Origin of the sequence: Pustulibacterium marinum, from assembly GCF_900116665.1 — a bacterium.
Lineage (GTDB): Bacteria > Bacteroidota > Bacteroidia > Flavobacteriales > Flavobacteriaceae > Pustulibacterium > Pustulibacterium marinum.
In genome coordinates, this window is the sequence record NZ_FPBK01000011.1 from 1 (window position 1) to 57,671 (window position 57,671).

Annotated in this window: 46 protein-coding genes, 1 other RNA gene and 2 pseudogenes (1 of these 49 running past the window's edge); 28 read left to right on the forward strand and 21 right to left on the reverse strand. The window is 35.6% G+C overall.

Annotated elements, in window-relative coordinates:
* From BM383_RS18860 to BM383_RS13520, 12 genes and pseudogenes are all read left to right on the forward strand, one after another.
* A partial coding sequence (locus BM383_RS18860) for a hypothetical protein (protein ID WP_093025672.1) occupies positions 1–290 on the forward strand: 290 nt, incomplete at its 5' end.
* Complete coding sequence (locus BM383_RS13470) at positions 277–2,679, forward strand: TraG family conjugative transposon ATPase (protein ID WP_093025673.1); 2,403 nt, start codon at positions 277–279, stop codon at positions 2,677–2,679. The genes BM383_RS18860 and BM383_RS13470, both read left to right, overlap by 14 nt.
* Positions 2,680–2,814: 135 nt before the next feature.
* The gene (locus BM383_RS13475; protein WP_245766596.1) at positions 2,815–3,318 is read left to right on the forward strand and encodes a conjugal transfer protein; all 504 of its coding nucleotides are present in this window, start codon (positions 2,815–2,817) and stop codon (positions 3,316–3,318) included.
* A complete protein-coding gene (locus BM383_RS13480) occupies positions 3,318–4,145 on the forward strand; it encodes a hypothetical protein (protein WP_093025674.1) in 828 nt (275 codons plus the stop codon). Before BM383_RS13475 ends, BM383_RS13480 begins: the two co-directional genes overlap by 1 nt.
* A gap of 67 nt (positions 4,146–4,212) precedes the next feature.
* Positions 4,213–4,848 (forward strand): conjugal transfer protein TraK, encoded by a 636-nt coding sequence (locus BM383_RS13485; protein ID WP_093025675.1) that lies wholly within the window; start codon positions 4,213–4,215, stop codon positions 4,846–4,848.
* Between the two features lies 1 nt (position 4,849).
* On the forward strand, positions 4,850–5,773 hold the full coding sequence (traM, locus tag BM383_RS13490; RefSeq protein WP_177229129.1) for a conjugative transposon protein TraM: 924 nt from the start codon (positions 4,850–4,852) through the stop codon (positions 5,771–5,773).
* Positions 5,774–5,819: 46 nt separating this feature from the next.
* The gene (locus BM383_RS13495; RefSeq protein WP_177229130.1) at positions 5,820–6,620 is read left to right on the forward strand and encodes a DUF4138 domain-containing protein; all 801 of its coding nucleotides are present in this window, start codon (positions 5,820–5,822) and stop codon (positions 6,618–6,620) included.
* Positions 6,621–6,828: 208 nt separating this feature from the next.
* Positions 6,829–7,206: a hypothetical protein gene (locus tag BM383_RS13500; RefSeq protein WP_093025678.1), complete on the forward strand. Its 378-nt coding sequence runs from the start codon at positions 6,829–6,831 to the stop codon at positions 7,204–7,206.
* A 76-nt stretch (positions 7,207–7,282) separates the two neighbouring features.
* Positions 7,283–11,650 carry a CusA/CzcA family heavy metal efflux RND transporter gene (locus BM383_RS13505; protein WP_093025679.1) on the forward strand — a complete coding sequence of 1,456 codons (4,368 nt, stop codon included), beginning with the start codon at positions 7,283–7,285 and terminating at the stop codon, positions 11,648–11,650.
* A 6-nt stretch (positions 11,651–11,656) separates the two neighbouring features.
* Positions 11,657–12,802, forward strand: coding sequence for an efflux RND transporter periplasmic adaptor subunit (locus BM383_RS13510; RefSeq protein WP_093025680.1), 1,146 nt, complete (start codon positions 11,657–11,659; stop codon positions 12,800–12,802).
* A 273-nt stretch (positions 12,803–13,075) separates the two neighbouring features.
* On the forward strand, positions 13,076–13,252 hold the full coding sequence (locus tag BM383_RS13515; RefSeq protein WP_093025792.1) for a histone H1: 177 nt from the start codon (positions 13,076–13,078) through the stop codon (positions 13,250–13,252).
* Positions 13,253–13,854: 602 nt separating this feature from the next.
* Positions 13,855–14,106, forward strand: a pseudogene (locus BM383_RS13520) (single-stranded DNA-binding protein); the annotation flags it as partial.
* Between the two features lie 28 nt (positions 14,107–14,134).
* On the opposite strand, the gene eptA reads toward BM383_RS13520, so the two are convergent.
* The 4 genes from eptA to BM383_RS13540 form a co-directional block, all read right to left on the reverse strand.
* Positions 14,135–15,658 carry a phosphoethanolamine--lipid A transferase EptA gene (gene eptA / locus BM383_RS13525; protein ID WP_093025682.1) on the reverse strand — a complete coding sequence of 508 codons (1,524 nt, stop codon included), beginning with the start codon at positions 15,656–15,658 and terminating at the stop codon, positions 14,135–14,137.
* Entirely contained in the window at positions 15,639–16,415 is a 777-nt protein-coding gene (locus BM383_RS13530) for a phosphatase PAP2 family protein (RefSeq protein ID WP_218157943.1), read from the reverse strand. The genes eptA and BM383_RS13530 overlap by 20 nt, the downstream gene beginning before the upstream one ends.
* Positions 16,416–16,973: 558 nt before the next feature.
* Positions 16,974–18,290, reverse strand: coding sequence for a sensor histidine kinase (locus tag BM383_RS13535; protein WP_245766588.1), 1,317 nt, complete (start codon positions 18,288–18,290; stop codon positions 16,974–16,976).
* The gene (locus BM383_RS13540; RefSeq protein WP_093025684.1) at positions 18,238–18,915 is read right to left on the reverse strand and encodes a response regulator transcription factor; all 678 of its coding nucleotides are present in this window, start codon (positions 18,913–18,915) and stop codon (positions 18,238–18,240) included. Before BM383_RS13540 ends, BM383_RS13535 begins: the two co-directional genes overlap by 53 nt.
* Before the next feature lie 185 nt (positions 18,916–19,100).
* Between BM383_RS13540 and BM383_RS13545 the strand changes: the two genes are divergently transcribed.
* The 10 genes and pseudogenes from BM383_RS13545 (at position 19,101) to BM383_RS13585 (ending at position 30,490) form a co-directional block, all read left to right on the forward strand.
* Positions 19,101–19,895: a phosphatase PAP2 family protein gene (locus BM383_RS13545; protein WP_093025685.1), complete on the forward strand. Its 795-nt coding sequence runs from the start codon at positions 19,101–19,103 to the stop codon at positions 19,893–19,895.
* A gap of 22 nt (positions 19,896–19,917) precedes the next feature.
* Positions 19,918–20,961: a sulfite exporter TauE/SafE family protein gene (locus BM383_RS13550; RefSeq protein WP_093025686.1), complete on the forward strand. Its 1,044-nt coding sequence runs from the start codon at positions 19,918–19,920 to the stop codon at positions 20,959–20,961.
* A gap of 3 nt (positions 20,962–20,964) precedes the next feature.
* Positions 20,965–21,567 (forward strand): HD domain-containing protein, encoded by a 603-nt coding sequence (locus BM383_RS13555; protein ID WP_093025687.1) that lies wholly within the window; start codon positions 20,965–20,967, stop codon positions 21,565–21,567.
* Positions 21,568–21,608: 41 nt separating this feature from the next.
* Positions 21,609–21,932 (forward strand): annotated as a pseudogene (locus BM383_RS19120) (response regulator transcription factor); the annotation flags it as partial.
* A gap of 105 nt (positions 21,933–22,037) precedes the next feature.
* The gene (locus BM383_RS19125; RefSeq protein ID WP_394331595.1) at positions 22,038–22,286 is read left to right on the forward strand and encodes a helix-turn-helix domain-containing protein; all 249 of its coding nucleotides are present in this window, start codon (positions 22,038–22,040) and stop codon (positions 22,284–22,286) included.
* Between the two features lies 1 nt (position 22,287).
* Complete coding sequence (locus BM383_RS13565; RefSeq protein ID WP_093025688.1) at positions 22,288–23,553, forward strand: sensor histidine kinase; 1,266 nt, start codon at positions 22,288–22,290, stop codon at positions 23,551–23,553.
* Positions 23,554–23,639: 86 nt separating this feature from the next.
* Positions 23,640–24,122, forward strand: a complete 483-nt coding sequence (locus tag BM383_RS13570; RefSeq protein WP_093025689.1) for a PepSY-like domain-containing protein — start codon at positions 23,640–23,642, stop codon at positions 24,120–24,122.
* Positions 24,123–24,212: 90 nt separating this feature from the next.
* Positions 24,213–24,695, forward strand: a complete 483-nt coding sequence (locus tag BM383_RS13575; RefSeq protein WP_093025690.1) for a hypothetical protein — start codon at positions 24,213–24,215, stop codon at positions 24,693–24,695.
* A 584-nt stretch (positions 24,696–25,279) separates the two neighbouring features.
* Positions 25,280–28,510: a SusC/RagA family TonB-linked outer membrane protein gene (locus tag BM383_RS13580; protein WP_245766589.1), complete on the forward strand. Its 3,231-nt coding sequence runs from the start codon at positions 25,280–25,282 to the stop codon at positions 28,508–28,510.
* Between the two features lie 3 nt (positions 28,511–28,513).
* Complete coding sequence (locus BM383_RS13585; protein ID WP_093025692.1) at positions 28,514–30,490, forward strand: RagB/SusD family nutrient uptake outer membrane protein; 1,977 nt, start codon at positions 28,514–28,516, stop codon at positions 30,488–30,490.
* A 170-nt stretch (positions 30,491–30,660) separates the two neighbouring features.
* Here BM383_RS13585 and BM383_RS13590 read toward each other — a convergent pair whose 3' ends face one another.
* A complete protein-coding gene (locus BM383_RS13590; protein WP_093025693.1) occupies positions 30,661–31,908 on the reverse strand; it encodes a site-specific integrase in 1,248 nt (415 codons plus the stop codon).
* A gap of 264 nt (positions 31,909–32,172) precedes the next feature.
* Positions 32,173–32,574: a transfer-messenger RNA gene (gene ssrA, locus BM383_RS13595) on the reverse strand.
* 229 nt (positions 32,575–32,803) lie between these two features.
* Between ssrA and BM383_RS13600 the strand changes: the two genes are divergently transcribed.
* Positions 32,804–34,018 carry an NAD(P)-dependent oxidoreductase gene (locus BM383_RS13600; protein WP_093025694.1) on the forward strand — a complete coding sequence of 405 codons (1,215 nt, stop codon included), beginning with the start codon at positions 32,804–32,806 and terminating at the stop codon, positions 34,016–34,018.
* 70 nt (positions 34,019–34,088) lie between these two features.
* Here BM383_RS13600 and BM383_RS13605 read toward each other — a convergent pair whose 3' ends face one another.
* From BM383_RS13605 to kdsA, 15 genes are all read right to left on the reverse strand, one after another.
* On the reverse strand, positions 34,089–36,002 hold the full coding sequence (locus tag BM383_RS13605; RefSeq protein ID WP_093025695.1) for a redoxin domain-containing protein: 1,914 nt from the start codon (positions 36,000–36,002) through the stop codon (positions 34,089–34,091).
* Between the two features lie 93 nt (positions 36,003–36,095).
* Complete coding sequence (locus BM383_RS13610) at positions 36,096–36,740, reverse strand: DUF1361 domain-containing protein (RefSeq protein ID WP_093025696.1); 645 nt, start codon at positions 36,738–36,740, stop codon at positions 36,096–36,098.
* A 2-nt stretch (positions 36,741–36,742) separates the two neighbouring features.
* Positions 36,743–37,279, reverse strand: coding sequence for a Coq4 family protein (locus BM383_RS13615; RefSeq protein ID WP_143106422.1), 537 nt, complete (start codon positions 37,277–37,279; stop codon positions 36,743–36,745).
* Between the two features lie 13 nt (positions 37,280–37,292).
* Entirely contained in the window at positions 37,293–38,657 is a 1,365-nt protein-coding gene (locus tag BM383_RS13620) for a DUF4153 domain-containing protein (RefSeq protein WP_093025697.1), read from the reverse strand.
* A 50-nt stretch (positions 38,658–38,707) separates the two neighbouring features.
* The gene (locus BM383_RS13625) at positions 38,708–39,001 is read right to left on the reverse strand and encodes a winged helix-turn-helix domain-containing protein (RefSeq protein WP_093025698.1); all 294 of its coding nucleotides are present in this window, start codon (positions 38,999–39,001) and stop codon (positions 38,708–38,710) included.
* Positions 39,002–39,007: 6 nt separating this feature from the next.
* Positions 39,008–39,637 carry a hypothetical protein gene (locus tag BM383_RS13630; RefSeq protein ID WP_093025699.1) on the reverse strand — a complete coding sequence of 210 codons (630 nt, stop codon included), beginning with the start codon at positions 39,635–39,637 and terminating at the stop codon, positions 39,008–39,010.
* A 64-nt stretch (positions 39,638–39,701) separates the two neighbouring features.
* Entirely contained in the window at positions 39,702–40,088 is a 387-nt protein-coding gene (locus tag BM383_RS13635) for a response regulator (protein WP_093025700.1), read from the reverse strand.
* Positions 40,088–42,553, reverse strand: coding sequence for a PAS domain S-box protein (locus BM383_RS13640; RefSeq protein WP_093025701.1), 2,466 nt, complete (start codon positions 42,551–42,553; stop codon positions 40,088–40,090). The genes BM383_RS13635 and BM383_RS13640 overlap by 1 nt, the downstream gene beginning before the upstream one ends.
* 122 nt (positions 42,554–42,675) lie before the next feature.
* A complete protein-coding gene (locus tag BM383_RS13645) occupies positions 42,676–44,223 on the reverse strand; it encodes a PepSY-associated TM helix domain-containing protein (protein ID WP_093025702.1) in 1,548 nt (515 codons plus the stop codon).
* 4 nt (positions 44,224–44,227) lie between these two features.
* Entirely contained in the window at positions 44,228–44,512 is a 285-nt protein-coding gene (locus tag BM383_RS13650; protein ID WP_093025703.1) for a hypothetical protein, read from the reverse strand.
* Position 44,513: 1 nt separating this feature from the next.
* On the reverse strand, positions 44,514–44,837 hold the full coding sequence (locus BM383_RS13655; protein ID WP_093025704.1) for a hypothetical protein: 324 nt from the start codon (positions 44,835–44,837) through the stop codon (positions 44,514–44,516).
* 7 nt (positions 44,838–44,844) lie between these two features.
* Entirely contained in the window at positions 44,845–45,558 is a 714-nt protein-coding gene (locus tag BM383_RS13660; protein ID WP_093025705.1) for a DUF4198 domain-containing protein, read from the reverse strand.
* 70 nt (positions 45,559–45,628) lie between these two features.
* Positions 45,629–48,103, reverse strand: coding sequence for a TonB-dependent receptor (locus BM383_RS13665; RefSeq protein ID WP_093025706.1), 2,475 nt, complete (start codon positions 48,101–48,103; stop codon positions 45,629–45,631).
* Between the two features lie 215 nt (positions 48,104–48,318).
* On the reverse strand, positions 48,319–49,137 hold the full coding sequence (locus BM383_RS13670; protein WP_245766590.1) for a hypothetical protein: 819 nt from the start codon (positions 49,135–49,137) through the stop codon (positions 48,319–48,321).
* A 40-nt stretch (positions 49,138–49,177) separates the two neighbouring features.
* Positions 49,178–49,999, reverse strand: coding sequence for a 3-deoxy-8-phosphooctulonate synthase (gene kdsA / locus BM383_RS13675; RefSeq protein WP_093025708.1), 822 nt, complete (start codon positions 49,997–49,999; stop codon positions 49,178–49,180).
* Between the two features lie 213 nt (positions 50,000–50,212).
* Here kdsA and typA point away from each other — a divergent pair, with 213 nt between their 5' ends.
* The 5 genes from typA to BM383_RS13700 all read left to right on the forward strand — a co-directional run.
* Positions 50,213–52,015: a translational GTPase TypA gene (typA, locus tag BM383_RS13680; RefSeq protein ID WP_093025709.1), complete on the forward strand. Its 1,803-nt coding sequence runs from the start codon at positions 50,213–50,215 to the stop codon at positions 52,013–52,015.
* 74 nt (positions 52,016–52,089) lie between these two features.
* Positions 52,090–52,326, forward strand: coding sequence for a YgjV family protein (locus BM383_RS13685; RefSeq protein ID WP_093025710.1), 237 nt, complete (start codon positions 52,090–52,092; stop codon positions 52,324–52,326).
* A 120-nt stretch (positions 52,327–52,446) separates the two neighbouring features.
* Positions 52,447–53,088 (forward strand): hypothetical protein, encoded by a 642-nt coding sequence (locus BM383_RS13690; protein WP_143106423.1) that lies wholly within the window; start codon positions 52,447–52,449, stop codon positions 53,086–53,088.
* Positions 53,089–53,218: 130 nt separating this feature from the next.
* Positions 53,219–56,806 (forward strand): chemotaxis protein CheB, encoded by a 3,588-nt coding sequence (locus tag BM383_RS13695; RefSeq protein WP_093025712.1) that lies wholly within the window; start codon positions 53,219–53,221, stop codon positions 56,804–56,806.
* Between the two features lie 4 nt (positions 56,807–56,810).
* A protein-coding gene (locus BM383_RS13700) for an ATP-binding protein (RefSeq protein ID WP_093025713.1) crosses the window boundary here: on the forward strand, positions 56,811–57,671 show its 5' end (the start). Its footprint extends 1,359 nt past the window's final position; the window shows 861 of its 2,220 coding nt (coding positions 1–861); its start codon is at positions 56,811–56,813; its stop codon lies beyond the right edge, outside the window.

A 57,671-nucleotide genomic window follows, 5' to 3' on the forward strand; every position in this document is an offset into this window, starting at 1 on the left:
GTGGTGTAATGAAACAGTTTACTACCTATACCGCTATTCGTCAGAGGGCACAACTCTTAGGTTTACCACTGCTATTTTTTGCAGTGCAACTCATTGCTGTGATCGTGTCGTTGCTGCTCATGATCTTCTCCTTTGGAGTGGGCTTGATCTTAGGCTTGTTCCTCTTGAATGTTGGTTTGTATGTGGGACTGTTACAGTACCAACAAGGAAAATTACACTTCTCTTTGGGAACCGTGTTTCCTAGAGAGCTATCGAATCAGCACATACGGTTAGGGCATGAAAAGACTTGAGATTCATTCGAAGTTTCCGATTTTAGACGTGGACCGTAATTTGGTGTATGCTGCCAATGGAAATTTAGTCCTTGGCTATCGGGTGATCCTACCGGAAATCTATGCCTTATCGGAAAGTGATTATCAGCAGTTGCACGGCCAATGGTTTCAGGCGCTAAAGACGCTGCCGATTGGAACCATTGTCCATCGACAAGACGTCTATCAGCAAAAGGGATTTCAGTTTGATAAGGATGGTCATACGTTTTTACAAAAGGCGACACAGGATTATTTTGAAGGACGGGAATATCTGGCGCATACTTCCTACTTGTTTTTTGTTCGACCGGCTTCGGGGAAGTTTCCGAGTAATCGGTGGAGCAATCCGTTTGTGGTACCGAAGCAGGATCGCTTTGTAGGGATGGAAGGGAAGGTATTGGAGTTTCAAAATGCAGTTCGGGATGCCGTTACGTTTTTAAATAACAGTCGGCAATTGCAGGTCGTTCCTATGGAGAGTGCTGAATTGTGGCAATGGACACAAACCTATTTTAATGGTTTGTATGAAGAGCTAGATACCGATATCGTTCGGGAAGGTAATAACTTGCGGGTGGGCGATCGTTTTTTTGAAGCTTTGGCCATTAATAATGAGACATGTTTTGGAGAAACAGTTGCCACCAGTATGCCTAATGAAAAACTCAGCTCAGATAAAGCTAAGTTTCATCAAGGCTTTTTAGAAGGACTGGGATTAGCATTGAATGAAAACCATGTGGTGAATCAAATCATTTACTTAGATGACAAGCAATATTGGCGTAAGCTCTTGGAAAAGCGCATTACAGAGCTGAAAAAGAGCGTGAATTTTGGCACCCAAAACAAAGTGATTTTAGAGAAGTTACAGGAGATCATGCATCAGATCAATCATGATGAGAGTTCTCGTATTGTAAGGGGGCATTGTAATGTGTTGTATTGGGATAGCGATACCAGTGGACTGGAACGGATACGAGGGAAAATCAAAGCGGTGTTAAAGGAACTCGATATCCGTCCGTATTATCCGGTAGGTGAAGGGCGGATGCATTACTTTTTGAATTCCCATCCCTGTCATGTCACCCACTTTAGCGAGTCCGATGCTTATGTGGTGGATTTGAAACAAGCGCTCTGCTTGTATATGAATACCTCGAATTATCGCTCGGACAATGCCGGGATTTATATGAACGAACGGCAGTACAATTTACCGGTACTGAAAGATGTCTGGGATGCCAAAAAGAAACGGATCAAAGCAAGGAACTTTGCGATTTTTGCACCGACTGGGGAAGGGAAATCCTTTTTAGCGAATCATATTCTGCGCCAATTGTATGAGCAGCAGGTACGCTTGGTGATCATTGACTTGGGCGGTTCCTATGATAAGTTTGCCAAATTGTATCCGGAGGAACATTTGGTACTCAAATATGAACCGGGAAAAAATTTAGGGATCAATCCTTTTTATAAAGAAGCTTCGGAGGTCATGACTGCCGAGCGTTTGGAGGATTTAACGGTGTTTATCGCCGAACTCTTAGCCTGGAAGGTAGGAGCTCAGAAAGCCAAAGAAGTGGCCTTAAAAAAGATCCTACGGCTGTATTATCATCAGGTTACTGAGGGACATAGTTTGGAGTCCTTGTATCAGTTTGTAGAAGGTAAAGGAACTGACTTGTTGGAAACCTTGCATCTCTCTTCACGGGAGTTTGATCGGGAGTATTTTTTGCACATGCTCTCCGAATATGTAGGGGAAGGGATCTATAGCTTTCTGTTTCAGGTAGAGGATACGCAAGCATTTACGTTGGAGGATAAACGCCTACTCATTTTTGAATTGGATGAAGTACGGGATAACAAAGAAGTGTTGTCGGTGATGTTAAAGCTGATTAAGTCAGCTATCCAACGAACCATTTGGCGGAATCGTTCCGAGCGGGGAATCATTCTCTTTGATGAGTTTGCCAAGCAATTGAAGTTTCCCAATGTGCTGGAAAGTGTGGAGTTTTATTACCAGGCGATTCGAAAACAAAATGGAGCCATCGGGATTATACTCCAATCCATTAATCAATTACCGGCCAATGCTACCGCAGCGAGTATTTTAGAAAATACACAGGTGATTTATAGTCTGCGTAATGAAAAAGGCTATCGGGAATTGGTAGAGCGCTTACAGCTCTCATCCCATGATGTGAATCAACTGCATTCCATACGCAACAATCTCACCGGAGACCGAAAGTATACCGAGTTCTTTTTAAAGATCGGCAAGGAGAGTAACATCTTTCGGTTGGAAGTACCGCCGGAAGTATATGCAGCGTATTTGACCGATGGAGCCGAACACGAACAAATTTTGGAATTATACCAAGAAACGGGAAACATGGAACAAGCCATTCAGGCTTTCTTAAGAGAACGTAAATAACCATTAAAATGAAGTACGATGAATGCAGTAAAGAAGATACTATATAACAATACAAAAGGAGTTATAAGAAGTTGGCTCGGTGCTTGGCTGGTGATCGCATTGTTGTTATTGCCGGGAGGTGCTACCTCCCAGGGGATGCCGGTGTATGACAATACCAATTTTATCAGTTTGGCCAAGCAACTCATTGAATCTGCCAAACAGACTTCTCAACTCTTAAAGACCGTGGAGTTTTTAAAACAGCAAAAAGAGAATTTAGAGAAAGTGAATAACGTGCTCAATCAATTGGATGCGGTATCCGGATTGATTGCAAACCAACAAGAGCTGCAGCAATTGGTGCAGAATGATTTGTCGGAGATTTTAAGTTCGCCTTATATCACTTCGGAGGAAGCTGGGAGGATTACCGCCTCATTTCAGTCGATTGTAGATCAGGCACAAATCAGTTTGGACTATGTACAGCAGATTCTCTCCAGTGATTTTTTAAAGATGGATGATGGACAACGGGCAGAAGTGTTGCAAGAACAAGAGCAGCAGTCACGAGAGCGCGTAGCGGAAGTCGAGGCTAAAACCCGTAGGTATAAGCAGATTATTTCCTTTCGGAAATTACAAGACAAGGTGAATAATCGAGAAGCAGAGGACTGATGAGTATCGGATTGGAATATGTAGATGCCGTTTTTGCGGTGATACAAGACAGTGATTTTGCCGAATATACCTTAACAGGCATGAAAACACTGGCCGTTGGTTTCTTTTTGGTAAACATTGTGAAAAAGTATACTGAGGGTGTGGCGGTGAAGGATGGCTATACCTGGGGATTGTCACCTAGTGAGCTTTTTAAAAACTTTGCCTTTGTGTTAGTGGTTATTTTTTCTTCCGAGGTGTTAGGTTTTTTTGATGATGTGCTGGTGAGTATTGAACACCGATACCGAGACACGGCACCTGCCTTATTGCCCCTACAAATGAAAAATGTGGATATCGAACAGGACGTAGGGGCGATTGAGGCAGCTAAAAAAGCCTTAGCCTTATTGTATGATGCGCTGGTAACTCCTTTGTATGGATTGAAGGTATTGGCTTTTATAGGTGGCGTGATTTTGTGGCTGTTGGATATTTTTATTTATCCGCTGTTTTTAGCAGAGCGGTATTTTATCCTAGGCATAATGCAAGCGTTTTTTCCACTGGTGATTAGTATGGCGGTGTTTGAAAAGTTTCGAGGGATGGCGTATTACTTTTTTAGACTCTATGCCGGAGTGTATATGTTGGTACCGGCCTTCTTTTTGGTGAATGTGTTTGTGAATGAACTCTACACGCAGATTACCACCGAGTTTTGGACAGAACTGTTTGGCAGTGATTGGGGTTCGGAGTTTTTTGCTCCGGTGATCGAATTTGCTTCCATAGGTTTTATTGTACTGCTAAAATTCAAACTGTATCGCAAAGCGCACAGTTTTACACTACGATTGTTTACTGGAGGTTAAGGGGTTTTAGTTGTAGTCTATAGGTTTGAGAAATGATGATGTAAAATGAATTTAAAATGAAGTGCTTATGAAAAATCCATATCCTACGATTTATGACGTATTGCAAAAGCATCGCTGGATTGTATTGGCTTTGGTCATTGGAAGTTTTGTGACGGTATTGGGAAGTGTTGGTTTTGTGGTATATAGTGTACAGCAATCCAAAAAAGAAGCTTTTGTATTAAGTCCGGAAGGAGCGGTGATTCCGTTGCGATTGGAAGAACTCAGGAAGTACAGCAAGGTAGAAGCCTTGGCACAATTGGAGCAGTTCCACCGATTGTTTTACGGACTGGAAGCCGGGAATTATGAAAAGCGAATCGAGAAGGCTTTGTGGTTGGGAGATCAGACCGTATCGGAAGTCTATCAGCAAAAACGTTCCGAAGGGGTGTACAATCGGTTGTTACAATACTCCTTGGTACAACAAGTGTTGTCGGTACGTTCAGAAATTGATGGTGAGACAGTGCCCTTTGGTTTTCGGACGGTGGTGCTATTTGAAATCAAACGAGGTACGGTTACCGATACCTATGAACTGGTGACCACCGGAAAGCTCATAGGCGTGGATCGGAGTTTTCCGGAGAATCCCCATGGACTGTTACTCACCGAGTATTACGAACAATCGTTACGCAAGTTAACCGAGGAAGAAGTAGCTAATTTAAATGAAGATTAAGATGAAAATGACAAAACAAAAACTAGTGTTTATAGGCCTCATCGGTTCGGTAGTATTGTTTATCGCTGGTTATGCCTATTGGAAGTTTGGGATGGAGGATGAGGACGCTGCTGAAGTGGAAACGGTAGCAGTACCGGAATTAGAAACATCGAAACCTGAGTTTGCTACTAAAAAAGAAGCGGTAGATGCGTTGGAACCCGAGCGGGAGTTTACACCGCCTAGCGTGTATGATGATAAACAACTCGATACCATGAGAATTACCATAGATTCTTTAGCCGTGGTAGGGGAAGGTGTTGCTGATGGTAATGATTCTGTTGTGCATACAGGGTATGCAGATAAGGAAGAAGTACCTCAAATTACGTGGCTTAAAGAAGCACGTGGAGAAAGTGATGGAGATGATTATGATAAGAAAGATAACGACAAGCTTGTAAAGGAGTTGGCCAAACAACAAGAACACTTGTTTACAGGTGTGGAATTGGAGAATATGGATTTGATAGCGGATACAGATGCTTTGTTATATGTGAAAGTACGAGGAACCCAAACCGTGCAGAGCAAGTATCGATTGGAATTGGAATTGATGAAATCAGCTAGGGTACGTGGGAAAGTGTTTGAGCGGTATACACGGTTGTATGGGTTTGTGTCTTTTCAGCCCAATCGAACTTTATTGCATATTACCCATATCGGCACACTGGAAGTGAGTCTCAAAGCTTATGATAAGCAGGATGGGAGTGAAGGGATTTATACGGTGAATTCGTTTCGGGCAGAAGCCACCAAAGAAGCGGTTACACAAACCATAGGCGATATCAATATCCCGACCATGCCAGTGCGTACCAGTTTCTTACAGCAATTAGTACAGAAAAACAACCGAAAGGTGAAAGTAACGGTGAGTGATGGGTATGAGCTCATTTTAAAACCGGAGTTATAAGTGTTAAAAATGAATTGAAATCAATTGAATTAAAAGAAAGATGATGATGAAAAATTATTTAAAAATACTATTGGGAATGATAGGCATGGGAAGTGCGTTGCAAGCACAGGCCACGGAAAAGATAGATACCTTGTTTGTGAATGCACATCAGGTAGTGATGTTGGTATTTCCGGAGCCCATACGACAAGCAGTGGTGGGGGATGCACATTTTGTGTTTACCTATAACAAAGAGTCCGGACAGTATATGGGATTGGTGCAAGGAACGGAAGGCGTAGAGAGTAATTTGTTTGTGATTACGACTTCAGGAACCATTTACAGCTATACGTTAGCCTACAAAGGGCAATTGGAGCAAACCTATTACAAAGTCTTGGAACCAGAACATATAGGCAAGGAAAAACAACCGGATTTAAAAGTACAGACTTTTGAACATGGGGTGAGTAGGTCTGAAGTGAAAAAGTATGATAGTACCTGTGAGCGATTGTTGCAATACCATGCAGGTAAGGTGAAGACTAGAAGGCGTAAGAAGTTGCGATTGCGCTTGGAAGAATTGAAGTACGTTGGAGAGGAGATGTATTTGGTGATTTCGCTAAAGAATAAATCCGAAATTGATTTTAAGGTGGGAGATGTGCGTGTATTTGTGAGTCGAGGCAGGAAGGGGAAGAAATCTTCGTATCAAGAGTTGGAGTTACCGGTTTCGTATCGGTATTTGGAGCCTGAAACGGTAGTTGCAGGAGGTGAAAGTCGTTGGGTATTGGTCTTACCTAAAACCGTTCTTGGGGCTCATGAGGAGTTGCAATTGGAAGTAGGAGAGGTAATGGGGAATCGGAGTATGAAGATTACTTTTTAAAGAATCTGTATATAGTCGGAAACGATAGTTGTTGTCGTGAATATGGTAATATTGCGTTATACAATAGCACTTGTCAAATCATAAAAATATGATTTCGTTTTTTAGTATTCTATTAAATTTATTGCTACCATTATGAATGAAAATTTTCAGATTATTAAAAATGATGGTGAGGGTTGTAAGTGTGGGTAAGTACAGGTATTTTTGAAAGATGAAAAAGTGTTGTCTTCTTATACTAACCATTTTAATTGTTCAAAACAATTGTTTTTTTGGACAGTTTGTAAAAGTACCTACGTTAGTGAAACACTTTGTAGAGCATCAGCAACGCGATACTTCCATTACCTTTTATGATTTTTTAGCATTGCACTATTGGGGCCATGATTTGAATGACAATGATCAGGATCGGGATATGCAATTACCATTTAAAAAGATAGATCATAGTACATATCAATTGGTATTACCCTTTATAAATGTGACACATCAAACCGTAAGCACGTATAGCTTTACATCAAAGTTGTCTATATTCGATAAAGAAATACTGTATCAAAATCCTCAGTTTGGGGATTTGTTTCGCCCACCAATAGCCTAATATATTTTTTGTGTAAAACGCATAGCCATGATTTTTTCATAGGCTACGCGAATTTGTATTCAAAACTAAATATATTATGTTAGATAAAATCATTCAATTTTCAGTTAAAAATAAACTGGCAATTGGAGGCTTTATATTGCTGTGGGTATGCTATGGTGTATATGAAGTAACTCAATTGCCTATCGATGCAGTTCCTGATATAACCAACAATCAGGTGCAAATTATAACCACCGCTTCATCCTTGGGAGCAGAAGATGTAGAACGCTTGATCACCTTTCCTATTGAGCAAGCCATTAGTAACATTCCTCAGTTAAAAGAGAGTCGCAGTATGTCCCGATTCGGGTTGTCATTAGTGACCATTGTTTTCGAAGAAGATACCGATGTGTATTGGGCTCGGCAGCAGGTAGAGGAACGGATGAAAAAAGTATCCATAGATGAGAATAGTAATCTGCCGGAAATGGCTCCCGTAACCACAGGTTTGGGAGAAATATACCAATACGTGCTCAAACCAACTGAAGGGTATGAAGAGAAATATTCGTTAACCGAACTAAGAACTATTCAGGACTGGGTAGTACGTAGAAATTTATTAGGTACGCCCGGTATTGCGGACGTTTCTACCTTTGGGGGAAAATTAAAGCAATATGAAGTAGCGGTGAATCCTGCGCGTTTAAAGGCTCAGAATTTAACCATTAGCGATGTGTTTGAAGCTCTGCATCGCAGCAATGAAAATACAGGAGGTGCTTATATCGAAAAAGGAGCTACCGTATCCTATATTCGAAGCGTAGGACTTGCGAAAAGCATTCCCGATATCGAAAATATTGTCATTAAAAACACAGAGGTAGGAACACCGATTCTGATAAAGAATGTAGCTTCCGTGAGCCTTTCTTCGGCCATTCGTTATGGAGCGTTGACTACTGATGATATTGGTGAAGCAGTAGGAGGTATTGTAATGATGCTCAAAGGAGAGAATGCCAATAATGTCATTGATGATGTGAAAGCAAAGGTGGCTGAGATTCAAAAATTACTACCGGAAGGACTGGTGATTGAACCTTTCTTAGATCGTACAAAAATGGTAAACAATGCCATTGGTACGGTGGAGAAGAATTTAGTAGAAGGCGCTTTAATTGTAGTATTAGTGCTGGTACTCTTTTTAGGGAATTTACGTGCCGGCTTTATTGTGGCTTCGGTCATTCCGTTAGCCATGCTCTTTGCCATTATTATGATGAATACCTTTGGCGTGAGTGGTAATTTAATGAGTTTGGGAGCTCTGGATTTTGGACTTATTGTTGATGGAGCTGTGATTATTGTAGAGGCTATTTTACATCATTTACATAGCTCGGATAAATATCATGGAATCGAGCGTCTAGATCAGCACCGGATGGATAAAGAGGTGTCAGGTTCGGCCTCTCGCATGATGAATGCAGCTGTATTTGGACAAATTATTATCTTAATTGTGTACTTGCCTATACTCTCATTGCAGGGGATTGAAGGGAAAATGTTCAAACCGATGGCACAAACGGTAGCTTTTGCCATTTTAGGTGCTTTTATTTTGTCGTTGACGTATGTTCCTATGATCAGTTCGTTGTTAATCAGTAAAAAAATACAGAAGAAACCAAACCTTTCCGATCGTGTGATGCTCAAACTGGAACGATTTTATGGAAATGTATTGGTCAAGGCCATGAAAAGGCGCAAGCCTATTGTGGGGATTGCTGTAGTATTATTGTGTGCAGCTATCTTTGTGTTTAGTAAAATGGGAGGTGAGTTTATTCCACAATTGGAGGAAGGAGATTTTGCCGTGGAAACCAGACTTCTGTTAGGAACAAACTTATCTACAACGGTCCATAGTATTCAGACGATTTCAAAAGAATTGAAGAAAGAATATCCGGAGGTATTACGGGTGGTTTCTCGTATTGGTAGTGCTGAGATACCTACCGATCCCATGCCGATTGAAGGAGGAGACATGATTATTGTTTTAAAAGATAAAACCGAGTGGACCAGTGCGCATTCATTTCCGGAGTTAGCTTCTAAAATGACTGAAACTGTACAACGGGTTGCACCCGGGGTGACTACGGGATTTCAGTTTCCGGTGCAAATGCGTTTTAATGAGTTAATGACAGGAGCCAAGCAAGATGTGGTATGTAAAATCTATGGAGAAGACTTGGATAAATTGGCTTCGTATGCGGAACAATTAGGCGCTATCAGTCAAACCGTTTCAGGTACCGCCGATTGGTATGTGGAGAAAGTGACCGGGATGCCACAAATTGTTATAGACTATAATTGGGCAGAAATGGCCAAGTACGGCCTCTATGTGCAAGACATCAACCGAACGGTGAACGCAGCTTTTGCAGGTGCGGTTGCCGGGAATATTTATGAGGGAGAAAAACGTTTTGATTTAGTGGTTCGTATGGAGCACAAGGGACGTAAGAGTATTGATGATGTAAAAAACTTATTAGTAGCAACTCCTACCGGAGCACAAATACCTCTATACCAAGTAGCGAAAGTATCGGAAGTGGAAGGGCCTAATCAAATACAACGTGAAAATACCAAACGACGCATTATCGTAGGGTTTAATGTACGGGGGAGAGACGTTCAGAGTATTGTAACGGAATTACAACAAAAAGTAAAAACCAACTTAAATATGGATACAGGGTATTATATTACCTATGGTGGTGCCTTTGAAAATTTACAGCAGGCTAAGAGCCGTTTGGGAATTGCCGTACCGGTGGCTTTGTTATTAATTTTAGTGTTGTTATACTTTGCTTTTAAGTCACTGAAAGAAGGGATAATTATTTTTACAGCTATACCGTTGTCTGCTATTGGCGGAGTATTTGCTTTGTGGTCTCGTGATATGCCGTTCAGTATTTCTGCCGGGGTAGGATTCATTGCATTGTTCGGGGTAGCAGTATTGAATGGAATTGTATTGATTTCCGAGTTTAACGCAATTCGTAAAAAAGGAGCCATTACCGATCCGTTACAAGTGATACTTACGGGAACCAAAAACCGATTACGTCCGGTGTTAATGACCGCAGCAGTTGCCTCACTTGGTTTTATGCCAATGGCCTTGAGTAACGGTGCCGGGGCAGAAGTACAACGTCCACTAGCTACCGTAGTTATTGGAGGGTTAATCACTGCTACCTTATTGACTCTTTTTGTATTACCGGCTATTTACTTAATGAGTTATCATACCAAGGTATCCTTACGTAAAAAAAAGAAGTATATATCAGGAATATCAGTAATTCTTTTTGTTTTAGGGACTGCACAACTACAAGCACAAGAAACCATTTCAATTGGCGTAGAAGAGGCAGTGACTATTGCTTCGGCTCATAACAAGCATTTGGCATCAGTTACCAAAGGGGAAGAGGCGCGGTATGAGCTGAGTAAATCAGGATTTGATATCGGTAAAACACTCATTGATGCAGATTATGGACGTTTCAATAGTAGCTATACGGATACCCGATTTGGAATCAGTCAGGATTTTAGTTTTCCTACGGTATATACACGTCAAAAAAAGGCACTGCAAGCCAATTATCAGGCAGCACAGGCGCATACAGCTTTAGCAAAGCAAGAGCTGCAAGGACAGGTACGTCAACTGTACTACACCTATGTGTGGTTAGTGCAAAAAGAAGCGCTGTTGGAGTATGCAGATAGCATTTATCAAATGATGGAGGCTAAATCAGAACTTCGTTTTAAGGTAGGGGAGGCCAATATATTAGAGCGTAGTGCTTCAAAATCTGCCCGTCAGGAGTACATTCATCAATTACATTTGGTGCATATGGACATCAAAACCACCTTAACTTCTTTTAATAGCATATTGCACGATAGTGTTCAATATGTGCCCGAAACCATTTTACGAAAAATACCGTATACTCAAAAATTGGCAGCGATCGAAGAATTGCCTATGGTACAGCAAGCCAAGTACCAAGCCACAGCTGCTAAATGGGAATGGAAAACGCAACAAGCACGTTTGCTACCGGATATTACAGTAGGGTATAATAGTACCACAATTAATGGATACCAAACCGATCAATCGGGAAATGAGGTGTTTTATGATAATGGAAATAGATTTGGCTACCTGACTGCAGGGATTAAAATTCCTGTATTTTTTGGAAGTCAAAAGGCTAAGAACAAAGCTGCTAAAGCTTCTTATGAAGCATCTGTTACCGCTTCGGAAGCACTACAAATTGAATTAGAAACCGAGTTGTCTAATGCAGCAACGATTATTTCGGAATATGAAGAGGCCTTGACCTATTTTGAGACCGTGGGTCTCCCGAATGCCCAAACCATTATAGAGGCTGCCAATAGCCAATTGGAAAACGGAGATATTGATTATTTGCGATGGGTACAAGTAGTAAATCAAGCCATTACTATTAAAAATGAATATCTGGATACACTGAATGGTTACAATCAGGCGGTGATACGTGTATTAACTTTAACGAATAGATAAAATATCATGAAAAAATATATAGGTTTAATAATAGGAGTTTTATTAACAAGTGTTGGATGTCAGGAGCAAGAAACACCCTCTAAAGAATCAACAGGAGTAACCGAACAGGAAACGTTGCCTAAGACCATTCATTTAGCTAAGGAACAAATGCAAAATGCAGCCTTGCGAATAGGAACTGCTCAGGTGACAGAACTGAACGAAGTAGTTATCTTACAGGGATTGGTTACTGTACCACCACAAAATAAGATTGATGTTAGTTTTCCTTTGCAAGGATATATCAAAGAAACCCAAGTGATGGCAGGAATGCATGTAACCAAAGGGCAGGTGCTTGCTACAATTGAAGGGATGGAGTTGCTACAGTTACAACAGGATTATTTAACAGCTAAAGAGAAGTTTCAGTTAGCGGTTCAAGAGTACAACAGACAAAAAGAATTGAATGTAAACAAGGCTACCTCTGACAAACTTTTTGAACAGATAAGCACAGAAAGAGAAACCGAACATATTTTAATGACTGCCTTAGCGCAAAAGTTAGCCCTGGTAGGGATTACTGCGGAATCATTAAGTGCCAATACCATTCACAACTCGGTAGCTTTACGAGCTCCGGTAAATGGCTTGGTAGCTATGGTAGGTGTCAATACCGGGAAATATATCTCTTCTACAGAAAAGCTCTTTGAAATCATAGCAATGAAAGAAACTGTGGTAGTATTTGACGCTTTTGAAAAGGATGTACCTAATGTAAGGGTAGGGCAATCCTTGGAAGTTTACAGCAATGGGGCTACAGAGGAGCATTATGAAGGAGTGATCAAATATATCAATCATAGTTTGAATGCAGATCATGCAGCAGAGGTAACTGCAGTGATTAGTGGTAGTACAGAGGTGTTTTATCCGGGATTATTTGTCAATGGTGAGATACATATTGAAAATCATTCAGGACTCACTGTACCTTCTGAAGCAGTAGTACAATGGAGAGGCGATTCTTATGTGTTTAAAGAAATAGGGGCACAAGATTTTGAAATGGTGAAAGTGGAAGCAGGAATTAGTCAACATGGACAACAACAGATTACCGCTTCCGGAATTAATCAACAAACCAAACTTGTGATTAAAAATGCATATACCTTGTTAATGAAAGCAATGAATTCCGGTGAGGAATAATTTTAGATAAAGACTAAGTAACGTATATTTTAAAAGAATGTATTTCCCTGTTTGTAGCTGTCATAGGTTTATAAGCAGGGAATTTCAATTCCATTAGAAGGTAGTACATAATGATATTGATATGATTTGTTATTTTCAGAACGTTTGAGAACTGAGGTTTAATAGGTTAGAATCTACCATATGATTATGGGGTATTTTTTTAGTATAATAAGAAAGATATACATTTAAAAGAAACTGTATTTTAGCCTATCGAATACTTAAATGAAAAATACGATGAAAGATTTAGTAGCGCAGATTCAAGCGCAATTTGAGGCATTTCAAACAGATGCATCCTTACAAGTTGAAAATGGCAACAAAGCCGCAGGTACCCGTGCTCGTAAGGCAACCTTAGAGCTTACCAAGCTGATGAAAGAATTCCGTAAGGTTTCTTTAGAGGAATCTAAAAAATAAAACACATTCCTATAATTTAATTTGGATAGGGAATCAAAGAGAGTGCAGTGGATAGCTGTACTCTTTTTTTTGCTTTAATACCGTTAACTTAATACATCATCTTCTTAGGATGATGTTACGTATACTATAACTGATTTAATCTACCATGTATTCAAGATTTTTATTTGTTCATTTAAGGTTCACTAGAATCTTCTAAGCCTGCTAATCTATAGATCTTCCTGACTATAGCTTTTCAAGACTTCCATCATTTTTTTATCCAAGCGCCTGTATGCGGTTTTATCTCGTTTCAAGCGCAAAGGTATTTCCGTGTTGTAAGGCTTCTGCAAGGTCAGACTCTAACGAGTTTGCCCACAAATCTCCACCTCTGCAGGTCGTATTTGTTATGCAAAACCTTGCCATGCCTTCACACGTACCTTATCTGCTCGTGAAACAAAACAAAGCATACTCCGGCTCTTTAAACGAATAAAAAAAATGTCAGTAGTGAAAATCACACATATCGGTATTGGAAACAGCAAGAAACAAAACTTCAGCACCTCCTCTCATTACCGAATAATTACACTGACTTTTTTAACGGATTGTAGAACTTTTAAAAATTTGAAATCATGAACATTACAGGAAGATTGACACGGGATGCACAGGTGCATACCACCCCAAAAGACAAACAGGTAGTGAACTTTTCGGTTGCCGTTAATGATCGTTATCGAAACAAACAAGGAGAGCGCATCGAGCAGACTACTTTTTTTGATTGCTCATACTGGATTAGTCCTAAGGTAGCTGCCATACTTACTAAAGGAACTTTGGTGGAACTCATGGGAAGGGTAAGCGCTAGAGCTTGGACAGGAAGTGACGGAGAAGGTATATAATAATAAATGTTGTTAGATATTAGTCTTTAAAAATACTAAGCTCTTCATTATATACAGGACTTTCAATATCAAGAAAATTTAAGACACTGTGAAATACATGATTTTGTGACAGGTTATTTTGAGATTTTAAGTGTTTTGATCCTTCGGATACCCAGACAATAAATGGAATTTCATATTGCTCCGCAGGTGCAATACTTAAGGGTAAACCATGCATATATAGATTTTTTTCACCTAAGGATTCTCCGTGATCAGAAACAAACATCATAGTACTTTTATACTCTTTTAATCCTTTTAAATCTTCGATGATTTTGTGCAAGAGATAATCGGTATAAACAATAGTGTTATCGTACGCATTAATAAGTTCTTCATGCGTACAATTAGCTAATTCTACACTATTGCATACAGGTGAAAACGTTTCAAATTCGGGAGGATATTTTTTATTATAGGTTGGCCCGTGACTTGTGCTTGTATGTAATATAATTAAAATTTTATTTTTTGAGCTGGCCTTTATTTCTTCAGTTAACCCTTGAAGTAGAAGTTCATCATAACCACAACGATCTCTTGTACATTTACTAGCCAAAGTTTCTTTGTTTTGGTATTTTTCAATATGAACGGGTGGTTCTCCCCAATTGGTGCTTCTCCATACGACTTCTACATCATTTCGATATAAATAATTTGGTAATATTTCATAAAGATCACTGGTATTTGTATGTTCCAAGATACACTTTACGCCTGCTGTGGTATAAGTAGCACAGGAAGTGGCATCAAAATGAAATACATTCGGAGTTTTAGAGAGTAGTGGATTGGTATTTTTAGAATAGCCGTAAAGGGAAAAATTTTGTTTACGGGCAGACTCACCGATGACCAGTACTACCACTGACTTTTCTTGATTTTTAATAGTGGCCTTTGGTAAAAGAATTTCTTTCTGATTTTTTTGATGATTATGAATATAGAATAGGGAAATATTCACCGAATAACACCATGGCATCGCAAGGCCTCCTAATCTTTTGGAGTTTTTATCAATCCATAGCCAATTGCTGGCATTGGCAAAGGCTAACGCTCCAATAAAAAGTAGGGTTAATGAAGAAGTAATTAAAAATTTCTTCCAGTGTACATTGATGATTTGTGCCTTGATGATATAAATGCTAGGGAGTACACCGAGAAACAAAATATATAGAATTAATTTAAAGGAAAAGAAACTGCTAGATTCTTCAAAATTGGTATTCAGTACATTGCTTATCATGCTTTCATCAATAATAACGCTGTAGGTATTAACAAAATAAACTGCTATAGAGTTTATAATAAAGGTTATAACCAACAAAAATTTGCCCACATAAAGCGATAAGAAAAAGAATAAATAATAGACAAAAGCATTAACTATTAGCATGAGGATAACCAAACTGGTAATTAAGAGAATTCCGTTAAAAGTCTGATAGGCTACATGTTCGAATACAAATTGGAAAAAAGGGTAATGAAAGAATAAAAAATTGATGGAACTCATCAGTAAAACAAAATGAGTTAGTTTAATATCTCTTGTAAACATAATACGTAAAGATTAGTTTGTAAAGGGTGAATGCTAAACTTATCAATGTCAAATTATATATAATTAGATGTTCTTGTACGATTTTGTTCAGCACCAAAATGCTGCAAATGATACATAATACTAATAGTATGGGATGGTATTTTTGAGGATGGAGGCGATTTAAAAAGGTAACTTTACTACCAAGTAAAATACCTAATAGCCCGGAAATATATCCGATAAGCCCTCCTGAAATTACATCAATGGGATAATGAGCACCAATGGCTACTCGAGTCAAAGCTACTATAATTCCGATGCTCAATAGACCTAAACTCCATCCGATTTTATAGGTAATCTTCTTGGGAAAAAATACGAACCAAAGTACCGTTAAAGTGGTAAAAACAGTGATGGTGTGTCCGGAAGGTAAGCTACTGTGTCCGGTGAGCGCTTTGCCGATGATGACAAAATCATGTCGGTCTAATGCTGAGGGAGGTCGTGGAACGGCAAACAGTTTTTTAAGCGAAATTGAAAATATAGCAGAGATGATTGATGCTAAAATAAGAGGTTCCTTGATTTTTGGAACATATAATAAGAGACAAGTTAAAAAGGATATCACAATAAGTGTATCTCCAAATTGTGTTAGGTTATAGGCTAATCGGGGAAACTGAGATAAATGAAAATTAAGCCTAATAAAAGTATCTTTTTGAATGTGAATATAACTCTCTTTAGAAAGTGCATTCTTGCTATGCAAGTAAAGCGCCAATGCTATGAGGATGAACATTGGAATCAAAAAAAATATAGGTGTTAATTTGAGATTTTTGTTAAGTGTGGTGGTGGACATTTTTGTTTGTTGTTTTCTATACATCTGTGTTTTAATAAAGATTTAGGTCAAGTGATAGAAGTTTTGATAAGGCCGAGAGGCATTTTATTGAATATGGGGATAGATATCTTGATCATAGATGTTTTGTGATTGTAGATATCAAAGTACTCATAAGAGTGCTGTTTGTTTTAGCAGGTATCATAATATGACCATACAATAAGCCTAGAGAGGATTGTTTGTTATTACTTAAAAATGGCTTCCTTACTTGGGAACAAAAATGCTGGGTCTCCAAAGTGTTCACAATCATGTTTTGGAACAAATTTGAATACCAATTCTGAATTTTTACTGAATTTTATATACGTGAGTGAAGTTACTTGTATGGTACTAAATCAGACTAGTAAGCACAATGTTTAATTTTGGTTATAATATAATACGGGAAGAATCAACTATAAAAAGTAATAGATTTTATTGTTGATTTAATATGGTAGAGGGAAGTATGCTGTTAAGTAACCGATTGATTTACTGAAATGAAATGACGAAATAATGAAGTTCATGCTTGTAAAGATAGTTGATATCCCAGCCATTAATTTCAACAATTTGTTTGATGATAGCAAGCCCCAATCCGTTTCCTTGTGAAGAAGGATTTTCTTTAGAAAAGCGATTGAAGAGTTTTTCAGGATGCTCAAGAGATTGAGATCCGCTATTGGCAAAAATAAGTTGACGGTCATCTGTACTAATATAAATGTTCCCGTTTGGTAAGTTGTGCCTGATAGCATTCATAAATAGATTGTTGATGAGTACTTCGGCTAAGGTTGTATTAGTAGTAAGGTACATGGATCTTTGGAGATCTAATTCTATAGAAAGATTTTTAGATGCTCCCTGTTCTTTGAAGAAATCAAGATTTTTCTCCAACAGTATATTGATATTGATCCGTGCTTTCTCTAGATAGGAATCGTTAGTAATTTTGGAGAGCAGTAAAAGATTTTTGTTCAAACGATTCATGCGAGCAATATCCTGGTTGAGGGAATCAATAAGAGTTGTGGCTTCATCAGATAATCCCTCCGATTGCGCAAGGATGTCCACTTTGGTCTGGAAAAGGGTTAGCGGGGTTTGCAATTCATGAGCCGCATTTTCAACAAATTCACGCTGACTTTGGTATATGGAAGTATTCTTTTCAATAAGTTTTTCAATACTTTTATTTAAAGAATCAAATTCGGCAATATCGGTTGGGACAAAGTGAGGTTCACGGTTTTTATCAATTTCAAAGGCACGTATTTTATGAAGTGTATCGTAAAAAGGTTTCCATATTTTAACGGCAGATGCTCTGGAAATATAGATGATACCGATAAAAAGTACGAAGATGATGCATAGAAACATCAAGGCAATACTAATAACCATTCCTTCCATTTCTACCAGATTACTCTTCTCAATATAGGTGTATTTTTTGCCGTTTAACGTAACAGGGGCATAGAGTATTCGGAAAGGTTCTTTTTCCTGAGAAGTACTGTCAAAAATAGAAATTCCGACAATGGAATCCTTTTGAATTCCCATATCGGGAACGATTTCTATATTGTGATTGTACTTGTTCCAGGCCTGTAGTTCGGCTTCCGAAAAATTGGAACGGCTGTTTTTTACAAAATCTTGTTTGTGAAAAATAAGAACTTCGTCGGTTTCATATACATACAACCATTCAGATATATAATAGAACACAGGAGCTGAGGCCAGTAGGATTACAATGGCATACGATAAAAAGCTACGGGTGGTTTTATTTAATAATTTGGTTTTATCCATGTTGCCATTTATATCCCAAGCCGTAAACGGTTTTGATATAATCATCTGCCCCGGCTGTGGTGAGTTTCTTTTTTAAATTTTTAATATGAGCATACACAAAATCATGATTGTCTAGCATATCCGCCATGTCGCCACTTAAATGTTCGGCTATGGCACTTTTACTGAGAACTTTGTTTTGATTCCCGATTAGATAAAGGAGTAAATCTAGTTCTTTTTTGGTAATGTCCAATGTATTTTGATGTACCATAACCGTTTTAGCCATGACATCAACCGCTATTTCATTAAAGACGATCAGGTTATTACCCTGAAAGTTTTTTCTGCGAATCAAGGCTTGCATTCGAACAAGAAGTTCTGAAAGATGAAAGGGTTTGGTCAGGTAATCATCAGCGCCCAATTGGAATCCTTCGATACGTGTTTGTAACGTTTCTTTGGCTGAAATAATGATAACCCCTTCGGTTTTATGGAGTCGCTTTAGTTCTTTCAAAATATCAAAACCATCCCCATCCGGCAACATCAAATCCAGTAAGATACAATCGTATTCATAAATACCGATTCGATCCAGAGCATCGCTTGTTGTGGTTACATTTTCACAATGTACTCCGTTGGATTTAAAGTAATCGTTGATACTCTTTACGATTCCCGGCTCATCTTCAATTAACAGTATTTTCATGGTTGTAAGTTAGAAAAACAATTTTGAAGAAATTTAGAATTTCTAGAATTCATATCATGAAAATCAACTCTTTGTATGACCAGTTAAGGTTAGTTGAAAATAAAAGTGAAATCTGATACGTAAGAAAATCAATTCAGATTTAATTCAAAATTGAAAGCTAGTTTTGACTACAAATTGAGAGAATTATGAGGTGTCGAGTTATAAGTTTACTAGTCATAACAAGTGTTTTGGTAAGTCCTGGATTTGCTCAAACAAAGAGTCGAGATTCTCTGTATACTTATCATGAATCGATGCTCGATTTTTCCATGGAATCTTTGGTGATTCCGGTTACCTTGATCGGATACGGAGCTGCAGGACTCGAAAATGACCATCTAAAATCGTTGAATCTTGAGATTAGAGAAGAGATGGAGGAACATCATGGGGGTGAAAAAATAGGGATTGATGATTTCTCACAATATGTACCTGCTTTGAGTGTCTATGGATTGAATTTGATAGGCGTTGAGGGAGCACATAGTTTTAAAGACCGAACGATTGTACTGGCTACCTCATATCTGATTATGAGTAGTACTGTGTTAAGTCTAAAAAAAATAACGCATGTACAACGGCCGGATGGCTCTACCTACAATTCGTTTCCATCTGGGCATACCGCTACGGCATTTTTAGGAGCCGAATTTCTTTATCAGGAATATAAGAACGAATCTCTTTGGTATGGAATTACCGGATATGCCATTGCGGCAGGAACCGGATATCTGAGAGTTTATAATAAAAGGCATTGGCTTACAGATGTCTCGGCAGGAGCCGGTATCGGTATTCTCAGTGTAAAACTGGCATACTGGTTATATCCGAAGATTGATCAGCTATTAACGGGGTATAAACCCATTGATGGATATACCGAAACCCGACCTAGAACTATGCAAGCCATGGTACTTCCATTTTATAATCGGGAACAGTTGGGTTTGGCGGCGGTCATTAATTTTTAAAAACAATATAAACTTTTGATGTATGTGGATGGTTGTATGGATATTGTTGGGTACGTTGATTTCCTTTTGGATTAGCGCCGTATGTGGGGGAGGAGCAAGTTTATTGTTGATTCCCTTGCTATCAAGTGTATTACCGGGAGCCCAAATAGCTCCGGCGCTTACCTTGGGAACCTTTACCAGTTCGGCTTCCCGATTGTATGTTTTTAGAAAAAATATATGTTGGCAAATTGTACGTTATTATGTACCAGCAGCATTGCCAGCAGTTTGGTTAGGAGTATGGGCATTAAAATTCATTAACCCGATATATCTTCAGTTTTTTATGGGGTTCTTTCTCTTATTGAACCTGAAACAATTTTTGACTTCTCAAAAGAAAGATAGACCAGAAACCATCCGTAAGAAATCCAAAAATAGGTTGCTGATAATTGGCGTTTTAGCCGGTTTTATCAGTGGAGTTACCGGAGCAACAGGACTTTTATTTAATCGTTTTTACCTGACTTATGGTTTAAGCAAAGAAGAAGTAGTAGCCACCAGAGCAGCCAACGATATCATTTTACATTTGATTAAAATCGGACTGTATGCCAGTATGGGATTATTTACCATCAAGGCATTTGGATTTGGAGTATTGATAGCACTAGCGGCAGTGGTTTCTTCTTTTACCATTACCTATATATTGCCTCACATATCCGAACGTTTGTTTCGCAATATAGGACATATAGCCATGGGGATTTCAGGAGTTTTGTTGCTTATTCATACCGGAAAAACCATATATACAAAGGATCGACCATCCATTTCTTTTCAACGGGATTGGGATGTAAATCCATCCTATGAGGCGAAGTTTCAGTGGAGAGAAGACACATTTTCTTTGGAATGGAACCCGGGAAAGGTATTACTCATAGAAACCTCAATTTCTTTTGAAGAAATACCGGATAGACTTCAAAATTCAGTGAAATTAATGGTAGATGATGCTTCCCGAATTGTGTATGAAAAGATACACAGTACGACGGGGGTCTATTACGAAATCCATTATACCAAGCATAAAATTAACTACAAACAGACTCTAAAATAAATCATGAAGACAACTGATGTGATAGAAAAAGTAGCTGAATATGTAACCGATCGTTTTAGCAAGCTTTCAATTAAAGAATTTTCATTTCATAATATCATGCATACCCGGGCAGTGGTTTCCCATGTAAGAGGACTTGGAAGAAGTCTTGAATTGGAAGCCAAGCTTATGGAAGAATTGATCATAGCAGCTTGGTTTCATGATATAGGATATGTTATTTCTCCGGAGAATCACGAACAGGAAAGTGTTCGAATAGCACACGAATTTTTAATATCAGAGAATTATCCTGCCGATTCGATAGCGAATATTGAATCCTGTATAATGGCCACACAAATGCCACAAAGACCAAATTCCTTAATGGCAATGATACTTTGTGATGCCGATTTGTACCATTTGGGAGGAACCGACTATTTCTTTTGGCAAATGCTGCTTCGACAGGAGTGGAAGCAGGTTTGGAACAAGGAGTATGATGATGTTCAATGGCATACCTTGAATTTAAACTTCTTACAAGATCATGCATACTTCACAGAGTTTGGGAAAAACTACTTAGAACTGAGTAAACAGGAAAACATCCTAAAAATCAAATATATTTTAGCAGCTATAGCTTGAAATAATTTTTTTAAGGGAATCATATTTTTAAAAGAGAACCTATGAAAATTTTGATTGCAGAAGATGCAGTAGAACTTAGAAATTCAATTATTACGTATCTGACCAGAGATGGTCATTTATGTGAAATAGCTTCCAATCATTTAGAGGCACTGTATAAAATTGATGTATACAGCTATGATCTGGTTTTATTGGATATTAATTTAATAACCGGTAGTGGACTCAGAGTATTGTAGCAGTTAAAGAAGGACAAAATTGAAGTGGCTGTTATTATTATTTCAGCCAACAATTCTTTAGAGGATACATTAGAAGGATTGGATTTGGGAGCCGATGACTATTTGACCAAACCTTTTCATTTGGCCGAATTGAATTCCCGGATTAAGGCTGTCCTAAGACGGGGAAAATTCGGAGGAAACCATACCGTTGTATGTAATGAAATTACCGTAAATACACTGGCGAAAACAGTTTATGTTGTGGGGGAATTGATTGTTTTAACCAAAAAAGAATATGACCTGTTGTTGTTTTTTATAACCAATCAACGACGAGTATTATCCAAAGAAATGATTGCCGAACATTTATGGGGTGATCAAAGCGATTTGGTTGACAATTTTGATTTTATATATGTACATATCAATAATCTGAGAAAAAAACTAACCACTTCCGGGGCAAAGTACATAGAAACCGTTTATGGGAGTGGTTATAGGTTTGTCGCAACGAATTAATATGAAAAAAGCAGCTAAAAAAATACCTCTGATACGCAAAGCTTCAGGAAATTTTATTCAGATAAGTTTGGTATTGATGATTTTAAGTACATCAGCTTTGTATTTCTACGTAAATAATTTGTTGCAAAGGGAAGAGGAGGAGGAGTTGTATTCCACAACTGCCAGAATTTCAGCTGTTTTAGAGAAGGAAGATTTGGATTTACAATTAAGTCCAATGGTAGAAGTTAGAAAGGTATCAGGATACAAACCGGAAATACTAAAAGATACGATCATTTATGATCCTTCTCAAAGAGAAATGGAAACCTTTCGCGAATTAATATCTTATCAAAAAATCAAGGGTCAATATTATCAGATTTCGACGAGGACTTTAGTTGTGGAATCGGACGAAGTGCTTTTTGCTATTGTAGTAAGTTATATCATTATTATTTTGATCATGTTTGTTTTTTTGTATTACTTCAATCAAAAGACAAGTTCCAAACTTTGGCAGCCTTTTTTTGCCAATTTACAGACCATGAAAGCATTTTCTATTCATGCTGAATTCCCCATAGAGACTGTGGATAGCGATATATTGGAATTCACAGAATTAGGGGGTGAAATAGAGGTACTCACAGAAAAAGTAAGAGCTGATTATCGCAATTTGAAACAATTTACCGAAGATGTTTCGCATGAATTGCAAACGCCTTTAGCCATTATTCAAGCGAAAATCGAGAATATGCTTAATGAAGGACTCTTAAACAATCAACAGTATCAATCGCTCACATCCATTCAACGTGACATTTACAGATTAACCCAGTTAAATAAGCGCTTGACTTTGCTTACCAAAATTGAAAATAACCAATTTCTGAAGATACAGCCAATATATTTGCATGTCATATTAGAACAATTAATTGCAAATCTCTCTGAAATTTCACCCGTTAGGATTGATTATTTTTCTCAGGCAACCCCTGATGTAACCATGGATGTTTACCTAGCAGAAATACTCTGTTCCAACTTAGTTTCCAATGCTATCAAGTATAGCTATAGTTCTCAACCTATAACGGTTAAACTGGACAAACATCAATTGGTCGTATCCAACTATGGAAAAAATCCAATTCATCATCCCGATAAATTGTTTATAAGGTTTTATAAAGAATCAGAAATTAACAGGGCTACGGGTCTTGGACTGGCCATTGTAAAACGTATTTGTGTTCTCTATGGATTTAACATTACCTATTCTTATAAAGAGGATAAACACATTTTTTCTGTTGAATTTGATTCATTTATTTGAAATAATGGGATTTACAGGAATACTTAAGAAGAACTTTAGATTCTGTATGTAGTTTTAATCATTATTAACTTCTAAAGATAAAGAGTATGAATAGCGTAAGGGCAATCTCAATAGCGGGAATTATAGGTGTGGTCATTTTATCATGTTTATTTTCCTGTGAATCGGATCCGGAAGTACCTTCAAAAGTGGAAAATGCTTTTGTAGAACGATTTCCCACAGCCGAAAAAGCACATTGGGATAAAGAAGATGCTACCCAGTGGGAAGCAGAATTTATATGGGAAGGAAAGGAATATTCAGCCAATTTTGCAAATGATGGTACTTGGAAGGAAACTGAATATGAAATTAAAGAAACGAACCTTCCGGAAAGCTGTAAGAAGACGCTCTCGGAAAAATTCCCTGAGTATACAATAGAAGAAACTGCCGTTTCAGAAACCATAGATGGTGGTTTTTATGAAGTTGAAATAGAAAAAGGTGAAGTATCTTATGAGGTATTACTTGCTCAAGATGGTAAGATACAGCATCAGAAAAAGAATGTAGCTGAAGGTGAAGAGGATGAAGAAGAATATTAAATGAGAGAGGTCAAATGTTGTATACCGGAGGGTGATTATTTTTTCGCAATTTTTTAGTTAAGAATCACCCTCTTTTTTAAATCTTCCAAAATGAAACAAGTCTTTTTTAAAAACCGGTTCTCGTTAGTATTGATTGCTTTATTCTTTCAGTCTTGCCATAATTCGGTTCCGGATCAAGTTCAATATACGTTTTTGAATACCTTTGGGAAGGCACAAGAGGTTAGTTGGACACAGCAATCTCCAGGACTATGGGTAGCCCGGTTTTACGAAATGAAATTCCATTACAAAACTGCCTATTTTAATTCCTTCGGAGCATTGTTAATGGTTGAAATACCATTGGAAGATGAGCAAGTAGTTCCTGAATTAACAGTACTGATAAATCAAGAATTTCCGAAAAGTACTTGTCTAGAAATTTATAAAAGAACTTTACCCCAAGGTGAATGTAGTTATTTAGTGGAACTGGAACAATACGGAGTCGTTTTTGGTGTGGTATATAAGGAAGGAGTAATTGTTCAAGTGATTCCGTCGGATGATGAAAGGTTTACTTCTCGTATAGAGGTAGAGAATGATTGATACATTTAGAATGAATAAGAGATTGGATGCAATTATTTAGTTTAATATTCTAATGGTTGGATTAGTAGGGAGTACAGCATTTGGCTGTGCTTTTTTTGATTTATATTTAAGATTTACCTGATATATTGAGCTAATGCCTGTTTAAAATTAGATTTTAATTATTTAAAATGGGAATTACTTATTTTGTTTGAAAATAGTTATTTTTTATTTTGAAAGAACTAGATTTTACCATGGTTAAAGCGTAATGAATATATCAAGAGTTTTTGATAAATCTTTAAAGTTCTTATGACTCGCTCAATACATCGGAGATTTTAAAAGAGATATTGATTAAGACTAAGTAAAAGGTTTGTGGTCAGATTTAGTATTTTTGCGCTTAAAGTATATGTATTTTATTTATATCCATTCATAATTATTAGAGTAGTCAACTGATTCTATTTTAGAAATAAACCACGTAAACGTCATGTTGTTGTTAATATAAGAGTAAAGATTAGTGATATACTATCATTTTTTTATGTAAACAAGTGATAAATTTAACAGCTAACGAAATCGTTTTAGTCGTCCATTAGCTAACTAAATATTTAATTATGAATTTACAAATCAAGTACGAACGTTTATTACTAAGCTGTTTGCAAAGATATTTGCTGTTCAGTTTGGTAATGTTTTTTGCAGGTGGTCTCTGTCATTCGGCTTTTGCTCAAGATCAAGAAATCACCCTAACTGGAACAGTAATAGCAGAAGGAGACAAGATTCCTTTAATGGGAGCTTCGGTGGTAGAAAAGAATACTTCTAACGGTACAGCAACTGATTTTGATGGAAATTTTACCTTAAAAGTAACCAGTGCAAATGCTGTTTTGATTGTTTCTTACGTAGGTTTTAAAACAAAAGAAGTCCCTTTAGACGGTCAAACAACCATTCAGGTGAATCTTCAAGAAGATAATTTGCTAGAAGAAGTTGTGGTTGTTGGTTACGGAACACAAAAGAAAGTGAATTTAACAGGTGCTGTTGGCTCTGTAGATTCTGAAGTTTTTGAATCAAGGCCGGTACAAACAGCAGCAGATATGCTCCAAGGAACTATAGGAGGTTTAAACATTACATCTACTGGTGGTAGTTTAGAAAACAGAGCAAGTATCAACATTCGTGGTGTGGCTACCATTGGTGCAGGTTCAACCGGCGGGCCGTTGGTTTTGATAGATGGTATGGAAGGGGATATCAATGCTATTAACCCGCAAGATATTGAAAGTGTATCGGTTCTTAAAGATGCTGCCGCTTCTTCTATTTATGGTTCAAGAGCTCCGTTTGGTGTTATTTTGATTACTACTAAAAAAGGTGTTAAAGGTATTCCTGCCGTAAATTATAGCAATAGTTTCAGGATTTCATCGCCTATTAATATGCCCGATATGATGGATTCGTATTCATTTGCTTTATTCTTTAACGATGCAAACATTAATGGGGGAGCCAGTCCGTTTTTCAATGATGAGTGGTTGCAAAGAATTCAAGATTATCAAAGTGGTCAATTAACAGCTACAACCATTGTAAACCCAAACAATCCTCAGCGTTGGATGGATGGATATGCTGGCGGAAATGCCAATGTAGACTGGTACGATGCTTTGTACCGAGACAGTTCTTTTTCTCAAGAGCACAATATGAGTGTTCGTGGTGGAGGAGAAGCGATTACATATTATTTTTCAGGAAACTATTTAGATCAAAAAGGGTTAATGCAATTTAATAGAGATTTGTTTAAAAGATATACCACCACTATTAAATTAGATGCTAAGCTAACAGATTGGGCCAAAGTAAACGTAAGTACCCGTTTTGTACGTGAAGATTTTGGAAGACCTTCTGCATTAAACGATGGTTTTTTTCAGGATTTAGCTCGTCAGGGATGGCCAACATTACCTATTTATGATCCTAATGGATTCATGTATTCGTCACCTTCACCTGCATTAGGCATTAGAGATGGAGGTAGAGATGAATCTCAAAAAGATTGGTTATATCAGCAAATTCAATTAGTGCTGAACCCCATAGAAGGTTGGGAGATTTTTGGAAACTTTAATTACCGAACTCAGAATGATTTTAGACATTGGGATGTATTGCAAACCTATAATCATGATGTTGACGGAAACCCTTATCTATACAATTTAAATTCAAACGTACACGAATACGCTTATAGAGAAAACTACTTTACTACAAACCTTTACACAAAGTATAGCAAAACGTTTAACGAAAAACACAATGCTGAAATTATGGTGGGGATGCAATCAGAACTTAATAAGTATCGCAATATCACTGCCGAAAGAGCAGGAGTAATCATAGCTTCTTCTCCAGTGTTAGATCTTACTTCAGGAACTGATAGTAACGGAAACATTGTAGCACCTTATGTTGCAGGGCAATATCAAAACTGGGCTACACAAGGTTTCTTTGGTCGTTTGAATTATGATTATGACGGAAAATATTTATTAGAAGTAAATGCTCGATACGATGGAACATCCAGGTTTAGAGATGATTTACGTTGGAAAATGTTTCCTTCTTTCTCTCTAGGGTGGAATATTGCTAACGAAGATTTTTGGTCTAATATTTCAGAAGATGTAAACATGTTGAAATTGAGAGGATCTTGGGGAGAATTAGGAAATCAAAATACCCAAAATTGGTATCCAACGTATGTAACTATGCCTGTTGGGACGGCCAATGGTAGTTGGTTGATTAATGGTGCACAGCCAAACACTTCAAATGCACCAGGATTGGTAAGCCAAAGTATGACGTGGGAGCGTATTCAATCTTTTAACTTAGGGGTAGATTTTTCAGCATTTGATAATAAACTAACAGCAAGTTTTGACTGGTTTAACAGAAAAACTTTAGATATGGTTGGTCCGGCTCCAGAACTTCCTGCAATTTTAGGAGTAGGCGTACCAGATACCAATAATACCGATTTAGAAACTTATGGATTTGAGTTTACAGCTTCTTGGAAACAGCGCTTTGAAAGTGGTTTTGGTTACCAAATTCAGCTAACATTATCAGACTCTCAAACAAAAATCACACGTTATCCTAATTTAACGGGAGATTTAGGAACATACAGACAAGGGCAAATGATGGGGGAAATTTGGGGATATGAAACTATTGGTATAGCACAATCTGACGAGCAAATGCAATCTCATTTAGAAAGTTTGCCAAACGGAGGACAAGATGCCTTAGGTAATCAATGGGCTGCAGGAGATATTATGTATCGTGATTTAAATGGCGATGGCAGAATTGATAGTGGAGCTTATACAGAAGGCGATGCGGGCGACATGAGAAAAATAGGAAACAATACACCAAGATTTCCATTTTCATTTACTTTGAGTGCCGATTACAAAGGTTTTGATGTCAGAGCTTTTTTCCAAGGAATTATGAAAAGAGATTACTGGCAAGGTAGCTACTATTTTTGGGGAGCTTCTTCTTCCGGAATTTGGTGGTCAACTGGTTTTGAACAGCACAGAGATTATTTTAGACCAGATGCAGATCATCCACTTGGTCAAAATTTAGATTCTTATTATCCAAGACCGGTATTCAGTGGTAAAAACCATCAGACACAAACCAGATATCTTCAAGATGCTTCTTACATGCGTCTCAAGAATTTACAAATCGGATATACATTACCATCTAGTGTTACAGAAAAGCTAAAAATGACCAAATTACGTTTGTATGTTTCTGGCGAAAATTTATGGACTCTTACTAATTTGAGTGAAATTTTTGATCCTGAAACTATTGACAGTGGGTATGGAGGAAACGTATATCCTATTTCTAGAACCATTGCTTTTGGACTTAACTTAAACTACTAAAAAATGAAAAATACGAATAAACTACATATAGTACTCGTCAGCCTACTAATGTTGATGAGTTGTACCGAAGATTATTTAGACAGACCACCTTTATCTTCTGTAACTCCTGAAGAATATCTGCAAGAAGAATCACAATTGGCCGCTTATTCTGTAGAAATGTATGGGATGCTACCTTCGCATGCAAATTGGAGTTTTGGTACTTTTGGGATTGATGCCGACACAGATAACATGGCAGACATGAGTTACAATAACCGGTTTGTACCAGGGCAATGGCGAGTGCCACAAAGTGGAGGTAACTGGAGTTTTAGTAATATTTACCGTTGTAATTATTTTTTAAATGCCGTAGTTCCTAGATGGGAAAACAACGAGATCATAGGTAACAGTGCTATGATTGAACATTACATTGGTGAGATGTACTTTTTCAGAGCATTTGAATACTTTAATAAGGTAATGGCCTTTGGCGATTTTCCTATTGTAGAAGAAGTGCTTCCGGATGATTTATCCATTCTTACCGAAGCAAGTCAAAGAATGCCTCAAACAGAAGTGGTTCGTTTTATCTTGGAAGATTTGGATAGAGCAATAGAACTGTTACAAACGTCGTCTCCAGACGGAAGTAAAAACAGATTGTCAAGAGATTGTGCACTGTTGTTTAAATCGAGAGTAGCATTGTATGAAGGGACTTGGTTAAAGTATTTTCAAAACACGGCGTTTGTTCCCAATGGTCCGGGATGGCCTGGGGCGGAAAAATCATATAATCAAGGATATATGTATCCTTCAGGCGATATCAATAGCGAAATTAATTGGTTGTTAGATCAGGCTATGGAAGCTTCAGAAGAAGTAGCCAGTGCACACTCCTTAATCGCAAACAATGGAGTATTACAACAGTCTTTGACCGATGCTAACAATCAGTATTTTGATATGTTTAGCGATGTTGATATGAGTGGATATGATGAAGTACTTTTGTGGAGAGATTATGACAGAGGTTTGGGGGTTACTCATAATGTACCGGTATATGCTCAATTAGGGAATAATGGAGTAGGATTAACCAAAGGAATGGTAGATTCTTTTTTAATGAGCAATGGGTTACCAATTTATGCATCAGGATCAGGTTATCAGGGAGATGATTATATTAGTGATGTGCGTGAGAATAGAGATGGAAGACTGTGGTTGTTTCTAAAAGAGCCAGATCAAGTTAATGTTCTATACGAAGCTTCAGAAGGTGACCATGCTACACCAATAGAGCCAATTCCAGATATTACCAATTCTAATCCAGAACAAGGATATTCTACCGGATATACAATACGCAAGGGACTTTCGTATGATCAAGCACAAACTGTTAATGGAGGTGGAGCCACAGGTTCAATTGTTTTCAGAGCAGTAGAGGCATATTTAAATTATATGGAAGCTAGTTATGAAAGAACAGGAGGAATTAATGGTACGGCCGCTCAATATTGGCATGCAATAAGACAAAGAGCCATGGTAAATATAGATTATCAGGCTACCATTTCTGCTACAAATATGAATATAGAAGGTCAAGGAGATTGGGGAGCATATTCCGGAGGAACTTTAATTGCTCCAACTTTATACAACATTAGAAGAGAACGTAGAAATGAATTAATGGCTGAAGGACTTCGTTACATGGATCTCAAAAGATGGCGCGCTATGGATCAAATGGTTAATGACCCTTACCATATTGAAGGTTTTAAATTGTGGGGACCAATGCAAGATTGGTATGATGATCTCACCTACGGAACGGGAACTTCAAATGTATCAGCCCCTTCAACCAGCGAATATTTACGTCCATATGAAAAAACAGGAAATGAACTGGTTTACAACGGATATCGTTGGAACATGGCTCATTATTTAGAACCAATAGCAATACAACATTTCTTAATTACATCAGAAGGTAATAATGTAGATAGTTCACCTATTTATCAAAACCCCAATTGGCCAACAACGGCTAATCAAGGGCCTCAATAAGATACCTTTAAAGTTTTGTTTTTTTAGCCTGATGTTTCAACAGCATCAGGCTTTTTTAATTCTTTTTAATGGTATACTCACAACGTTTTACACCGGCAAGTAATCGTACCTAATTCAAATGGATAGTAGGTTTATAAAATATTTTATAACTTTATCGTAAATAGCTAGTTTTACTTCTTTTTATCTTTCTTTTGTTCACTTTCCGGATGTAATTTAGCTCGTAACATACTCATATCATCACTGATTTTACGATCTACTATTTTGGCATAGTGTTGCGTAGTTCGTAAGGATTTATGCCCCAACATGCGACTTACAGATTCAATAGGAACGCCATTAGAAAGCGTGACAGTTGTGGCAAAGGTGTGACGTGCTAAGTGTGTGGTTAGGTTCTTCTTAATGCCACAGAGTTCAGCTATTTCTTTAAGAAACGCATTGGACTTCTGGTTACTTAATACCGGTAAAATATAAGGACCTCGTTTGACTTCTGGATGATCCTGATATTTCTTTAAAATTTCCATAGCCATGGGAAGTAAAGGAATGCTACTTACCGAATCCGTTTTGGTTCGTTTGGTTTTAATCCATTGGTAACCGTCAATTCCTTTAATGATATCATCAGTGGTTAACTTCTTCACATCAGCATAAGCCAAACCGGTATAACAGGAAAATAGAAACATATCGCGTACAATGCGTAAACGATCAAAATGCAAGTCTTTTTCATACAAGATCACGATTTCTTCTTGTGTTAGAAATTCTCTTTCTACGGGTTTGAATTGGGCTTTGTAATTGTAGAAGGGATCTCTTTCCATCCAACCATTGGCCAATGCTATTCGAATAATTTTTTTAAAGTTATTGATGTATTTAAGCGTAGAGTTGTGGTTACACTTGCGTACCGTTTTTAAATAATACTCTAACTTATTGATGAATTGATAATCAATGTCATTCAATCGATAATCATCATTTTTGTATTCTTCTTTGATAAAGGCTTCTAAATGGCTGTAACAAGTCCAATAGCGGCTTGCTGTAGAAGCACTGATGTCTTTGTCTACCAAGGTGTCCATTCGTTTGTTATGTTCCTCGAAAACGGCTAATAACAATTTAGATTTGATATTGGAACCTCCTCTAAGGTCATACATGAAGTTTTTTACGGTTACTTCAGTATCTGAATCAATATAGGATTGATGGATTCTGTTGAGTTTGTGTTTTAAATTAGAGATATGGTCGTTAATCTCTTTGGCATCACGATTGTTGCCATTGACTTTTTCGCTATTGGCATTCCATAGCTTGGGATCAATTCTACGGGAGATACTATACTCTGCTCTTTGTCCATTAACAACCAATCTAAGGATAATGGGAACAAAACCAGCTTTATTTTTCTTAGCTAATTTTAAATAAAAGTGTACATGATAATCCGTCTTCATAAGCATTTACATTAAAAAGTTATATAAGAATTTGATCTAAAATTGAAAAAATCAACTCAATAATCAAAATGCTTTAACATTTGTAAAATGCTGTAAAACAACGTTTTTAGTGCTTTAGCGACACCCCCTTTGGTGGGTATCAGGGGGGTATCCATATAGGTGTCGCTAAATATGATTTTATTTGCTATTTTATGACACCTATAAAAATGAAAAACCCTGTAAATCATACGATTACAGGGTTTTTAAAGTTGTTTGGAGTATAAAAAGTGGAGTCGGAGAGAATCGAACTCTCGTCCAAACAAGCAACCAAAATGCTTTCTACATGCTTAGTCTTCGTTTAATTGTCGACGCGCAACTGACCGAAAACCGCCCACTACACGCTTAGCTTCTGAGAGATTTGAAACTTCACCGAAGCAAGATCCGTTTCTATGTTGACTTTTATGGTGCCTCAAAAAAGATCGCCGTCAACAAGGGCTATCCAGAGACATCCAGCCTTTCCGCCTTGCGGAAACGTGGCGTTAATCCTACTATAAATTCAGATTACGCAGCTAGAGCGTAGTTATTCTCGCCATTTAAAATGGTTGGAATAGAGATTTACGAGCATTACTTCCATAGCTCGGCATGCTTACACCTCAATTAGACTCGCTGTCAAAACCAGTCGACCCCATTAAAGTTTTGTAAAAGAACTTCCTTTTATATAAAAGGGTAGCAAATGTATTGTAAATAATAGATATGATGAAATATCCAATACTAAAATTTTGTTAGAGGTATCAACTTAAGGCTAATTTATGATGATAACTATTGAAAAGGCTATGTTTATTGGATTCTGTCAATTTAAAAATTGCAAACCAATCACATTCCAGTTAAATTTGTAGTAATACCTAAAACCAATCATATGAAATTTGGAATCATTAGAGAACGAAAAAATCCACCCGATAGAAGAGTGGTATTGTCACCAGAAGCTTGTGAAGTTTTATTAAAGAAATTTCCAAAAGCTTCTATTGCTGTTGAACGTTCTCCTATTCGAGTTTTTTTGGAAGATGCTTATGAAAAGGCTCGTTGTTCAATTACTGATGATGTTTCTGATTGTGATGTATTACTTGGAGTGAAAGAAGTCCCAATGGAAGCATTGATTCCAAATAAAAAATATTTTTTCTTTTCGCACACCATTAAAAAACAGCCTTATAATAGAGGTTTGTTACAAACAATTTTGGAGAAAAATATAGAATTGTATGACCATGAAGTGATTACCAAAGAAAATGGTCAACGTTTGGTAGCCTTTGGTAGATATGCCGGAATTGTTGGCGCCTATAACGGTTTTAGAACAGTTGGATTAAAATATAGAGCGTTTGATTTACCAAAAGCTGAAAGTTTACCAAATCAAAAAGGGCTGATTTCAGAATTGAATCATATCAAATCAAAATTACCTCAAAACCTGAAGATTTTATTAACCGGAAAAGGAAGAGTAGGGAATGGCGCAAAGGAAATGCTCGATGCTATGGAACTAAAAAAAGTTACGGTGAATGAGTATTTGCACCATACTTTTGAAGAACCTGTATATTGTCAAATAGATGTTTTGGAATACAACAAACGCAAAGATGGGCAGCATTTAGGAAGAACAGATTTCTACCAACATCCGGAAGCGTATGAATCCAATTTTATGCGTTTTGCCAAAGTAACGGACTTTTACATTGCCGGCCATTTCTTTGGAGATGGTGCGCCGTATTTGTTCACCAGAGAAGATGCCAAAAATGAAAAGTTCAAGATCAAAGTAGTGGCCGATGTAAGTTGTGATATTGACGGACCTGTTGCTTGTACCATAAAACCTTCTACCATTGCAGATCCTATTTACGGATACGATCCTGAGACAGAATCAGAAACTGATTTTATGGATGAAAAAGCTATTGCAGTGATGGCGGTAGATAATTTACCTTGTGAATTACCTGCAGATGCTAGTGAAGGTTTTGGAGAGATGTTTGTAAAATACGTGATTCCTGCTTTTTTCAATAATGATAAAAATGGCGTTTTAGAAAGAGCCAGAATGACGCAAAATGGAAAACTTACTGAGCGATACGCGTATTTACAAGATTTTGTAGACGGCAAAGAATAAAATCAATCAAAAATATAAAAGAAAGGAGTAGCAGAAAAGCTACTCCTTTTTTATGAAAAGAGCTGTTTTTTTAAGACTTTGATAAGTCAATCATCATATCAATTTCTTTCACTAAGGCATCGTTGTTGCCGCTATAACCTACTTTGGTGAAATTCCAGGTACCATCAGGACCAATGATTATTTTAGTAGGAATTCCGGTTATCCCAAAAGAGTTGGCCGTATTGTATTTTCCTGATTCCTCATCATGCTGATCAATACCCACATGGAAACTGTAATTGTTTTTTTCAATAAAATCAGCTACACTTTGGTTTCTATCTTTACCATTTTCAAAAGTATCTACAAAGATAAAGGCTACGTCTGGGTTGTCTTTGTATTTGGTCACAGCTGTTTGCATACCAGGGAAAGAAGCCCTACACGGCCCGCACCAAGTTGCCCAAAAATCTAAAACAACAGTTTTTCCTTTAAGACTTTTAAGGTCTATCTTATTTCCTTCTAAATCATTGAAAGCAAAATCGGGCGATTTTTTGTTGATCATTTCAGATTTTAAGTCGTTTAGCATTTTTTGTTTTGCTAAATCTTCTAAACCAGCCAAAGTAGTTTCAAAGTCTTTTTCATTGCTATTAACTTCCTTGTAGGCCGTATGGTAATATTCTTTTGTTTTTGCTGTAGCTTTTCCCTCTTTAATTGCAATTTCTGCTTGTTCTTTTGCTTTTTCAAATTGCTTGTCAGCTACTAAAAACTGAACATAACGCTCGTTAATTTCGGGTGATTGATCACCTTCTACTGCCTTTTTTTGATATTCAATAGCTGTTTTAAGATCGCCTAATTTATAATTAATTAGTCCATAGGTATCAGCATACATCGCGTACGTAGATGACAAGGATTCCTTGTATTGTTTAGGAGAATAATAATAATACGTGTCTGCTTTAGGACTGTTCATAGACGTGGTTAAAAGTGCTAAAGATTTTTTTGACATCTCTTTTGCTTTTTCCAACTCTTCACCTTTTTCTGCTAATGCCCAAGCTTTTGAATTTAGTACTCGTGCATAAGTATCTGGTGTCATTTTTTTATAATAATAATTTGCTTTTTCAGTGTCGCCTTCTTTCTCATAAGCGTTAGCCAAGCTTTGTAAAAAGAAATTGGTATAATTAAGATTTGAATGAGATCCCATAGTTGCTAAATAATCATCAACAACTTTTGACTTTCCATCTAAATCTTTTGCTTCCATAAAATCTTTGTAGAATAACTCACTTGATGCTAAACTTTGTGGATATTTTTTTGCAATGATTGGGTTTATAGAATCTAATTTATCTTCTTGTTTATTGATTTCATAGAACAAAGCAAGCTTGGCTATTTCTTTTTCATTCAACTCATTTTTCTCTTCATAATATTTTATTCGCTCTAATAAATAGGCATTATAGCTAGCTTTGTCTTTATTTTTTAATTGTCTTAGATAAATGTTATCAAAACTACTTTCTAGTGTTTTATCAGTTTTAAAATCTTCATCCATCAAAGCTAATACGGAATCGGTTTCTTTTTTAAGGTCAAAGTGTTTGTTGGAAGTATTGAAATGATAAAATGCTCCTTTGGAAGCTTTAGAACCTTTTACAAGTTTGTTTTCATCATTGTATAGCGGAATTATAAATCCTTCTCCTTTATTATTATCAACCTTTTCATTTGCTTTAATACTGATAGCAACTAAAGTGGCAGAATCGGGAATAGCGATGGAGGCTTTCCATTGATCTTCTGTTTGTTTAAAATCGAGATCTTCGGTGTAATATTTATTGTTTACATAGTATTGATAAATACTTTCTAAGATAGTAATACTATCAGCCAGATAGCTTAACTCAATTGTTTCTCCAGGAATGGGCATTGCTTTAGAAATATGCAAGGCACCAAAGTCTTTTCCGGTTTTTGCTTCTTTTTCTTCTTGACAAGACAAGAGTGTAGCTGTGGCTGCAACAGCAATCATAAGTTTTTTCATCTAATTCGTTTTTGATTCGATATTAAATATACGAAAATACTTATTATTTTGAAGTTTTATATTGAAATAAAAAATTAAGGAGTAGCAGAAAAGCTACTCCTTTTTTGGTTGTACAGAATTGTACAACAGGACATAACAAAAGATGAACAATCCCCCGAACCCTACGGTCACGCCCCAGGCAAGTTGATGTGTATGTGGTTGTATAATGATGCGTAGAATATCTTTGATAAGTGCTAACGGATGCTGCAAAATATCCCAACTGTTCCATCGTAAAAATCTACCCAAGTAAATGCCAAAGCCACTAGCAAAGCTGATAATCCATGTGATAATATTGATAAATCTTTTGGATAAGTAAGCTTGCAAATAGTATTGAATTTGTATCAAAGAAAATATTCCGGCTAGGAAGCCACTCAAAGCAAAGAAGCCAATAGAAAAAGCATCTAACCAAAAGAAAGTACTGCTTTTATGAAGATGGATAAAATCTGTAATAATGTAGGGTGCATTTGGCAAAAATAATAGCCAACCGATGAGCGACATGGGTAATGAGAATTTTTTCAATTTAAAGTAGGTAATCACATTACTTATTATCAACGGAACATACGCTAAAAATAGATTCCAGATTAGAAAAAGTAAAAAAACCGATTGAGATTGTTTGACGCGTATCAACAATAATAAAAATGCAATAGCTCCGGTAGCGCCAATGACCAAATGTATCGGGTTTAAAATTCTTTTCACCATGTTTAAATCGTATTTAGAGCAGGTACAGTTTTATAGCTTTGCTTCAATTCTTGTAATTTGGTGTGTTGAATTGCTTCTATTTCTTTACTAAAAATAGCCGATCTAAAGAAGTCATAATCCAGCTTCAATAAGTGTTTGTATTCAAATTGGTGAAAGGTGTTGGCTTCTTTTCCTATGTGATAGGATAACTGGTAATACTTGTAAAACTCAGGTAAAATCAATGCTCCTAAGATGATGGCGCCGTACATATACATACTTTTTTTACCGTTACCCATGCACAAAAATTGCAGTGCAATTTCGTCTTCCACTTCCGTTCCAAACTGTGTGAGTACATGATAGGCATCATGGCGCTCTACTTTCGAAATCAATTCAAATCCATTTCGGTTTAAAAAATCACCTAAATGATATCCAAAAGAGTTGCTAGGATAGGCAAGAAGCATTTCGGTTGAAATTCCCCATGGGATGTGTTTTCTTTTAAAAAATCGGGTATAGATGCGTTGCGAATGTTCAAACATCCAAATAACAAGTTTTCTTCTCATAGCAATTTTGTTTTTATTTTGAATAGATGAAATTGTCCAAGCTGTACGATTGCCAATCTCTGGTTTCTAGATTGGTTTGGTAGTTATAGTAGCGTTTATGAAGCTTTTTACTATAATCATTTCCTGTTCTTTGTTTAACATATTCCTTGTTTTCCCAAAGAATAACACTGTTGTCTTCCGGCAAGGTTAATAGGTATTCTATATTCAAATTCGGCGCGTGTTTGATGTTGTAAACAGTGACTAATTTTCCATAAGGAACTAGCGAAAGCACTACAAAAAATACAAATCCGAAGCTGAATGTTTTTCGAACTACAAACCAAATAGGTTGTTGAGTTTTTACTTTTCTAAACGTATTGTACAAACCTGCAATCACTAGCGTTAAATACACAAAAACACCAATGCGTTTATAGGTAAGGCCGTGTACCGAAACATAGAGCCAGTCTTTGTAAAGTGTGCTTACAACCAATAGAATATTTAGAAAAATCCATCCATAGGTGATTTTCTTCAGGGTTGAATTTTCTTGGTAGAAATTCAGATCGCCTCTAAAATAAATACTAATGATAATCACAGCTAAAATGATAGAAGTAATCAAGGTATTAATACCGCTATGTACATTTTGAGAAAAGGATTGTAAGGCTTCCGAATTTTGATATAACAAGACATCACTAATAAGAAATAGAAACAGCATCACATTCAGAATTCCAATTAAAATACTAGCTTGAAGCTGTTCGTTTTTTAGTTTTTTCTGATGTGTTTCTTCTTCAATGGTTTCTGATGCAAGCAGTGGTAACTGAGTTTGTAGCTCTAACTTTTCTATTTCATCTTTTAAAAATGGATGTTGAATTGCTTTGAAAAAAATGAAACCCAAAAGCGCCATGAACAGAAATCCAAAACTGATAAAACTTAAATCGATTTGATCTATCCAATCACTAAAAATAGGATTCGAACTTTTATAAAGCATTAAAAAAATAAGTACTACAGGAATGATGATAATGGCCGAGATAAACCAGAACTTCGCATTACTTTCTTGTGTTTCACCTTTTTCCTTTGGCTGACTCCATTGCTGAAAGGCTCCAAAAATACTGGTTAAAAACCCTTGAAAAATGGCCAAGTAAACTGAAAGTTTTGTGCTGTGTTGTATGCCTATAAAAGTAAGTGTGGTTAAAAAGAGCACTACCAAAGAAGACGCAGACGGGTTGATAGCCACAGAAATAGCAGTTATTACAGTTGCAACGGCATAACTCTTAGCAACTTTTGTAATGAGATTGCTGTGATATAATAGTATTCCAATAAACAATAGTGCATTGATTCCCATAGTTTGTGAATGGAACAAATAACTAAAGAGTAAAGCAGCGCAGATGAGGATAAATTTTTTCATGATGAATTATTTAAAGTACTTTGAATTTCAAAGTGTTTGATTAAAATTTTTTAAGTTCCTTTGATCAATTTTTCTAACGCATCTATATGTTTCTGAAATTCAGCTCTTCCCAAAGTTGTAACTAAATAGCGAGTATTAGGTTTACGCCCAACAAATTGTTTCTGAACTTCAATAAATTCGGCTTTTTCCAACGCTTTTAAATGACTCGCCAAATTACCGTCGGTGGCTTCCAGCAATTCTTTCAGCATAGTGAATTCTGCATATTCATTCACCATCAGAATCGACATAATGCCAAGTCTTATTCTGTGATCAAAAGCTTTATTTATGTTATTGATAATTCCCAAATCGTTCTATTTTCTGTCGTATTTAAAATGCATAATGCTACCATAAACGATGTGCATAACACCAAATCCGAAAGCCCAAAAATACAAACCATAACCAATAAACTGACTAGAAATCAAACCTAAAATTACATTGATAACTCCTAAGTATTTAATATCGCCAAAAGTGAATTTACTAGCATTGATACACGCTAAGCCATAAAAAATGAGCATCGCAGGAGCAATAAGACTAACAATACCACGCTGAATTAAAATCAAACAAAAAGCACCTCCTGTTAACAATGGAAATAGAAAATTAACTAATAATCTTTTACTGGAAACATCCCACATTTTTGCATTATGTTTTTTGGCTTTGCTATACGTAAGTACAATTCCGGTAACTACAGCCAACACCAAAACAGTCATGGCTACAAGAATTAGATGCAGCTCTAGTTCTATAAAATCGGTAGTATCTCCAACTGTAGCTCTGTTATAAGAACTAAAAAAGTCTTGTAACATAAAATGAGCTGCTGCAGCACCAACTAAAGCATAGATACCTGCTAGAATCCCTGAAAGTCCGCTGAGTGAGATAAAACGAGAAGAACGATTCATCATGTTCTTAATCTCGGTGATATCATTTAAGTAATTTTTTGTTTCCATTTAAAGTACTTTGAAAAACAAAGTAAAAAAATAAAATTTTATTCTGCAATAGCGTGTGAGAAAATTATGAAAATAAATTTTTAATGATATCTAAACGAATAGGCTTGGTAATATAGCTGGCAATGTTGTGATTGCCTTTTGCTTTTTCCATATCGGCAATAGCAATTGAAGAAGATACAATATGAATTTTTATAGATTTGAAGTCGGTTTCTAACTCTTCTAACTTACCTAAGAATTCCCATCCATCCATCACTGGCATGTTTATATCTAATAAAACTATTCTGGGTAAATGTTCGTTTTGGTAGATTTTTGATCTAAAATATTCCAAAGCCTCTTTACCATTCATAAACTGCAGAATGTTACTGTTTTCGTGAAAACGAAGCAACATTTTTTTAGTTAATGATTGATATATTTTATCATCATCAATGATACAAATAGTGGTTTCGGTCATTATTTTTGTATATATACTTTAAAGGTTGATCCTTCGCCTGGTTTACTGTCAACTTCAATTTTTCCTCCCATGGCTTCTATTTGATTTTTGATAATAAACAAACCAATACCTTTTGCTTCTGGGTGTTCTGAGAATGTTTTGTACATGCCAAATATTTTATCACCATGCTTTTTCAAGTCGATTCCGATACCATTGTCTTTTACATATAGAATTTGATATTCTTTGTAATTTTTAAGACTAATTTCTACGTAAGAATCTTTTTCAGGATCTCTATATTTAATTGCATTTGATACTAAATTAAGCAAAATACTTTCAAGATAAGCAGTACTGAATGTAATAAACTCTTCTGAATTTATATGATTAATAATACGAATGTCTTCACTTTTGATTTTGTCACTAAGAATATCAAGACATTTTTTGATGTAGCTTAAAAGATTAAGCTTCTCTTTTTTAATATTAATATTTGCTCTAATACTGGTGACTTCATTTAAATTATGGATTGTCTCGTCAAGTGAATCTGCTACTACTTTTAGCATAGCGAATAATCCTTTTCTTTCTGTCAAATCATCTATAAAATCCAGGGTAGTAATTATCGTTTGAATATTGCTTGTGTGCGATCTTAAATTATGAGAAGTTATATAGGAAAAATCAAGAAGTCTTTTATTTCTTTCAAGTAATATTTTATGGGAATTACGTAATTCTCTTATGGCATTTTTTTGAGCAGTAATTTCTTCAGTAGAAACAAAAACACGTTTGTAATTGCCTTCATAACCTGGTACCACATACCATTTTACTTGAACGTCTTTATGCTCTCCATTTATAGTAACAATATTTGTTTCACCACTAAAAAATGTTCTTCCCTTACAAATGGTAATGAGTTGTTTAATTAAAATACTCGTATTATTCTTAGAAATAATATCTGTAAAGTTTTTGATAAGAACTTCCTTATTGGTTGCATTTCTAAGGCGAAGGGTTTCCTTATTTACATTAATAATTTTTATTTTACTAATACAATTTCTGAGTTCTTCGGGATGCGTTTTAAAGTATCTATAGATTTTTGTAGATGGAAGGTGGCAAATATTCAATCGTTTTAATTCATTTTGTACTTCAGAAAGATCCTCTTCTCTTAGTGGAATAGGGGAATCATCAAATAGACTTTTAAATCTACTTTCGCTTTGTTTTAATTGTTCATAGGACTTTTTCTTTTCAGTTATATCTTCAATAATCGCTACATAGTAGTTAGGTTCTTCGTCTTTATCCCACATGGGAGATACCGTAATGTTTATCCAAAGCTCTAACCCTTGTACGCTTTTTAATCTTCTGGTTACGGTGAATACATTGATATCTCCATTTTTTAATTCACTGAGCAGATTTTCAAAGTTGAAGTTGTCTTCAGGATGCCGAAATTTGTGTATAGATTCATTTTTTAAATCCTCTAAACTACAGCCTAGTATGCTACATAAATGAGAATTTGCCTTTTCAAATTTTCTTGTATTAATATTTATTACAGCAATCCCTAAACCGGCATGGTCAAAAATAGCTTGAAACTCCCGTTCATTTTCTGCAATTATAGCAGTTTGATCCTTGATAACTTTTTCTAATTCTGAAGGCTTTTTAAGTAAAAAATAAAGAAAAACACTAGAGATAATACAAAAAACAGTCCATAGAATAATTGTAGGATAGAGTGAAAGATAATCATTGTTAGCCCTTTTTTTAACAATTTGAATATTCCAATCTCCCTGAGGAATTTGTAAAGTTTTTTTAAAAGCTTTTTCAAAGTTATTTTCGCGTTTAAGAAAAAAATCTTCTTTAAAGGTAACCGGATTTATTTTGGAAAGACTTAAGTAATAGCGTTTATTATTAAAGTTCTGAAGCCCCGATTCTTCTATAAGTGTATCTAAGTTGATAATCACTGCAGAAAATCCCCAAAACTTCTGATTTCTATAGATAGGAAGTCTACCAACTATAGCAGTTCCTCCTTGTACAAGTTCTAAAGGTCCCGCAAAGTACATTTCCCTTAATTCAATTGCTCTAAAAGCTTCATCTTTTGTATGTTCTGTTTCGAAGAGATTTAAACCTATAGAGGCTTCATTGCCTTGGTTTGGATACGTGTCTTTAATAATTCCATTAGGAACTAGCTGTACAGCGGAAATATTTTGGTTATTTTTTAAAAGTCTTTCTGCACTTGTTTCAAAATTTTGGTAGTTCCCGTTATCATCTATGATAAGTGATAAGGAAGCTGCAACGGTATAGCTATTTTGAATAATTTGCTGTACGTTTTGTTTAGTCACTTCCAACATTCCTTGCATTTCCAACCTTTCTTTTTCCTGAAGTAGTTGTTGCTGTTGGTCAATGATAAAATATCCGATAACAACTAGTACTAAAAAGCTGATGATACTAGTAATTGCCGGCTTTAATATATATGAAGAATTTATGGCTTTGCTCTTATTTCCCTTTATTAACATAGTCTGATTTTCGAAAAATCGTAATGAAAATACAAATTAATTTAAAATAAATCAGTTCGGGGAAACAAAATCATCTTAAGAAATTTTGGAAAAAATAAGAATAATATTTCAAAAAAAAGGATTTATATATTTTTTTTCGTTTTATACACGAAAGATAGGATAAAGAATAAAACAACGGATATAATAATCCATAATAGATCAACAATAAATAGATGTGAAGTGTTGTTTTGAAAAAGAGTCCAAAACCAATTTCCGGTCTTAATGCCACTGGCAACAGGAATCAAAAAACCTAAAATTCCACCAGATAACAAACAGACTTTTAAAGTGAAAGCATTGTTGTTTTTAAGGCTGAATGCAACAGATAGTATTAGCCAGATTAAAAAGTAAAAGTAATACAGAAAACTATAGCCATTACCTATTAATTTTACTGCTATAAAACTGATTGCTGTTGTAGGCAACATGCTTAAACAAATAGCCAAATAGATGGTGTAAACACTATTGTTGTATTTTCTTTTCTTTTCTGTAATGTTTTTTTTCTTGCGCGCATGAAACCAGATTAATACTCCAGATAAAATAACAACGCAGCCAATAATACCCATTATAAAACTGAGAATCCGTAATGGATATCCGGCATAATCGCCGTAATGTAACCGATATAATAGGTTTTTTACATGGTCTACATAAGTAACTTCGGTATATGGATTTTTTTGTAATACCAACTCGCCATTAGCAACTTTGTAGCATAGTTTTCCTAATCCTGTTAGTTGGGTGTTGTAGTTGAGTTCTCCTTCAATATTCACATGCATATTTGCATCGCCATAATTAAGAATATCAACTTTTGTTATGTTAAAATCATTCCATTTTTCCTTTGCTTTGGCAACAATAGCGTTAACGTTTATTTGTTGCTGAAACGGTTGGTGTAGGTATTCAAAACTAGGAGGATTGTATCCTAAATCATCATACAAAGCTTTTTGGTCTCCGCTGTAAAAAGCACTTAGAAAAGGAGCTACCATTAAAAGTTTTATCATAAAAAATGTACCCGTAACAGCATATACCAATTGAAATGGAAAACCAATGGTTCCTAACACGGTGTGAGCATCGGTCCAAAGGGTTTTTAATTTAGCTTTCGGACGGAAAACATAGAAGTTTTGTTTGATTTTGTCCCAATGAATTAGCAGACCAGTAATTAAGGCAAAAAGAAAGAAAAATGCTGTGAAACCACTTAAATAATAGCCGTAAGGGTAGGGCACTTGCGCAAAGAAATGCAAACGATACAAAAATTCGCCTAACGTATAAGATGTGTAATAAGTTTCTGTGCTAAAATCTTGTGTGTTAAGATAAAAAAAGTTTCCTGCTTGCGCTTCTTTTTGCAATGTAGTGTCTTTGGAAGCCGATAAAGAAACATTGATTTGTGCTTCTTCGAAATACTTTTTAAAGGTAATATCTTTTCCTGTTAAGGTGTTGGTTTTCGAAATAGAATCTAATGCTCTGTTGAAATCTAGTGATAATTCAGGATTGCTTACAACGGTATCGTTTCGTTCCCAATTCACAATTTCATCTCTAAAAAAAGAAAAAGAACCTGCAAAAAAGATGACAAATAATAGAACACTAATCACAATACCACTAACGGTATGCAAATGAAAAAAGATATTGTAATGTCTGTTATTCATATAATTAGTTGTTTCCGAAGTAGAAAATTATCAGAAAAAATAGCGAAATGGAAAGATATAAAGCCCAAACTTTCCAGCCATTATGAGCTAAAAAAGCCAACACCATTAAAACTGCCCAAATGATAAATGCAGAAAAAGTAGCTGTAATGATAACTGAAGGTTTGTGTAACCAGGTAGCTAGGGCTAAATGAAAAGTAATGGCTACTAAATAACCTCCGAGAAATCCGGCTGTAATTTTGGCAAAACGTTGCCATTTATTTTGCGTTAAATATTTGTTGTTAGCCGGCATATTAAAGCATTTCTAAACCTAGTGAAATACAAAAGATAATTAACAAATGTATGTTTTTAATTACGTTTAATGGGTATAGCAAAACAATACAACTGGCAACTGTCATTAAAAGAATAATGAATGAAAAAATTCCATTTCCAACTCCTAATGCTACGATTGTTAAGCTCAATGCTATACTCATAAAAAAAACACCTAGGCCATTTGTATATTTATGATTACTGTTCAATTTCTCAATCACTAAAATTGGTTTTACAGGAACTCTCTTTGTAGTGCTGTAACACAAAAAAAAACCAAAACTTATAATAGTAGTAATGAGTGTAAACATATTGATATTATTTTATGCTAAATGTACTGCAATGCCATACAAACTCATAAGTTTTACCTTTAAATTCTCCAGGTACTTCTTCTTTGGTTGTGGCTTCTAGTACATATGTTGTATCAAAAGGCATGGCAAAAGTAAACAATCCGTTGTCATCTGTGTTTATTTTTTTAGACCATTGGTCTTGCATAAAAATTGTCACCTCGCTTTTTGCTAAAGCTTCATTTTTATATAGTAACTTAAATGTAGCTTGGTTACCTTCTTTTTTTACAAGCTGAAGCGCAATACCGTTTTCGTTTTGTGTTACCGATGCAGGTTGTATTTTTCCTACGGTTACTGTTGCAGAACTGTAATAATGAGTTTTAAAAATTCCGAAGTCATATTTTGTAAAATCTATTACTTCAATATCATTATTATTTAAGGCAATGGTGTACGTTCCTTTTTGTGTAGGTGTAAATTGAGCGGTATAAAAGTTTTCTTTAGCTGAAATTTCTAAAGCTGTTTTAGAACCATCTGGAGCTATAGCCCATAAACTAAAGTTTTTTACCTTGTTGAAGGTGTCGCCACCAACGGTTTCTTTAACTCCGTAGCTATATTCGCCATAATAAACATTAACGGTGTGTTTGGTGTTTAATTTTCCTGTTGCTTCGGTTTCAATCCAAAGAAAATGTGCAAAAGATGTAGCGTAAAAAAAGCAACATAATGCGGTTAAAAAAAATGTTTTCATCTGTATAAAAAATTAAAAACCAAATGCCAGCTGTTAGGCAAGGCACTTGGTTTCATCAAATTAAGGTCTCTTAAAAATTGTAGGTTAAGTTTGCAGTTAGGCTTCTTAACATTTGCGGACTAATAGTAGACCATCCTTTATAATATTCTTTGTTGGTAATATTATCTAATTTAAGGGTGAATCTCCACTGGTCAACTTCATAAAAAGCAGATGCGTTTAATACTGTATATTCTGGTAGGGTAAAAGTACCAGCTGTGTTACGGTTAAATATTTTGTTTTCGCTAGCATAGTTTCCACCAAAACCAATTCCAAATCCGTCTAAGCTTCCGCCGTTAAAACGGTAACTAGCCCAAAGGTTTGCTAAATTTTGTGGTCCTGCACTTTCTGGTCTTCTTCCTAAGAAATCATTACCTTCTGCAGCTTTTTCTAACTTACTGTCGTTATAGCTATACCCAGCAATAATGTTTAACCCTTCTACTGGAGAACCTGTAATCATAGCTTCAAAACCTTTGTTACGTTGCTCACCATCTTGAATGTAGTTTTCTGGATCTAGTTGAATTACGGTGTTAGATACTTGAACATCATAATAGCTTAAGGTAGCAGAAAGTTTATTGTTGAACAAGTTAAGTTTTGTACCAAATTCTATTTGGTTTGCTTGTTCTGGGTCAAAACTTAATGTGTTACCGCCAGGTGTAGTTACAGGTGCTACGTTTGAAAAACCATTCATATAGTTAGCAAAAACCGAAACTTTATCTAAAATTGGTTGGTATACCACACCAAATTTTGGCGATACAGTGGTTTGCTCATAATCATCACTTTCTGTAGTAACATTACCATCATTTATAAAGTGATCTACACGTAAACTAGCCATTACAGATACATTTGGTAATAAGTATGCTACGTCAGACACGTATGCACCAATTGCTTGTTGTCTTGTTTTGCTGTAGGTTACACTAGAGTTACCTATACCAGCATCTGCACCAGCTTGTGTAAGCACACCAGAATCGTTAGTTACGTTTGTAGCCATTGGTGTACCAAAATAGTCGTGTAATGCAGAAGCATAAGCTTGAAAGTTTGTAGGGTCGTTACCTACAAATACAAAACCTTGGTTACCGTAACCAGAGTTGTTACCAATAACAATTCGGTTTAAATAATCTACACCACCAACAAATTTGTTTTCTACACTACCAATGTTAAAGTTACCATTGAAGTTTTGTTGTATGTTGGTGCCAGCAGTCTCAGAGTTTTGTTTACTTGTATAACGCGCTAAAATAATACCGTCTTCAAATTCGTTACCTGTTAAACCTTCTACAGTACTCGTAATTTCGTATAAATACGAGTAATACCCTTGAGATTTAGCACTTGTTCTTGCAAAAATAGTTTGCGAAGACCAGTTGTCGTTAAATTTATAGTTCATAAACCCTTGAACGCTCATTGTAGGTGTGTCTATATACAAATCGTTGCTTGTAAAAGAGTTTTTGTGGTTGTAGTTTAAATCTGCAATGTTGGTAACATGTAAAGGCGAGCTTCTGTCTACAAATAGCATTGTTTGGTTTGTGCTTCTACCATTGTAAATTTCGGTATTTACATAAAACGATAGTTTATCATTTACTTGGTAAGAAATAGATGGGGCTACAAAGAAAGATCTTTTAAAACCAGCATCTTGAAAGCTGTTTTGTGTATGGTAAGCAGTGTTTACACGTAAAGCAATGTCTTCTGTTTTGCTTAGCATAGTGTTTACATCGGCAGTAATTCTATTTAAACCATAGCTACCACCTGTGTACGATACATTACCGCCAAAACCATAAAAAGGTCTTTTTGTGTTTACGTTAATTAAACCACCATACGAAATTAAAGAACTACCGTAAAGTGTACCAGATGGCCCTTTAAGTACTTCTATGCTTTCTATGTTAGCTGGGTCTGGGCTACCGTTGGTAACACCTGCAACACCGTTAAGCATTGTTGGTTGTACGGAGAAACCTCTTAACGAAAAATAACCAGCACCATCGCCACCACGACCTGTAGATTCCCATAGTTTGTCTAAACCAGGAGCATTTTTAAGTGCATCGTCAAAATTAGTAACTACTTGTTCTTCTAATACCGCATTGGTAATCGTGTTATAAACCTGCGGATTTTCAATATCCTTTAACGGCATTTTAGAAACCGTTATGCTTTGGTCTTTTTTAAACGTCTTTTCAACATGGTTTTCTACAACTACTTCGTTTAGAACCTGTGTATCTTCTTGTAAAGAAATAATACCTAAGGAGGTGTTTTTGTTAGCATTTACTACAACAGATTTTGTAATAGACAAATACCCAATAGAAGATATTTTTATAGTATACTCTCCTTCAGTAACATTGTTGATACTAAAATAACCATCTGAATTTGATGTAGCTCCTAGTCCTGTTAAGTTTACAGTAATGTTTGCATAGGCTAAGGGAATTTGTGTTTCATCATCTACAATTGTTCCGGTTATTTTTCCATTTTGAGAAAATCCAAATCCGAAACATAAAAGAGTAACAGTTAATAGAATTATTCTGCGCATTTTAATTTTTATTTAGATTTAATTTAAATTAGCGAATGCAAATGTATACGAACTCTAGATATGTTCATAATAAATAGCAATTAATTTTTAATAAATAAAACTGATAAGAACATAGCTTCTGATTTGAATGTATTATGATTTATTCTGAAGCATTGCTAACGGGATGTATTTGTTCTTTTAATAGCTACTTTTTTAGCAATATGAGAGCACAAAGTTTACAGATAAAAAATTCCACCAATAGCCACTATTCTTTCAAAAAAGTAGAAATGTTGAGATGCTTTGTCCACGCTAGATTTTGTAGTTCTAATATCTCCCATATGAATATAGCCTCCTTTTAGTTCACCTTGAATGAAAAAGTGTTTGAAAAAGGTAAGATTTAAACCGGCTTTGGCAGAAAGACCAAACCCTGCTACATGAAATGCATCATTACGTTGTTTTCCTAATAGGGTAGAGTTTGTTTTTGGAAAAAGAAAACCACCGCCAAGTCCTTCGGTAATGTTAACTTGAAAAATATCGGTATTATGAATTCCTAAATATTTTGAAAAATCATCAACTCTAGAAAGTTCGGTATGCACATAGTTGAGTCCATCTGTGTGTTCAAATTGAAGAAATTCTCTTGTCAATTCGGTTAATTGATGATTATAAACGCCATTGAAAACAGCACCTGCTTCACTTTCGGGTAAATTAATGTAACCATCTACACTGGCCGTTTGAAACTGCGTCATTACATATTTCATATGATCAATACTTAAAGAAATATTGTAATGATCTGTTAGGTAATATCCAAGTTTCAAATTTGTTTGTGGAATGGTCATATTCATTGGATTGAAATAATCGGCATGCCAACCTTTTGGTTTATCATGAGCTTTGGCTTCCTCTATGGTAAAGTCGTAGCCATTTCCTCTGAAATGAATATCAGATTTCGAAAAATTTTCACGATTACCTCCCCATAAAATGAAGAATTTTCCTTTGTTGTGAGCAGTATAAAGTTCTTGTTTGTCTGTAGTTTGCGCAACGACAAAATGAGCTGACATAAAAATGCAGCTCACTAAAAAAAGTATTCTCATATTAATATTAGCGTAGCCCGTTAACTGTTTTTCTGATAGCTACTAAATTGGTAAGTAAATTTTCTAAATGATCTAGATGTAGCATATTGGCTCCATCACTTTTTGCATTTGCCGGATCAAAGTGAGTTTCAATGAACAATCCGTCTACGTTATTTACCACTCCAGCACGGGCAATGGTTTCTATCATATCAGGTCTTCCGCCAGTAACTCCACTGGTTTGGTTGGGTTGTTGTAAACTGTGTGTGACATCTAAAACTGTAGGAGCAAATTCTCTCATGGTTGGAATTCCACGGAAATCAACAATCATATCTTGATACCCAAACATAGTTCCACGATCTGTAACCATGACTTGTTCATTATTACAATCTAATACTTTTTGAACTGCGTGTTTCATACTTTCTGGACTCATGAATTGACCTTTTTTCAGGTTAACAGTTTTTCCAGTTTTAGCAGCGGCTACAACTAAATCAGTTTGGCGAACTAAAAATGCAGGAATCTGTAAAATATCTACATATTCGGCAGCTAAAGCAGCATCGCTAATTTCGTGAATATCGGTTACGGTTGGTACGTGAAAAGTTTCAGATACTTTTCGTAAGATTTTCAACGCTTTTTCGTCCCCAATTCCAGTAAAAGAATCTATTCGGCTTCGGTTAGCCTTTTTAAAACTTCCTTTAAAAACATAAGGAATTTCTAATTTATCTGTAATAGCAACTACCTTTTCGGCAATTCTCAAAGCCATTTCTTCGCCTTCAATGGCACAAGGTCCAGCTAAAAGAAAAAAGTTGTTGCTATCAGTATGTTTTATTTGTGGTATATTTTTTAACTGCATTCTAGGTTATTTTTTGAGTGAACAAAGATACAATTATTGTAAGTGTTGGGCAGAATAAATTATCCGATTCCTATTTAAATGGAAATAATTTGTCGTAAACTATTCATTATTAAAATTTTAAATTATGATTTTTTAGTTGGAATTCATTTCATTAAATATTATATACTGTAAAAATAAAGTGTAACTTTGCGCGCTTAAAACCAAGGCACAATTATGGCTAATATTAAAAACATTGCAATTATTGCACACGTTGACCACGGTAAAACAACATTGGTTGATAAAATTATGTATCACTGTCAATTGTTTCGCGAAAACGAAAACACAGGTGATTTAATCCTTGATAACAACGACTTGGAACGCGAAAGAGGTATTACAATTACTTCTAAGAACGTTTCGGTAATCTATAAAGATACTAAGATTAACATTATAGATACTCCTGGTCACGCCGATTTTGGTGGTGAAGTAGAGCGTGTTTTGAACATGGCCGATGGTGTATTGTTATTGGTAGATGCTTTTGAAGGACCAATGCCGCAAACACGTTTTGTACTGCAGAAAGCTATTGATCTTGGTTTAAAACCTTGTGTTGTTATTAACAAGGTAGATAAAGAAAACTGTACTCCAGAAGAGGTTCATGAAAAAGTATTCGATTTAATGTTCGAATTAGGAGCTGAAGAGTGGCAGTTAGATTTTCCAACAGTTTACGGTTCTGCAAAGAACAACTGGATGTCTGAGGATTGGCAAAAACAAACGGAAAACATTGAGCCATTATTAGATATGGTAATTGAGCACATTCCATCTCCAAAAATTGAAGAAGGAACTACGCAAATGTTGATTACCTCTTTAGATTATTCTTCTTTTACAGGACGTATTGCTATTGGTCGTTTACAGAGAGGACATTTAACTGAAAATATGCCAATTTCATTGGTAAAAAGAGACGGAAGCATTGTAAAATCTCGTATCAAAGAATTACATGTTTTCGAAGGTTTAGGTCGTAAAAAAGTTGCAGAAGTACAAGCTGGAGATATTTGTGCTTTAGTAGGTTTAGAAAGTTTTGATATTGGAGATACGGTTGCAGATGCTGAAAATCCTGAAGCTTTAAAAACCATTGCTATCGATGAGCCTACAATGAGTATGTTGTTCACCATTAACGATTCTCCTTTCTTTGGTAAAGACGGTAAGTTTGTTACTTCGCGTCACATCAAAGATCGTTTAAGCAAAGAATTAGAGAAAAACTTAGCATTGCGTGTTCATGAAACAGACAGCGCCGATAAATTTATGGTGTTTGGTCGTGGTGTATTACACTTATCTGTTTTAATTGAAACCATGCGTAGAGAAGGGTATGAACTTCAAATTGGTCAGCCACAAGTTATCATTAAAGAAATTGATGGTAAAAAATGTGAGCCAATGGAAGAGTTAACTATAGATTTACCAGAAAACCTTTCGGGTCGTGCGGTAGAATATGTAACCTTACGTAAAGGTGAAATGTTTAGTATGGAGCCAAAAGGTGAGCGTATGATTGTTAAATTCAGCATTCCATCTAGAGGTATCATCGGGTTACGTAACCAAATGTTAACCGCTACTGCGGGTGAAGCAATTATGACACACCGTTTTACAGGTTATGAGCCATATAAAGGAGATATTCCAGGAAGAAACAACGGTTCATTAATTTCTATGGAAAACGGTAAAGCAATTCCTTACTCGATAGATAAATTACAAGAAAGAGGTAAGTTCTTTGTAGATCCTAACGAAGAAATTTACGAAGGTCAGGTAATTGGAGAAAACTCACGTCAAGATGATATGACAGTGAATATTACCAAAACTAAAAAGCTTTCTAACGTACGTTCTTCTGGAGCTGATGATAAAGCGAAAATTGTTCCTGCAATTAAATTCTCTTTAGAAGAAGCGTTAGAATACATTCAGAAAGATGAATACGTAGAAGTTACACCAAAAACCATTCGTTTGCGTAAAATCTTATTAAAAGAAGTAGATCGTAAGCGTTTTGGTAAACAATTATAATACAATTGTTTTATAAAATATAACTAACTTTAAAGCCCCGATTTTTTCGGGGCTTTTTTTTAATAAGTGTGTATATGTTTTTAGGAGTTTCTATAGCAGAGTGGGTAGGGTATTTAGCTTCTGCCTTTTTAATGGTAGCCTTTACCATGAAAAATGTAAACAAACTAAGAATTATTAATTCTTTAGGTTGTATTACCTTCGTTATTTATGGTTTTATGCTAGATATAGCCTGGCCGATTATTATAAGTAATGCTTTTATTTTAGGGAGTAATTTGTATTATTTGTTCTTTAAAAAAGATAGTGAGGCTTAGTATTCTTGTAGATGAATCATAAGCTTTTGTAGAACAAGTTTCTTAATGACAATTTTTTATATACCTTTAAAGCTGAAAGGCATTATATTTGCTTCAAAAGTTTTTAAATACTTTTTGCATATGAAAAAGCTTCTATTTTCTTGTTTGTTCTTTGGAGTAAGTATGTTTATGCATGCCCAAATCAACGACGGAAATACACAAACTATAAAGGTAAAAGCAGAGGATAATTCTAGTACCATCAATACAGAAACAAAGAACAGTTCTGGTTTGTTAGATGATGGTAATACAGCCGTTCCTGATTTAAAATTAGAGAAAGAAAAGGGAATTTCTATGCTGCCAACGGAACAGTTTATTGATAATAACAAGCAATATACAAAAAAGGCAAATAAATCTATTACAGAAGGAAAAGTAGAATTAGATCAATTTAAAAGAGATCAACCTTTAGGAGATATAAAAACAAAATCTAAAACGCTCAAAATTGCCTGTAGAGATTTCGCAAATATTGATGGAGATCTCATAAGCATTTTTCTAAATGGTAAAGAAGTAAAGCACGAGATGTTTTTAGAAGGTGGTTTTAGAGGAATAGAAATAGAAATTCCTGTAGGTTTAAATACTATAGACTTTCAGGCTGAAAACATGGGGTTAGCGCCTCCAAATACGGCAGAATTAGTAATACTTGACGACCAAGGAGAAACAGTTACATCTGCTCAATGGAATCTTTATACGGGCTATAAAGCCACAATTGTTGTTGTAAAGGATTAATAATTTTTTATTAAAAAGAGTACACTATCAAAATATATGGTTACTTACCATATTTTACTTGCACGACACTGTTTAAATGTATATTTTTAAGTTTTAAAGGTTATTACCCCCTTATCCCGAAACTCATTTTATGCAAACAAGGTCAAAGGAACATGTAGTAGTAGCTATCGGCGCAAGCGCCGGAGGGCTAGAGTCATTAAATTCCTTTTTTTCTCATATTTCAGATGAATGTCCATTCACATTCATTGTTATTCAACATCTTTCTCCAGATTATAAAAGTTTAATGGATGAACTATTGGCCAAAAATACCAATATACCCATAAGAGAGATCGTGAATGAAGCTAAAATTGAAAAAAATAGAATCTATCTAATTCCACCAAAAAACAATTTAATTGTTGAAAATGGTTATTTCAAGCTTTTAGATAAACCAACCGGGCATGGATTAAATCTTCCTATTGATTTATTATTTGAATCTGCGGCTAAAGAATTTAAAACACAGTTTACAGGTATAGTTCTTAGTGGAACTGGTAGTGACGGTTCCAAAGGGATACAGGTTATTAAAAAATATGGTGGACTTGTTATAGCGCAGCAACCATCGCAAGCTAAATTTGATGGCATGCCTCAAAGTGCAATCAATACGGGTTATGTTGATTACATTCTACCAACCGAAGAGATGAGTACAGAAATCGAAAATTATTTTGATACCGAGGATTGTGATGGTTCAGATATTTATAGTGCTGTTGAGAGTAATGTTTTTTCGGAGATTATAGCGCTTCTTAGAGATTCTACGGATCTTGACTTTCAGTTATATAAAAAGCCTACGCTTATTAGAAGAATCAATAAACGTATAAGCATACTGAAACTTAAAACAATTGAAGCGTATTATGAATATATCATTAACAATGATTATGAATTACATATACTTTATGAAGAAATCTTAATAGGTGTTACAAAATTCTTTAGAGATAAAGAAGCATGGACTATTCTAGAGGATACGTTAGTACCTCAGATAGTGGCTTCTAAGAGTAATAGTGATGTTCTCAAAATTTGGGATGTAGGTTGTAGTACCGGAGAGGAAACCTATAGTTTGGCAATGCTCTTCATTGCAGAAATTGAAAAGCAGAACAAGGATATAGATCTTAAAATTTTTGCTACCGATATTTCAAAAATGCACATAGAAATAGCGAGCCGAGGTGAATATGGAGATCAAATAGAAAATGATATTGATAAAGAGCGGTTATCAAGATTTTTCTATAAAATTAAAAATGGATATCGTATTAAAGAATTTATTAGAAGTACGGTAATTTTCTCTAACCATAATATCATTAAAGATCCGCCATTCAAGAATATAGATCTTGCGGTATGTAGAAATCTTTTAATATATCTTCAAAGTTCTATTCAGCAGAATGTTTTACATGTTTTACATTATTCATTGATTGAACAAGGAATCTTGTTTTTAGGAAGTAGTGAAAATTTAGGATCATTATTAAATAATTTTGAAGAAGTTGATCGAAAATGGAAATTCTATAGAAATATTAAAACTTCCAAAAGATTAAAAACTGAAATGCTTCGTTCTACAAGTGATAGAAATATTACAAATTTTCAACAACCAAATAAACGAAAGGATATAGATATAGAAAAGATAGAAAATAGAGATGCATCAACCATTATTAGTGACGCAATACTAGATCAGTTTGGTGCAGCAAGCGTTTATATCAATGGTCATTATGATATTATTGAAGCAAAAGGTGAGTTAAAAAAGTACGTTAGCTTACCCGAAAAAGGGTTTACAACTAATCTTCTAAAAATGTTACCGGAAGAGCTTAAAATCCCTTTAACCACTTCAGTTAACAATGCAAGAAGAAATGATAGTAAGTATGTGTATCAGAATATATTATATTCAATTGATGGTAAACAGTACTTAGTTTCATTGTTCGTAAAGCCATTATACGACGATGATAGGCAAGAATACCTAGTAACTTTTGTAGATGTAGATCCTTCAGAAGGTAGTATTATAGAGATTGCTACAGTTTCAGAAAGTGCTGCAAAACGTATCAATGATCTTGAAGAAGAGTTAGAAGATGTAAAAGTTCGTTTAAAACGTTCTATTGAAGAAACAGAAACGAGTAACGAAGAATTACAGGCAACCAATGAGGAGTTATTAGCTTCAAATGAAGAACTCCAAAGTACCAATGAAGAATTACAGAGTGTTAATGAAGAATTACACACGGTAAATACAGAGAATCTTCAAAAAATGGAAGATTTGGCATTATTGAATGCTGATATTAATAACTTATTAAACAGCACCAATATTGGAACCATTTTCTTAGATAATGAGTTAAACATAAGAAAATATACACCTTCTGTTAAAGAACATTTTAACTTGCTTCCTCAGGATATAGGTAGACCTGTAGCAAATTTTATCGCAAATTTCAATAAGGAAGAAGATTTTATAGTAAAAAATGCTCAACGTGTTCTTGATACAGGAAAAACATTTGAGAGAAACGTCATTAGTAAAAGCGGAAAACACTTTATAAAAAGAATATCTCCATTCTTATCTATCAAGAATACAATAGAAGGAGTGGTTGTAAGCTTTATAGATGTTGAGAAAATGTATCAATCGCAGTTAAGATTGCGTAGGAGTGAAGAGAAGTTTAAATCTTTCTATAATGATGATCCGGTAATGCACGTAAGTATAAACTTGGATTCAGGATCAATAGTGGAAGCGAATCGACTTTTTGTACAAAAAATGGGGTATAAATCACGTGAGGAAGTGATAGGTCTTCCAATTTTAGATTTCTATCCAGATGACAAGAAACTAGTGGGAATCAAGTTGATGGATGAACTTAAAAATAATGGAATTTTAAGAAATCAAGAAGTTCAGTATATCACTAAAGATGGAGTACTTATTGATGCTATTTTAAACACGATTGTGGTTAAAGATGAAAGCAGCAATTTACCAATAACCCGTTCTACTCTTTTAGATGTTACAGAACTGAAGAAAGTACAGTCCGAACTAGAAATTGAAAAGGAAAATTTAATAACAGCAAATAAAGAATTGGAACAATTTGTATCTATTTGTTCTCACGATTTACAAGAACCATTAGGAACAATTCGTTTTGGTAGTGAACTGGTTATTAAAAAATTTAGTGATAATCTAGAGCCTAAAGGAAAAGAATATTTAGAATACATTTTTGACGCAGCCGGAAGATTAAGTAATCAAATTAGAGCGCTTCTTGAGTATAGTAGAATTGGGAAGAACAGAGAAAAAGTATCTGTAAACACCAAGGAAATGGTAGAAGTTGTACTATATGATCTTAGCCGTAGAGTAAAGGAAAATAATGCAAAGGTACACGTAGGTAATTTACCAAAGATCAATGCTTATAAAACAGAACTTAGATTACTATTCCAAAATCTTATAGGTAATGCTCTTAAATATAGAAAGAAAGATGTTGATCCTGTAATAAAAATTTCGTCATACGAAGATGGGGAATATCAAATATTTTCTATTGCAGATAATGGTATAGGTATTCCAGAAGAAAGTATTGATAGTATTTTTACAATTTTTAGTAGAGTACCTACCGAAGATAAATATGAAGGTACCGGAGTAGGTCTTGCCCATTGCGAAAAGATTGTAAAAATGCATGAAGGTAGAATATGGGTAGATTCACAACTAGGATATGGAAGTACATTCTACGTAAAACTTAAAACTAATTAAGATTATGGCGAGTCCCTCATCGTTATATCCTCAAAACGTAGATCTTACAAATTGTGATAAAGAACCTATTCATAAATTGAATAGAATCCAGCTGCATGGAGCAATAGTAAGTTGTGATCTTAATTCATTACAGATAGTTCAATGTAGTTCCAATATTTCAGAATTTCTAAACAAAACAATTGACGAAATTCTTAATCTTTCATTAGAATCAATTATTGGAAATGAAAATTTTGAATCTCTAAAAAAAGCAATTGATCAACAAAAATTTGCGCCCTTAGATTTAGTTGTAGGAAATAAACATTTACTGGTTATTCCTCATGTACATGAATCGCACTGCATTTTGGAACTAGAGCAGCGAGAAGAAGGTGTAGATGCTTTTACCTATCAACAACAATTAACAGATGTGATTACCGGTTTGAGTAATGCCTCCGATGAAAAGCAGATGTGTGATAAAGCAGCCGAGCTGGTCAAGGACTTTTTTGGGTATGATCGCGTAATGATTTATCAATTTGATGAAAATTGGAATGGTGAAGTAATTTCAGAAGCGCGTGAAGAGAACTTGGAAAGTTGGCTAGGCTTACATTATCCTGCAACAGATATTCCTCAACAAGCTAGAAAGTTATTTTTGCAGCAAGGCGTTCGTCTTATTAGTGAAATTACTACAGAAAGTGTGCACATGGTACCTGAAATTTCTCCGGTTACCAATGATATTGTGGATCTTTCTAAAAGTGAGCTGAGAGCACCTTCTTTAATTCATATAGAATATTTACAAAATATGAAAGTTGGCGGTACATTAACCGCTGCCATTGTTTATAATCATACACTTTGGGGGTTAATTGCTTGTCATCATTATAGTCCAAAATTT

Coding starts and splice junctions, on each gene's coding strand:
- BM383_RS13620 (WP_093025697.1), bottom strand. CDS start 38,657: ATGAAAAAATTTATCCTCATCTGCGCTGCTTTACTCTTTAGTTATTTG.
- BM383_RS13540 (WP_093025684.1), bottom strand. CDS start 18,915: ATGAAAATACTGTTAATTGAAGATGAGCCGGGAATCGTAAAGAGTATC.
- BM383_RS13665 (WP_093025706.1), bottom strand. CDS start 48,103: ATGCGCAGAATAATTCTATTAACTGTTACTCTTTTATGTTTCGGATTT.
- kdsA (WP_093025708.1), bottom strand. CDS start 49,999: ATGCAGTTAAAAAATATACCACAAATAAAACATACTGATAGCAACAAC.
- BM383_RS13670 (WP_245766590.1), bottom strand. CDS start 49,137: ATGTCAGCTCATTTTGTCGTTGCGCAAACTACAGACAAACAAGAACTT.
- BM383_RS13575 (WP_093025690.1), top strand. CDS start 24,213: ATGAAACAAGTCTTTTTTAAAAACCGGTTCTCGTTAGTATTGATTGCT.
- traM (WP_177229129.1), top strand. CDS start 4,850: ATGAAAATGACAAAACAAAAACTAGTGTTTATAGGCCTCATCGGTTCG.
- BM383_RS13570 (WP_093025689.1), top strand. CDS start 23,640: ATGAATAGCGTAAGGGCAATCTCAATAGCGGGAATTATAGGTGTGGTC.
- BM383_RS13655 (WP_093025704.1), bottom strand. CDS start 44,837: ATGTTTACACTCATTACTACTATTATAAGTTTTGGTTTTTTTTTGTGT.
- BM383_RS13485 (WP_093025675.1), top strand. CDS start 4,213: ATGAAAAATCCATATCCTACGATTTATGACGTATTGCAAAAGCATCGC.
- BM383_RS13565 (WP_093025688.1), top strand. CDS start 22,288: ATGAAAAAAGCAGCTAAAAAAATACCTCTGATACGCAAAGCTTCAGGA.
- eptA (WP_093025682.1), bottom strand. CDS start 15,658: ATGTTTACAAGAGATATTAAACTAACTCATTTTGTTTTACTGATGAGT.
- BM383_RS13650 (WP_093025703.1), bottom strand. CDS start 44,512: ATGCCGGCTAACAACAAATATTTAACGCAAAATAAATGGCAACGTTTT.
- typA (WP_093025709.1), top strand. CDS start 50,213: ATGGCTAATATTAAAAACATTGCAATTATTGCACACGTTGACCACGGT.
- BM383_RS13550 (WP_093025686.1), top strand. CDS start 19,918: ATGTGGATGGTTGTATGGATATTGTTGGGTACGTTGATTTCCTTTTGG.
- BM383_RS13640 (WP_093025701.1), bottom strand. CDS start 42,553: ATGTTAATAAAGGGAAATAAGAGCAAAGCCATAAATTCTTCATATATA.
- BM383_RS13530 (WP_218157943.1), bottom strand. CDS start 16,415: ATGTTCATCCTCATAGCATTGGCGCTTTACTTGCATAGCAAGAATGCA.
- BM383_RS13510 (WP_093025680.1), top strand. CDS start 11,657: ATGAAAAAATATATAGGTTTAATAATAGGAGTTTTATTAACAAGTGTT.
- BM383_RS13610 (WP_093025696.1), bottom strand. CDS start 36,740: ATGGTGAAAAGAATTTTAAACCCGATACATTTGGTCATTGGCGCTACC.
- BM383_RS13585 (WP_093025692.1), top strand. CDS start 28,514: ATGAAAAATACGAATAAACTACATATAGTACTCGTCAGCCTACTAATG.
- BM383_RS13615 (WP_143106422.1), bottom strand. CDS start 37,279: ATGAGAAGAAAACTTGTTATTTGGATGTTTGAACATTCGCAACGCATC.
- BM383_RS13505 (WP_093025679.1), top strand. CDS start 7,283: ATGTTAGATAAAATCATTCAATTTTCAGTTAAAAATAAACTGGCAATT.
- BM383_RS13685 (WP_093025710.1), top strand. CDS start 52,090: ATGTTTTTAGGAGTTTCTATAGCAGAGTGGGTAGGGTATTTAGCTTCT.
- BM383_RS13605 (WP_093025695.1), bottom strand. CDS start 36,002: ATGAAAAAACTTATGATTGCTGTTGCAGCCACAGCTACACTCTTGTCT.
- BM383_RS13515 (WP_093025792.1), top strand. CDS start 13,076: ATGAAAGATTTAGTAGCGCAGATTCAAGCGCAATTTGAGGCATTTCAA.
- BM383_RS13545 (WP_093025685.1), top strand. CDS start 19,101: ATGAGGTGTCGAGTTATAAGTTTACTAGTCATAACAAGTGTTTTGGTA.
- BM383_RS13475 (WP_245766596.1), top strand. CDS start 2,815: ATGCCGGTGTATGACAATACCAATTTTATCAGTTTGGCCAAGCAACTC.
- BM383_RS13690 (WP_143106423.1), top strand. CDS start 52,447: ATGAAAAAGCTTCTATTTTCTTGTTTGTTCTTTGGAGTAAGTATGTTT.
- BM383_RS13590 (WP_093025693.1), bottom strand. CDS start 31,908: ATGAAGACGGATTATCATGTACACTTTTATTTAAAATTAGCTAAGAAA.
- BM383_RS13695 (WP_093025712.1), top strand. CDS start 53,219: ATGCAAACAAGGTCAAAGGAACATGTAGTAGTAGCTATCGGCGCAAGC.
- BM383_RS13495 (WP_177229130.1), top strand. CDS start 5,820: ATGAAAAATTATTTAAAAATACTATTGGGAATGATAGGCATGGGAAGT.
- BM383_RS13630 (WP_093025699.1), bottom strand. CDS start 39,637: ATGGAAACAAAAAATTACTTAAATGATATCACCGAGATTAAGAACATG.
- BM383_RS13635 (WP_093025700.1), bottom strand. CDS start 40,088: ATGACCGAAACCACTATTTGTATCATTGATGATGATAAAATATATCAA.
- BM383_RS13660 (WP_093025705.1), bottom strand. CDS start 45,558: ATGAAAACATTTTTTTTAACCGCATTATGTTGCTTTTTTTACGCTACA.
- BM383_RS13480 (WP_093025674.1), top strand. CDS start 3,318: ATGAGTATCGGATTGGAATATGTAGATGCCGTTTTTGCGGTGATACAA.
- BM383_RS13600 (WP_093025694.1), top strand. CDS start 32,804: ATGAAATTTGGAATCATTAGAGAACGAAAAAATCCACCCGATAGAAGA.
- BM383_RS13470 (WP_093025673.1), top strand. CDS start 277: ATGAAAAGACTTGAGATTCATTCGAAGTTTCCGATTTTAGACGTGGAC.
- BM383_RS13645 (WP_093025702.1), bottom strand. CDS start 44,223: ATGAATAACAGACATTACAATATCTTTTTTCATTTGCATACCGTTAGT.
- BM383_RS13500 (WP_093025678.1), top strand. CDS start 6,829: ATGAAAAAGTGTTGTCTTCTTATACTAACCATTTTAATTGTTCAAAAC.
- BM383_RS13580 (WP_245766589.1), top strand. CDS start 25,280: ATGAATTTACAAATCAAGTACGAACGTTTATTACTAAGCTGTTTGCAA.
- BM383_RS13555 (WP_093025687.1), top strand. CDS start 20,965: ATGAAGACAACTGATGTGATAGAAAAAGTAGCTGAATATGTAACCGAT.
- BM383_RS13535 (WP_245766588.1), bottom strand. CDS start 18,290: ATGATTATATCAAAACCGTTTACGGCTTGGGATATAAATGGCAACATG.